We start from the raw sequence: 57,671 nt of genomic DNA on the forward strand, positions 1-57,671 counted from the left end.
ACGGCGCGGCGACCGTGGCCGCGGTCGAGGACGGGATCCGCACGTTCCTGGGGGCGGCCGGACCTGGTGACACGGCGTTGTTCTGGTTCTCCGGGCACGGCTCACAGTCGGCCGCCTCGGGCCCGGACCTGCTGATCGAGGCCACCGGGTGGAACCAGGCACTGGTGTGCGCGGACGGGCCGCTGCCGGACAAGCGGCTGGGCGCGCTGCTCGACGCGGTCGCGGCTCGGGGGGCCCATGTGGTGGCGGTGCTCGACTGCTGCTACTCCGGGGGCGCCACCCGGGAGAACATCTCCGAAGGGCTGACCGTGCGGTTCGCACCGCCGCTGCCCGGCTGGCGGCAGGTGGCCGGGCGGGATCTCGCGCTGCCCGAAGCGCCGCCGCGGCATCTGCTGCTGGCGGCCAGTCGGCTCGACGAGTTGTCGTACGAGGAGGATTTCGGGGGGCGGCGGCACGGCGCGTTCACGTACGCGCTGCTGGGCGCGGTGCGGGCGGCCGGCCCGGACGACACCTACCGGCAGTTGCTGTCCGCGGCCGGTGCGCGGGTGCAGCGCTCCGGCGGCCGGCAGCGGCCGGTGCTGTTTCCCGAGGCACCGGGCGGCCCCGCGGATCTGCCGTTCCTCGGGGGCGCGGTCGCGGGAGTCACCGGTGAGCATCTGCTGCGGTTCGCGGCGGACGGCTGGGAGGTGGACTGCGGCACCGCCCATGGGCTGCGCGGCGGGGACGGCGCCGAGGGCACGGAGTTCGGTGTGGTCGGGCCCCGGGGTGCGGCTCCGGGCGCCGTCGTGCGGGCGCGTGCGGTGCGGACCGACCGGACACTGGTGGACCCGGTCGGCTGGGCTCCCGACGGCGAGCGGGTCTACCCGGTGAGTCTGACCGCGCTGGCCACCCCGCCCGCGACGGTGGGTGTGGACGACACCGGCCGGCCCGGGGCGGCGGCCCGGCTGCGGGCAGCGGTGGCGTCGTACGGTCCCGGGGGCGGGCCCGCGCCGCTGGTACGGCTCGTGACGGCGCCCGAGGAGTACGGGGATCTGCACGTCAGGGTGGTGGTACGGGGCACCACCGCGCGGTTGCTCGGGCGGGACGGCACCGAGTTCGTGAGGCCGCTGCCGTTCGCCACGGACGGCGACGTCGGGCGGGTCGTGGACTGTCTGTCCCATCTGGCCCGCTGGTACCAGCTGCGGGATCTCACCTCGCGGCCCTCGGTGCTGGACAACCTGGTGCAGGTGGAGGTCCTCCCGTGGGACGCGGCCGACGGCCGGGCCCTCCTGCCGGACGGGAGCGGTGACCTCGTCTGCTCGTACGCGCCGGAGGGCGCACGCGGGCCACGGGAGCCGTGGGTCTCCATCCGGCTGCACAACCGCTCGCCGCACCGCTCGCTGTGGTGTGTGCTGCTCGACCTCACCGATCGCTATGCCTCCTCCCCGGTCCTCTTCCCCGGCCACTTCATCGGTCCCGGCAACACCGGCCACGCCCTGGAGGGCGACCCCGTGCGGCTCTCGCTGCCGAGGGACCGGGCGGCCGTACCGGGGGCCGAGTGCCGGGACTGGCTGAAACTCATCGTCGCCGAGAGCGAGTTGAGCATCGCTCCGTTCCGGCTGCGGGCGTGGGACCCCGACGGCGTGGGAAGCCGGAACGCCGGCCGTCCGGCTGCCGCGGGGGTGCTGCGGTTCGACGCCCCGGCGACGCCGTCCGGCCCTCGGGAGGCGGGACCGGTGGCACAGGGCGCGCCCGGACGCTGGGCCACCCGCACCATCGCCGTGCGGACGGTCGTACCGCCGCTGCCGACGGCGGCTACTGGCCGAGGTGGGTGAACCCCGCCCAGGCGCTCAGGTCGTCGGGGTCGATGTGCCGGGCCCGTTCGGCGAGCCGGGCGGGCAGGCCGGGGGGCAGTTCGCGCCCGGGGTCCAGCATCCACAGCTGGGCCCGGCGCAGCGCCTGGCCGGGCGGTTCGTCCTCGGTGCGCAGGAAGTGATGGGTCAGGAACATCAGGACCGAGGTCGCGTCGTCCGGGACCGGCCACAGCGAGCCGACGACCGAACGTGCCCCGGCCACCAGGAAGGCGGTCGCGAGACTGTAGGCCTCGTTGTGCCCGCGCCCCGACACATGGCTGCGGCACGCGGCGAGCAGCACCAGACCGAGTCCGCCCCGCCCGCCGCCGACCGCGTCGGTCAGCTCCTCGGCCGACAGCTCACCTCCGTGCAGGGAGAGATGGGCGGTACGGCCGCCGGTGCGCGCGATGGAAGCGTGGCAGGCGAGATGCAGCACACCGCCGTCCACTCCCTGATCCGGGTCGTCCGGGTCCGCGCCGGTCAGCCAGGAGAGCACCTCCTGCGGGGTACCGGGCCCGTCGGCGGTGCCGTCCTCGCGCCGTCCGAGGAACCGGCCGCGCGGGTAGAAGGCCCGCTGCACGGCATCGGCCTCCGCACCCGCCCAGCCGAGATCTCCGGTGGGGTTGCCCACGACGAGCGCGGCCCCCGAGTGCACGGCCTCGGGCCGGGCGGCCACATCGCACAGCAGGCGCGCGGAGGCGGCGTACGAGATCTCCGCCTCCTGCAGCGCGTAGCGGCGCCGTCCGTCGGGCCCCGGCTCCCAGGCCGCGTGCCAGGGCACCAGGCCCAGCGTCCCCATCGGCACGAACACCAGCCGGGGCGCCCGCCCGGTACGGGTGGCGAAGACATCGAGCAGCGGCCGCACCCCGGCGTACCAGGCCCATCCGCACAGCCGGTCGAGCCGCTGCCGCAGCGACGGGGTGCCCGGCCGGGCGCCGGTCGGGATCCAGCCCGGGACGGGCCCCATGTCGCGCCCGTCCGGCGCGGGCTCCTCGAGCCGGACCGCCTCGGGGGCCGGTGCGCGGACGTACTCACGCAGGGGTGCCGCGTCCTCGGTGAGTGTCGGCAGGGGTACGGAGTGCACGGCACCGGTGGTGGTGACGACCACGGCGGTACCCGGGGTGTCGTCGCCGGCCGGGACCAGGTAGACGAGGGCGTCCTTGCGGAGGTTGCGCAGCGCGGTGGCGATCTCGTCCGGGACCGGCGGTTCAAGGAGGCGGTCCTGCAGCAGGTCACCGCCCGTGAGGGCGGCCAGGACCCGGCGGCGCAGGGCGCTCGGGACGGACAGCGGCGCCTGCACCAGGGCGAGCGGGTCGCCGGGGTCGGCGGCAAGACCCGCGGCACGCCACTCCCCGGCCAGGGCCTCGTGGCCCGCCGCGGCGAGACGTTCGGGCACGGTACGGGACGTGGTCGCCGCGTGCAGGAGCAGGCCCCGGCAGGCGTCGAGGGCCTGGACGGCCTCGTCGAGGGCCTGGTCGCGCAGACACCAGCCGGCGACCTCCAGGGCCGTCGTGGTGGCCTGCTTCACGGCCTGCGCGGCATGCTCGGTGCCGGACTGCGTGAGCGCCGCCCAGGCATGCCCGCGCAGCGCGTGAAGTCCGGTGCGGCGGCCCGCGCCCTTGTCGTCGCGGCGCAGTTCGCCCCGGGTGCGATAGGCGCGGCCGAGGGCGAGTCCGGCGGCCGCGTAGAGCCGGTGTTCGGGGCCGCCGGCGGTCTCGAAGGCGGATTCCAGCAGGGCGATCCCCTGAGCGAGATGGCGGGCGCGGGCCGTGGGGAGGGGGTGCACCTGGGACAGCATGCAGTGGCCCGAGCCGAGGCAGTGGGCGTAGCGCAGCCGGCTGTCGCTGCCCTCGTCGACCAGGTCGTACGCCTCCTGGAGCAGCTCCATGGCCTCCGTGAGCGCGGCCGCGTCCCGGGCTCGCCGGAACCGGGTGATGCCGTTGTCGCCGAGCACCCAGGCCCGGTGGTCGCGCGGCAGTTCGCGGGCCATGCGACGCAGTTGGGCCACCGAGGGGCGGCCGGCCAGGGGTGGTGCGGGTGGCGCGCCCAGTTCGTCGGCGAGGTGGTCGCGGGCCGAGCGGGCGTTCTCCAGCAGCGTCCACAGCTCGATGCGTGCCGAGTCGTCGGGGTCCAGGTCCGCGTGCACGGCGAGCATCCGCGCGATGTGGTCGTCGGCTGCCGCGAGGTCGCCGCGCTGGACGGCGGCCTGGGCGTCGAATCCGTCCTGCTGGGCGGATATGACCCGCCGGTGGTACGGGCTCAGCCGGGGGTCGTCGCGAAGTTCGCGCCACAGTGCGCCGGCCGTCTCCATGTCGTCGGCGGCGCCGGCGGTCTGCCCGCGGTGGGTGGTGGCGGCGAACCGGAGCAGGCCCGTACTGTGCCCGAAGCCGTCGTCCGCACCCCCTGCCGCGCCGGCCGCGTCGGACTGCGTGAGGTGGTCGAGGACCGCGTCCATGCCGAGGCCCGAGCCGGCGAGCTCCTCGCGCAGCCGGAACTGGGCGACGACGGCGTGTGCCTTGCGCTGCCACGCGTGATCGTCCTGTCCGTGGGCGAGGACGGTGTCGACCAGCTCCCTCTTCCGCGCCTCGGTGATGTGGACGCCGTGCGGGTCGAGGATCAGACTCTGGGCCAGGAGGTTGAGGGCGAGGAGCGCGCGCTCGGCGCCCGGCTCCAGGGAGGCAAAGTTCTCGTACATCCGGTCGAAGGTCGCCGCCGCCCAGTCCCCGGTGGCGCCCACGCTCCTGAAGATGCCGGGGAAGTCGTCGTCGGTGTCGGCGAAGCTCAGGAAGCCGCGCCCCTCACGGACGTCGTCGAGCAGACTGAGGGTGGCGCGCGGGGCGTTCTCGAGGCGCATCGCCTCCGGGATGCCGTCCGGGGAGCCGGGGGTGATGCCGTGGTCCTGCTCCAGGGTCATCCAGGCCCAGCTTCCCAGCGCCGGGGCGACCTTGCGCAGAGTGGAGTCGAAGTCCTCGTCCTTCAGGACCAGCGCGCAGGCCTCGGCCACGTCGTGGAGCCGCCGCGGGTCGGGGTCGACCCGGTAGCGGCCCTGCTGGAACGCGGCCAGGAAGAACGCGGTCAGGGTGACCACGCCGTCGCGTTCCGGCACCCAGGAGTCCACCGCCCGCCGGATCAGCCCGATCGCCCGGTCCTGGCCGGCACCGTCGCCCCGCGCGCTCGCCCGCTCGTACAGCAGCCGCCCGAAGCTGTCGAGGAACACCGGGGTGAGCCGTTCGACGTCGGCCGGGTCGGCCAGCAGCCCGGTCAGCTCCGCCTCGGCAGCGGCGGCGTGGGCGTGATCCTTCCAGTGGGCCCAGATGAGAAAGCGGATGAGGGCGCTGCGGATCCCGGCGTCCCAGGCCCATGGCGGCTGCCGCCCGGTCGCCTGCCGCGCCTCGAGCAGGGCGGTACCGAACTCCTCGCGGGCCTGCTCCAGTTCGTCCCGGTCGGTGCGTGCCCGGCCGTGCACCATGAGGGCGAGCCCCAGGCTGTAGCGGACGAGGGGCAGATCGCTGGTGGGCAGCCCGGCGTCGAGCACGGCCCGGTAGTGGACGGCCGCCGCCTCGGCGTCCGCCGGGTCGCGCAGCAACTCGCCGCGTTCCATGTGGAGGTACCCCAGCGACTCCGTCAGGGCGACCGCCTCCTCGCTGCCGGGCTCCAGCACGTCGGCCGCCGCCTCGTGCCGGCGCAGGGCCTCGTCGAGCAGCCCGACGCGCTGGGGGACGGGCCCGTCGCAGTCCAGGTAGCGCTGTTTGGCACAGAGCGCCAGCAGGTGCCGCCCCACTTCCCTTGCTGCGTCGTGGTCGGGGTCGTCCGCGGGCAGCGCCTCCATACCGTCGGTCAGCAGCTCCCAGGCCGCTTCGAGGAGTTCCGCGTCGGGTTCGCTGTCGTACTGGAAGGCCCGGACGTGTCCGAACATGATCCGCCAGGCCGCCCACTCCGCGTCGTCACCTGGTGTCTTGAAGGCGAGTTCGAACGCCTGGGCCGCCAGCCGGAGATCGTCCGGCCCGTCCGCCGTCAGCAGGTGCAGCCGGTAGCCGAGTTCCCCTGCGAGCGCGCACAGGGCGGGCGCCTCCGCGTCGTCCGCGGCCATGGTGGAAAGGGCGTCGAGGATCTCCTCGCGCCGGGTACGGAGTTCGGCGACCAGGGCGTCGTCCGGGTGCGGGGCTTCAGCGGTCACGGGTCGAGCTTTCCAGGATGGTCGTGAACGCACGCCCTCAGGGCGCGAGTTGGACGTAATAGGGCAGCAGCGCCGAGTTGAGCCAGTCCCGTCCCTCGGCCGTGTCGAAATCCACGACGCCCTCCTCCTCGGGCCGCAGCGCCCCGGCCTGGCAGCGGTCGCCGAACAGCACCACCGTCCGGTCCGCCGGTTCCCGCTTGGACGACCACACCAGCCCTTGCGCCCATGGCTCGGTGTGGCGGCGGATCCAGTGCGCCCAGTCACGGGTGTACGGGTACTCCTGGGCCTCCGTGTGCACGAGCCAGGTGTCCTGGTGCACGGCGGCGAGGTCCCGCGCGCTCATCAGGGGCAGCACGCACACGTCGGCGGTGAGCCGCAGCGTGCTCAGGCGGCGCCCCTCGACGGCGGTGCGCTGCAGCAGCCGGGGTCCTCCGAGGGGGTCGAAGGGCAGCGAACGCAGCAGCGTCTCGCACACGGCGGCGGCCGCACTCAGCCCGGTGTACAGATAGCCGTAGGGCTCGTGGGCGGTGGCGTCGAAGCGGCCGCCGCCGTACAGGCAGTGCGCGGGCTTCGGGTTGAAGTCGGCGGCGCCGCGGTGGGAGCCGTGGACGCGGTACAGCAGGGTGCCGCGGGCCAGCGTGACCTTGCCGGGGGTGCCGGTGAGCTTCTCGGGCGGCCGGTAGTTGGGCACGGCTACTCACTCTCCACTGAGCACGCCATGTCTAGTAGTCGCCTTCCATCAGGAACCGCGCGGTCTCGACGAGTTGGCGGTCCCGCCCGGTACCGAGCAGCCGGGCGGGGCTGGTGCCGAGCCAGGCGTTGGCGGACAGCCACCAGTCGGCGGCGCCCCAGGGGTCGTGCTCGGCGTCCAGCAGCGCGTTGACCTCCAGGACGGTCAGCCAGGGCAGGGCGTCCTCGGAGAACTGGAAGCTCGGCAACCGGAGCCGGCCGCCGGGGCCGCGCAGCCGGATCAAGCCGGGCGAGCGGGGAGAACCGCCCAGCCGCTCGACCGTGTCCGGGTCCAGCGCGGGCTCCGCGAGGAGCCGTTGGCGCACGGGGCCGAGGACCGGCCCGACCATGCGGTGTCCGTCGATCAGCAGCACGGCCAGATCCTCGGTGGCGAACCCCTGCACGGTCGGCGGGCCGCCCGTGGCCTCGTGGACGGCGACGAGCCGGGCCTGCGCGTCTTCCCCGAACTCGTCGGGCAGCCGCTCCCGCAGCAGCCGGGCGGCCCGGGCCGCGGCACGGCGGGCCGGTTCGTCCTGCTCCGGGGCGCGTGCCACGGCGAGCAGCTCGGCCAGCCGGGCGCGGTCCTGCGGCCCGAGCCGCCCGGAGAGACGGTCCCAGCCTGCCGCGGCGGCGGCCAGGGTGACGTGCGGATCCAACGGACCCTCCCGGCGCATCGGCGGCGGCCCCATGTCACTCCTCCCCTGCGGTGGTCAGCAGCCGTTCCAGCAGATCGGCGCGGGCATGGCGGCGTACGACGAAGTGGACGTCCCAGTCGGCGCCGCGGGCGAGTTCGGCCTCGACGGCGGCCCACAGGGCGGCGAAGCTCTCCAGCGGGGTCAGGCCGCCTCGTCCGGCACCGAGCAGCGGCAGACAGACCGATCGCAGCGGCGGATCGTACCGGCGGGACTCCTCGGCCATCAGGGCGAAGACCCGGGACACCCCCCGGGTGATGTCGGGGGGCTGCACTTCGTAGTCGTTCGTCTCGGGGCGGGGCACGGCCACGGCCACGTGGTAGATGCGCCGGACGCTCTGTGCGGCCAGGGCGCCCGCGGAGGTCACGGCGACCGTTCCCGGCGAGGCCGCCCGGCCCGAGGTTCCGTGCCGGGCGGCCCACTCCCCCAACTCGTCGTGGATCAGGTCCTCGACGAGTCCCCCGGTGGGGTCGCGGCGCGCCCCCGCACGGCGCAAGGTCGCGGAGACCGACGACTTGTACGGCGCGGGCAGCGCGAAGTAGGTGTTCGACGGCGAGACGACGACGTCGATGTCACGCAGCAGGTCCACGGAGTGGACGTGGAGGGTGACGGGCACGGTACGGCGGTGCAGGCGGACGTTCAGGGGCCGGTGGACGGCGGGGAGTCCGGCACGCGGCACCGGCCGTTCCGCCACCCGGACGTGCTCGTGGCCGACGCGCTGCTCGGCGACCTGCACGATGTGTTCCGCGACCTGGCCGAGGACCATGAACTCGTGGTGCTTGCGGAAGCGTTCGACGCTCACTCCGTACACCTGGGCGGCCCGCCGGCGCCGGTCGGCGGACGGCCAGTCCCGGGTGCCCTGGGCAAGGCCCAGGCTGTACTCCGCGGCGGTCTGCAGAGTGCCGCCCCCCATCCGGGAGACGGCGAGCCGTAACACCCTCTCCACCGGCCCCCCGGGCAGCTCGCCGTCTCCCCTCGGAAGTTCACGGGCGACCTCGGCGAGCACCGGCACGGCGAGTTCACGCAGCCTGACGACTCCGGCTCGTCGCACCTTGCGCACCTCCGCGAGGACCGTTCCGTGATCGAGCGGGTACGGCTGCGGCGACGGCATGACGATCAGCATCGCACCGGCGCCACAGGCCCCACAAGCCCGTTCCGTCCTTCCATTGCAGCGCAGGGGCCGGTCGCGAACGGGTCGGGTTCAGGGCGCGTCCGGGGCGAGGTGCGCCCCGGACGCGTGAACCGTCGTGCGGCTAGACGAACAGGCTCAACCCCGCCGCCGCCACGAACCCGGCCACGGACAGCACGCTCTCCAGCACCGTCCAGGTCTTGAGCGTGTCCCGCTCGCTGATGCCGAAGTACTTGGCGACCATCCAGAACCCGCCGTCGTTGACGTGCGAGGCGAAGATCGAGCCCGCCGAGATGGCCATGATGACCAGCGCCACGAACGCCTGGGAGTGGTCGCCCTCGGCCAGCAGCGGAGCCACGATGCCCGCCGTCGTCACGATCGCGACCGTCGCCGAGCCCTGCGCGACCCGCAGCACCACGGAGATCAGATAGGAGAGGACGATCACCGGGAGGCCGACGTCGTTGAAGGTGTCGGACAGCGCCTGGGCGACCCCGCTGGCCTTGAGGACCGCGCCGAAGACACCGCCCGCGCCGACCACCAGCAGGATGTTGCCGACCGGCTTCAGCGAGGACGTGGAGACGGTCTCGAGGGACTTGCGGGACCATCCGCGCCGGATGCCCAGCAGGTAGTACGCGAGGAACAGGGCGAGGGTGAGCGCCACGAACGGGTGGCCGAAGAACTCGATCACCGAGCGGAGCGTGGACTCGTCCAGCGCGATCGAGGAGAAGGTCGCCGCGAGGATGAGGATCAGCGGCGTACCGATGATGCCGAGGACCGTGCCGAGCGGCACCGGCGCCTCCCGGGGCTCGACGCCGGAGGCGCGCTGCTCGGCGGCGACGGCGTCCTTGGCCTCCTGCGCGGCCTCGACCATGTCCTGCGGTACGGCGACGAAGATGCGCTTGCCGATCCAGGCGGAGTAGACCCAGGCGGCGGCGACGGCCGGCAGACCGCAGACGACGCCCATGAGGATGACCCAGCCGAGGTCGACGTGGAGCAGTCCGGCGGCCGCCACCGGGCCCGGGTGCGGGGGCAGGAAGGCGTGGGTGACGGAGAGGCCGGCGAGCAGCGGGAGACAGTAGAGCAGGATCGACTTGCCGGAGCGCTTGGCCGCGGCGTACACGATCGGCGCGAGGACGAAGATGCCGACGTCGAAGAAGACCGGGATGCCGAAGATCAGACCGGTGAGGCCCATCGCGAGCGGGGCGCGCTTCTCGCCGAACATGCCGAGCAGCCGGCCCGCCAGCACCTCGGCGCCGCCGCTGACTTCGAGGATCGCCCCGAGCATGGTGCCCAGGCCGATGATGATCGCGACATGCCCGAGGATGCCGCCCATGCCGGACTCGATGGTGGACACCGCGTCCGAGCGCTGGACGGTGCCGAAGAGTTCGGTGACCGACAGCCCCGCCATCAGACCGACGGCTATGGAGACGCCGAGCAGGGCGACGAACGGCTGGAGCCGGACCTTGATGATCAGGAAGAGGAGGAGGGCGATACCGATGGCGGCGACGGTCAGCAGGCCCGCGGTGCCGTCGACGAGGAGGAGCAGTCCTCCGGTGTGCGGTGGTGTCTCCGCCGGCGCGGAGGCGGCGAGCGGAAGGCGCGGATGGGACATGCGGGGGTCCTCTGGGTAAGGGCATGGGGCTTTCGGGCAGGGGGGATCGCGGCACGGCGTCCCAGGGGGTGCGGGACACCGTGCCGTGACGACTACGGCGTGCGGGCGTGGGGGGTCTCGGCGCGGGTCAGCCGAGGACGGCGAGCGCGTCGATCTCGATGAGGAGGCCGGCGGGGAGACCGACGTAGACGGTCGTGCGGGCGGCGGGCGGCTGGGTGAGGCCCTGCTCCTCGAAGTAGGTGTTGTAGATCTCGTTCATCTCCGCGAAGTGGTCCACGTCGGTGAGGTAGACGCGGATCATCATCACGTCGTCCCAGCCCCCGCCGCCCTCCTCGAGGATGGCCTTGACGTTGGCAAGGGTCTGGAGGGTCTGCTCGCGCAGGGTCGGACCGGCGGGCGTGGGCGGCTTGCCCTCCTCGGCGGGCAGGAACCCGACCTGGCCGGCGACCTGGAGGATGTTGCCCTTACGGACGCCGTGGGAGAACTTCGCGGGCGGGGTGGTGTGGGTCTTGGGGGTCAGCGCGACTTTCTCGGTCATGCGGGGTGTTTCCTTCACTGGAGTTCTGCCGGGGTCCTGCCGGAGTACTCGCCGCTGATCGCGTCCGCCGTACGGCGCACCAGCGGGAGCAGGGTGAGGAGTTCGTCGGCGGTGACGACGACGTTCGGCGCGGAGACCGACATCGCCGCGACCACCCGGCCGTCGGCGCCGCGGATCGGCGCGGCGACGCAGTTGATGGACTCCTCGTGGCCGCCGAGGTCGGTGGCCCAGCCCTGTTCGCGCACCTTGGCCAGTTCCTGGAGGAACGCGGTGGCGTGGGGTGTCGAACGGGACGTGTACATGGGGTAGTCGAGCTTCTCCGCGAGGGCACGGCGCTCGTGTTCGGGCAGGTCGGCGAGGAGGAGCTTGGCCACGGCCGCGACGGTGATGGCGACGGGCTTGCCGATCCGTGAGTACATGCGGACCGGGTAGCGGCTCTCGACCTTGTCGATGTAGAGGACCTCGTTCTCCTCGTACACGGCGAGGTGGACGGTGTGTCCGCACTTCTCGTTGAGGCGTACGAGGTGGGTGTGGGCGATCTCGCGGATGTCGAGGTTCTCCATCGCCTCCTGGGCGAGGGCGAAGAGGCGGGCGCCGAGGCGGTAGCGCTGGTCGGACTGGCGGTAGACCATGCCGTGCTCGTGGAGGGTGCGCAGCAGGCGGAGGGCCGTGGACTTGTGCACGCCGAGGCGGTCGGCGACCTGGCCGAGGTCGGCGGGGCCTTCCGCGAGCAGCGGGAGGATGCTCAGGGCGCGGTCAACGGTCTGGCTCATGGTGTGCGTGCCTCCTCTTCGTCCCGGCTCATGGTGTCGGTCCAGCCGGGGCCGAGTCGCAGTCTCCCCCACGCGGTGTCGTCGAGGGCCACGAGGCGGTCGGCGAGGGCGCGGGAGGGGGGCGGGGCGAGGTCTCCGGGGGCGGTGAGGGTGGCCGCGGCGGTGAGGTGGCCGTGGCGCAGGCGGTCGCGGAGGGGGAGGCCGCGGAGGGTGCCCGAGAGGAAGCCTGCGGCGAAGGCGTCGCCGGCGCCGGTGGTTGCCACTACGTCGACTTCGAGGGCGGGGGCCGTTGTGGCCGGGCGGGGGGTGGTTGCGCGGCCCGGCGCCTGCGGGGTGCCGTCGCGCCCACCCTCCCCCACTCTCAACTTCGCTCGAGCGGGGGGACCCCCATCGCCCGTGGGGGTACCTCCCAGGCCCTTCAGGCTCTGGGGGAGGCACGACTGCCCGCGGTCGGTCGGGAGGGCCACGGCTCCCCGTGCGCCCCGCTTCACCACCACGAGCTCCGGCTCCGGGAGTGCTTCGCGGATGTGGTCGCCGGTGAGGCCCCAGGCCTCCTCCGCCTCGTCCTCGCCCACGAAGACGAGGTCCGCTTTGCGTGCCAGGTCCAGCAGGATCTCCGGGCCCTGACCGTCGCGCCACAGGCCCGGGCGGTGGTTGACGTCGAAGGAGATCAGGGGGCGGTCGGGGCGGGGTGCGGTGAGCGCTCGCATCAGGGCCAGGCAGTCGGCCGAGAGCGCCGGTGTGATGCCGGAGAGGTGGAGGATGCGCGCCGCGCCCACCGCGTCCGGGTCGAAGTCGGCGAGCGACATGGCGGAGGCCGCCGAGCCCGACCGGTAGTAGGCGACCTCGTGGGCGTCCGTGGCGCGGTCGCCTGCCGTGCGGAAGTAGATGCCGGTGGGGCGGACCGGGTCGCGGCGGACGTGGGACACGTCGACGCCGTAGCCGCCGACCGTCTCGAGAAGGTGGTCGCCGAAACCGTCGGCGCCGACCCTGCTGAGCCACCGGGTCGTGTGCCCCGCCGCCGCCAGTACGCAGGCCACGTTGGACTCCGCTCCGCCGATGCCGCGGTCGAAGGAGGGGACGTCGGCGAGGCGGCCCGGCCGGGAGGGCAGGAACGTCACCATGGACTCGCCGAGCGCGACGACGTCCACGACGTCGGGGGCGTTGCCGGTTCCGGTGACGGTCACGATGGCGGGGCTCCTCGTCCGGTGCGGGTGCAGCGGTGTCCGTTGACCCCGCGTGGCCGAGATGTTAGACAGCGGTAAGCGATATACGCAATGAGTGTTGCAGTGAATGCAACACGCCTGATCAGGGAGGTTCCCCGATGGTCTCCGGCACCGACGCTCTCGCCCGCCTCGCCGAGGAACGTGTCGACCACCGCTTCAAGGGCCTCCCGCCGGACGCCGAGGGACTGACCGTCGGCGAGCTGGCCGCCCAGCGGCGCAATCTCTTCACCGACGGGTTCACCACCCCGGTGCTCGCGCTCTCCGCCGAGCGCCTGGAACACAACCTGGAGCTGATGGAGACGTACGCCGCCCGGCACGGCCTCGCCTTCGCGCCGCACGGCAAGACCTCCATGGCGCCGCAGCTCTTCCGTCGGCAGATCGAGCGCGGCGCGTGGGGCATCACACTGGCCGTTCCGCACCAGGTGCGGGTCGCGCGGGCGTACGGGATCGAGCGGGTCTTCCTCGCCAACGAGCTGGTGGACGCGGCGGCCCTGCGGTGGATCACGGCCGAGCTGGACGCCGACCCCGGGTTCCGGTTCGTCTGCTACGTCGACTCCGTACGCGGCGTCGAGCTGATGGACGCGGCCCTTTCCGGTGCTTCCCGTCCCGTGGACGTGGTCGTCGAGCTCGCCGCCGGTGAGGGGGCGCGCACCGGTGTGCGGACGGAGGCGGAGTGTGCCGCTGTCGCCGACGCCGTGGCGGGCGCGCGGTCGCTGCGGCTGGTCGGGGTCGCCGGGTACGAGGGCGAGGTGCCGCAGGCGGATCCGGAGCGGGTGCATGCCTGGCTGCGGCGGCTGGTGGCCCTCGCCGCGGACTTCGACAAGGCGGGCCGGTTCGAGGGCCTCGACGAGATCGTGGTGAGCGCGGGCGGCAGCGCCTGGTTCGACGCGGTGGCGGACGTCTTCGCCGAGATCCCGGAGCTGTCCGCGCCCGTGCTGAAGCTGCTGCGCTCGGGCGCGTACGTCTCGCACGACGACGGCCACTACCGCAAGCTGACCCCCTTCAACCGGGTCCCGGAGGAGGGCGCCCTGGAACCGGCGTTCCGGCTGTGGACGCAGGTGGTGTCCCGGCCGTCCGACGGGCAGGCGTTCACCAACGCGGGCAAGCGGGACGCGGCCTACGACCTCGACCTGCCGTTCGCCCAGGTGGTCCGCCGGGACGGCAGCGAGCGCCCGGCCGCCGGGATCGAGGTGACCGGCCTCTCCGACCAGCACGCGTGGCTGCGCACCACCGGGGAGGCCGATCTGGAGGTGGGAGACTGGGTGGGGCTCGGACTGTCGCACCCGTGCACGTCGTTCGACAAGTGGGTGCTCATTCCCGTCGCGGAGGCCGACGGCACGGTGACCGACTACGTCCGTACGTTCTTCTAGGAGGCCGGCAATGGAAGAGCTCGTCATCCGGGACGCGGACGTCGTGGACGGCTCCGGCGACCATGCGTACCGCGCGGACGTCGTCGTGGACGGCGGCCGCATCGTCTCCATCGTGAAGGAGGCGGCGGACGCGGGCTGTCAGCGCCCGAAGGCCCGCCGTGAACTGGACGCCGAAGGGCTGGTCCTGGCCCCCGGCTTCATCGACATGCACGCCCACAGCGATCTGGCGCTGCTGCGCGACCCCGACCACAGCGCCAAGGCGGCACAGGGCGTCACCCTCGAAGTGCTCGGCCAGGACGGGCTGTCGTACGCGCCGGTCGACGACCGCACGCTCGGCGAGGTGCGCCGGGCGATCGCCGGGTGGAACGGCCCGGGCGACGACATCGACTTCGACTGGCGGTCGGTGGGCGAGTACCTGGACCGGCTCGACAGGGGCATCGCGGTCAACGCCGCATATCTGATCCCGCAGGGCACGGTCCGCGCGCTCGCCGTCGGCTGGGAGGACCGCGAGGCCACGCCCGACGAGCTGGAGCGGATGCGGCAACTGGTCGCAGAGGGCATGGAGCAGGGCGCGGTCGGGATGTCGTCCGGGCTGACGTACACGCCCGGCATGTACGCCAAGGACGCCGAACTGACCGAGCTGTGCCGGGTGGTGGCGTCGTACGGCGGCTACTACTGCCCGCACCACCGCTCCTACGGCGCCGGCGCGCTGCAGGCGTACGAGGAGATGGTGGCGCTGACCCGGGAGGCGGGCTGCCCGCTGCATCTCGCGCACGCCACGATGAACTTCGGCGTGAACAAGGGCCGGGCGCCCGAGCTGCTGGCCCTGCTGGACGAGGCGCTGGACGCCGGGGCCGACATCACGCTCGACACCTACCCCTACACCCCGGGCTGCACCACCCTCGTGGCGCTGCTGCCGAGCTGGGCGAGCGAGGGCGGCCCGGAGGAGATACTCAGGCGGCTGGCGGACGAGGGGACGGCCGAGCGGATCCGGCACCATCTGGAGGTCACCGGTTCGGACGGCTGCCACGGCGTGCCCGTGGAGTGGGAGACCATCGAGATCTCCGGCGTCGGCGATCCGGCGCTGGGCGAGTACGTGGGCCGTACGGTCCTCGAATCCGCGCGCGAGCGCGGCGAGTCGCCCTGGGCCGTCGCGCGGGAGCTGCTGCTGAAGGACAAGCTCGCCCCGACCATCCTCCAGCACGTGGGCCACGAGGAGAACGTCCAGGCGATCATGCGGCACCGGGTGCACACCGGCGGTTCCGACGGCATCCTGCAGGGCGCGAAGCCGCACCCGCGCGCGTACGGGACCTTCCCCCACTATCTCGGGCACTACGTGCGGGAGTTGGGGGTGCTGTCACTGGAGGAGTGTGTCGCGCATCTGACCGCGCGGCCGGCCGCGCGGCTGGGGCTGCCGGACCGGGGGCTGGTCCGCGAGCGCTACCGGGCGGACCTGGTGCTCTTCGACCCGCGGACGGTGGCCGCGGGGTCGAGCTTCGCGGAGCCCCGGACGCTGCCCACGGGCATCCCGTATGTGATGGTCGACGGGCGGTTCGTCATCGAGGACGGGCGGCGCACGGACGTCCTGGCGGGACGGGCGGTCCGCAGGACTCCCCGCTGACCGCCCGCCCTCCCGCCGGTTACGGCTTGTTGCGGTGTGTCATGGCTTGGGCAGCGAGCAGCCGCTCGCGCTCAGGTCGAGCCGGTTGTCCGCACCGAAGCAGGCGGGGAACGCGTGGGTCTGCTGGGCGTAGTTGATGCCCCGGCGGACCGTGACCTGTCCGTTCTCGTCGATCTCGCACGGGTTGTTGACCGTGCAGCGCTCGCCGTCCTCGTTGCCGGTGTTGTTGACGGCGACCACCTGCCCGGTGGCGTCGTCGACGACCGGCGAGCCGGACGTGCCGCCGATGGTGTTGCAGGCGGAGGTGTAACGGACCGAGTCCTTCCAGGTCCAGTCGCCCTCCTTCATGCGGTACGCGAACCCGTCGACGGAGCAGGTGTAGATCCGCTTCCAGTAGCCGGAGACCACGCTGATGGCCGTGCCGGCCGCCGGGCGGGTGTCGCCCAGGGTCAGCGGGTCGATGCCGTACGCGCTCTTGATCTGCGCGTACGTCGTGCCGAGCCGGTAGATCGCGGCGTCCGTGTCGGTCATGGTCGCGTACACGAGCCGGTCGGCGCGCAGGGTGGCGACCTTGGAACCGGAAGAGTTCAGCAGGCCGAAGCTGCGGCTGGACGCGCGGTCGACGAGGACCTGTCCGGGCGCGGGGAATCCGCTCTCCAGGCAGTGGCCGTTGGTGAGCACGAGGGCCGGGTCGTCGGCCGCCGAGTCGGGCATGCGGACGACGGAGCCGGAGCAGTTGCTGAGCGAGACGGTGCCCGCGAAGTTCACCGCGCCGGTCTTCGGCGCGGTGAGTCCGGACAGGGTGTCCGCCGCGGTCCCGACCGTGTCGTTGAGGAGATCCGTCAACGTGGTCGGGACCGCGTCCGTGGTCGTGTCCGCGCCCGTGGGGGTTGGCGCGGCGGCGACCGCGGGGGTCGCGCCCGCCCCGGCGAAGGCCAGGGCGCACAGCGCGACGACGAGAGGTTTTCTCATGGGGGTCCCCTCTTGCGGCGTCGGGCGGCCGGAGGGCATCCTCCGGCCGCCCACAAAGTTGTCATGTGCATTGTCAGCATGCGCAAGCCGGCGGGGCAAGGCCTTGTTTCCAGCCGGTAACTTCACCGCGGGACGGACCCCTCACGGGGCCGGACATGCGTGACCGACAGCCGGTCCGACGACCCCGGACCCCGGTCCTGGCACCCGTCGCTAGCCGGGCCGCTTCGGGCCCTGCCCCCGGCCCGGCCGGTCGCCGGAGTTGCCCGGACCAGGGTCGCCCGGGCCGGTGGAGGCGGTGGGGGGCGCCGTGGGGAGGGTCGGTGTGGAGGTGATGGAGGCAGGTGCGGACGCCGACTCGTCGCCCTCCCCGGTGCCGTCCTTCCGGTCGCCGCCGGAGCCGCTCGCGCCCGGGGAGGCGGAGCCGGCCGACGGGCCGCCGGTAGCCTCCGGGTCCCCGGCCGGCGGGGATGTGTCCGCCGCCGCGGACGGATCCTCGGACCGCCCGGTGGTCACCCCCTCCCGGTCGGCCTTCTCCTCACCACCGGACGGCGAGCCCGAGAAGGCGAACGCGGCGATCAGGGCGGCCACCGACACGACACCCGCCCCGGCCCCGGCCACCATCGCGCGACGCGTGCGCGCAGGCGCGGCGGCCCTGCGGCGGCCTCGCCGCCCGGACCCGGCACGTGAGTGACCGGCCCCCGGCTCCCGGTTCCGAGCCGCGCCCGCCGCGTCCTCGCCCGGGTGAGCCGAGCCGTCGCCCGCGGAGGCCACCGCGCCACCACCCGCGGCGTCCGGTTCGCCCGCCGCGACGGGCGGCAGCTCGCGCGTCTCGTCGTAGGCGTTCTGCCAGCCGTGGGCGGCCGCCGGGTCGGGGTAGGCGTCGTACGCCGGGGGCGGGGTGCTCTGCGGAAGGTACACGTTCGGGGGAGTCCGGGGATCCGACGCGTCGTTCCCCCCGTCGGCGTACGGGGATGGGCTGGACATGGCGGCGCATTGTAGGGAGGTTGACGCCCTCCAGGACAGCGAGCGGACAAAAGCACCCGAACCGATGCGTCTCACGTGGCGGAAAACACGGCCCGCGGGGCCATACCGGGCCGTAAGCTCCCAGCATGCAGGTGATCCAGTCGACCAAGCTCGCCAACGTCTGTTACGAGATCCGGGGCCCGGTGCTCGAGGAGGCGATGCGGCTGGAAGCTGCCGGTCACCGCATCCTCAAGCTGAACACCGGCAACCCGGCCGCGTTCGGCTTCGAGTGCCCGCCCGAGATCCTGGAGGACATCCTCCGCAACGTGTCGACGGCGCACGGCTACGGCGACGCCAAGGGCCTGCTGGCCGCGCGCCGGGCCGTGGTCATGCACAACCAGACCCTCGGCATCGAGACCGACGTCGAGCACGTCTTCATCGGCAACGGCGTCTCCGAGCTCATCGTGATGGCGATGCAGGGCCTGCTGGACGACGGCGACGAGGTGCTCGTCCCGGCGCCCGACTACCCGCTGTGGACGGCGGCCGTCTCGCTCTCCGGCGGCACGGCGGTGCACTACCGCTGCGACGAGCAGTCGGACTGGATGCCGGACCTCGCCGACGTGGAGCGCAAGGTCACCGACCGCACCAAGGCGATCGTCATCATCAACCCGAACAACCCGACCGGCGCGGTCTACGACGAGGCGGTCATCAAGGGCCTCACCGACATCGCCCGCCGCCACAACCTGCTGGTGTGCTCGGACGAGATCTACGACAAGATCCTCTACGACGACGCCGAGCACATCCCGACCGCCTCGGTCGCCCCGGACCTCCTCACTCTCACCTTCAACGGCATGTCGAAGGCGTACCGGGTGGCCGGCTACCGGGTGGGCTGGATGTCGATCTCGGGTCCGCGCGCCCACGCCGACTCCTACATCGAGGGCCTGACGGTCCTGGCGAACATGCGCCTGTGCGCGAACATGCCGGGCCAGCACGGCGTGGTCGCCGCGCTCAGCGGGCGCCAGACGATCAACGACCTCGTCCTGCCCGGCGGACGGCTGCGCGAGCAGCGGGACGTGGCGTACGAGCTGCTGACCCAGATCCCGGGTGTGAGCTGCGTCAAACCCAAGGGCGCGCTGTATCTCTTCCCTCGCCTCGACCCCGATGTCTTCAAGATCAAGGACGACCGGCGGATGGTCCTGGACCTGCTGCGCCGCGAGAAGATCATGGTCGTCCAGGGCACCGGCTTCAACTGGCCGGAGCAGGACCACTTCCGGGTCGTCACCCTGCCGTCGGTCACCGACCTGCGGGACGCGATGGGCCGGATCGGCCGCTTCCTGGACGGTTACGGCCAGCCCTGACAACCGATGACAACCGTCCGATCTTGTGGACGACTCAACTTTAGACGAAATCTAAGCTAGGATGGCTTCCTGCCAGCACCCAGGAGGCCATCCATGTACGAGCCGATACGCGCCAAGTCGGTCCACAGCACGATGGCCGGCACCCCCCACGACTTCCCCCACCGTTCCCGCGAGGAAGAGCTGGACATCCAGCTCGCGGGCCATCTCGCCGCGCTGCTCGCCGTCACCGACGAACTGCGCGCCACGGCACCCTCGGCCGCACTGGACACCGCGGCCGAACGGCTCACCGAGCAGGTCGCCCGCCTGCGGGGAGGACGTACGCCGACCCGCGCACCGGCGGCCACGACGGGCCGCGAGTCGAACGCGGCTGCCCTGCACCGGCGCGCCCACGCCCTCGCGGGCCGCGCCCTGGTCGTCGCCGCATCGCGCGCCGACACGGCGGCGGCGATCCTCGCCGCCGAACAGATGGACGCCCACGCCTCGGCCCTGGAGCCGCGCGCCCTCGCGTCTCACTGAGCCCTTCCGGGCTCCCCCCGACGGCCCCGGTCCGCGCGCACCCGCAGCGACGCGCGGACCGGGCGCCATGTCACCCCCTGATCAGCCCGCGTACGCCGATTCGCCCGCCGTACGGCGGATCTCCGGGAGCGCGGAGTAGAGCGCGGCGCCCGGGCACAGCGTGGCGTAGCCGTCGCGGTGGCCGGAGACGGTGTTCAGCGTGGCCTGCTCGCCGGTGTCGTAGACCCCGGTGTCGCCGGCGGCGGTCAGCGTCACCTTCGCCTCCGGGTCGACGTCGTGCAGGCCGAGTTTCCAGGCCGAGAGGTCGGCGATGGCCCGCTTGGCCGCGGCGGTCGGCGTGCCGCCGTTCTCGTAGTCGCCGAGGAGCGAGACACCGGCCGAGTAGCCGTTGAAGCCGTAGGTGTGGGCACCGCGGACCGGCTTGTCGGCGCCGCCCGCCCGGCCCTCGAAGACCGTGCCGCACTTGTCGACGAAGAAGTTGTAGCCGATGTCGTTCCAGCCGTTGGTCTCCACGTGGTACGTGAGGATGCCCCGGATGATGGCCGGCGAGTCGGCGCAGTCGTAGGCGTTGGTGCCCGCCGTGTGGTGCACGAAGACCGCGTCGACCTTGTCCAGGTAGGAGGGCGGGTCGGCGACGAGCGACTCGTCCGCGCCCCAGTCCGCGCGGCTGACGATCGCCGGGGCGGCGGGGGCGGCCGGTGACGTGGACGATGGGGACCCGCTCGGCTCCGGCTGGGCGCTCGACTCCGTCGTGGGCTCGGTGGTCGGGGCCGGAGTGGGGTCCATGGTCGGCTCCTCGCTCGGCGCCGGGGTGGCGGGGTCCTCCGTCGGCTCCTGCGTCGGTTCGGCCGAGGGCGCGGGGGCCGTGGGTTCCTCGCTCGGGCCGCTCGGCTCGGCGGTCGGCTCCTCGCTCGGTGCGGGCGCACTGGGTTCGGCCGTCGGCTCCTCGGAAGGGGCCGGTGCCTCCTCGGAGGGGGTCGGCTGCTCGGTGGCCGGGGCGTCCGTGGGTTCCCGGGTCGGCTCGGCCGGCTCCTCGGCCCCTGTGGTCGGCTCGGCGTCCTCGCCGGAGGGCGTGGCACTGACGGTGGCGGTGGCGCTCTCGCCGGTGCCGGGCTCGGCGGAGGGCTTGTCCTGGCCGTTTCCCTTGCCGTTGCCGCCCTTGCCCTGCCCCTTGCCGCCCTTGTCACCCGGGTCGATCATGTCGAGCCGCAGCGCGTCCGGCACGGCGGTCTCCTTGCCGCCGGCCACCACCCGGGCCTCGACCGCGTCCGACGGCCCCACCCACAGCGGCTCGGACGCACCCCGGACCCGTGAGGCGTCCCCTTCCTCCGTCTCCGGCGCCCGGATGCCGAAGTCGAGGTCGCGCCAGTCCGTCCAGGTGCCGCTCTCCGCGCTGCGGGTGCGGATCTGCGCGGTGCCCTCGAAGTCGTCGGCGCTGTCCTCCCAGGAGACGCCGACGAGGGAGAACAACTGCGTGTCCGTGCGCGGCAGTTCGCGCTTCTTCGGGTCCTTGCCGTCCAGCGCCAGCGTGTGCGCCTGCGCGGGACGGGACGTGTCGTCGCCGCCGCTCCCCCCGGAGCCGCCGGTCACCGACACCGCCGTCACCCCGGTACCTGCCAGGACGACGACCCCGGCCGCCAGCCAGATCGTGCGCTTCGACGCCTTCGAACGCCGTGCGCGGATTCCCCTCGGGCTCATGCCCACCCCTCGTGAAGTGTGTACGTCGTGATCAGTTGCCGTCGGCGGGCAGCTCGCCCGCGCAGGTGGCACGCCCGAACTCGCCCATGGCGGTGGCCCGCTGGACGTGCTTGCCGCGGATCGCGAGCGTGCAGCCCGCCTGTCCGCCCTTCTCACCGAGCACGACGGTCACGGTCGGCGCCTCACCGAGCGGCACCCGGACGGTGCGCTTCCAGGGCAGTTCGGCGTCCCGGACGACGGTGGCCTCACCGTTCTCGTCCCGGCCCAGGTAGGAGATCTCGACCGGGCCGTCCCCGGTGACCTCGTAGGTCACGGCGGCGGTCGGCGTGGTGGACGGCTTCGGCTCGTCCTCGCTGTCGAGCAGTCCGTAGCCGACGAGTCCGGCGCAGGCGAGCAGCAGGACGGCGGCGATCACCACACCGGCCCGGCCGCCGCTGCTCGCGTCCGCACCTTCGCCGTTCCCGGCATCGCTTTGTGCGCCGTTCTCTGTGCCGTTCTCTTTGTTTTCCGCGAGTTCATTGGCTGACATGAACGGGGCTCAGCTTTCCTGGTCCGGATCAATGCGGCATGCAACTGAAGTTGAACCGGGCGGTTATACACCACGCGGAGTGCGCCACGCGAGCGAGCGGACATAAAGGGTCGAATCAGCAGCGCTTGCGCCCATCAAATGCCCCGATTGTCCCATCACTTGACTTGTCGTCAGCGAGTTGGTCAATAATCCCGCCGCCGCGCCCCGCGACCGGTGTTTCACCTGCTCGCGTGGTGCTGCACAGCCATGCACCAAGCCGTGCGGAACTCTCCGCGACGGCTCGTTCGGCGCGCCCGTTTCGCGTTCGGCGGGAGGGGACGCCGATATCGAAAGGTAGACGCGTGAAGGTGCCGTACAGGAGATATCTCTCCTGTCTGGTGGTCGCGGCGACAGCGGGCGCGCTATTGCCGCAGGTCGCTTATGCGGCCCCGCCATCGGAGCCCGAAAAGGGCGATGACAAGGGGTTTTTCGATACTGTCTCCGGCTGGTTCGGGGACGACGAGAACGAAAAGCCCGAGCCGCCGTCGTACGGTGATCGGGGAGTGGCCGACCGGCAGAAACTGGCCAAGGGGACGAACGCTCCGAAGGCGAAGCGGGTCAAGGAACTGACCTCGCGCCGGACGCCGTCGGCCCGCTTCTGGCAGCTGTCCGACGGCCGGGTCGAGGCGGAGCTGACGGCCACCCCGACCTCGTACGAGGATCCGAAGGCCAAGTCCTGGAAGACGATCGACACCCGGGTGGCGGGGACGAAGGAAAAGGGCTTCGACTTCGCCAACACGACCAACACCGGCCGCAGCTGGTTCGGGTCCGACCCGGACCGGCTGTTGCGCTTCGAGGCCGGTGACGGGGGCCGGTCGGTCACCCTCGGCCTCGAGGGGGCGCGCGGCTCGCTGAAGCCGGCGGCCGAGGGCTCCACGGTCACCTACAAGGACGCGGTCGGCGGCGCCGATCTGTCCTACGTGGTCGGTCCGGGCCGGGTGAAGGAGAACATCACCCTGGCCGAGCGGCCGGACGGTCCGGTGTCCTACACCTTCACGCTGGCCACGGAGGGCCTGACGCCGAAGGCGCGCAAGGACGGCTCCATCGCGTTCTTCGGCGAACTGCCGAACACGCCGGTGCTGGTGATACCGGCCCCGTACATGACGGACGCGAGGAAGTCGGCGTCGTCGCCGTACGGGTACGACTACAGCGCCGCCGTCACGCAGAAGCTCCGGCGTGCGGATGACGGCTGGAAGCTGACCGTCACGCCGGACACGAAGTGGCTGGCTGCGAAGGAGCGGCAGTACCCGGTCGTCATCGACCCGACGATCACCATCGCGCCGTCGCCGTCCGGTTCGCAGGACACCATGGTCCTGTCCGACCAGCCGGGCGTGAACTTCAACTCCTCGTGGAAGCTGTCGGTGGGCAAGACGTCCTCGACGGCCAACTCCCGTTCGCTGCTGAAGTTCCCGCTGGACGAGATCCCGGACGGGGTGAAGGTCGACGGCGCCCGGCTGGGCGTCTACTTCGACCAGTCGCACACCACGAACGGCAACGACGTCACCATCGAGGCGCACCGGGCGACCGGCGCGTGGGACGAGTCGACGGCCACCTGGTCCACCACGTCCGGCCTGGTCGGCGAGCTGTCCGGCACCAGCGTCCAGGTGGACGACGGCGACGCGGGCACCACGGCCGCGACGGGCTCCTGGCCGGCATCCGGCTCCACGCTGACGCAGTACGCGATCGGCGAGGACTACCACTACAACAAGGACGCGGTCGCCGGGGACAAGTACACCTGGCAGCCCAGGATCACCGACACCGCCACCTACCGCGTCGACGTGCACTACGTCGCGGCCACCGACCGGGCGACGAACGCCCCGTACACGGTGACCCACCGGGACGGCACCGAGACCTTCACCGTCGACCAGTCGGCCGGCACCAACGGCGTCTGGAAGTCGCTGAACGGCGGCGGGCAGCTGCCGTTCGCCAAGGGCACGACCGGCAAGATCGTCCTCGGTGACGGACCGGCGTCGACGTCGACCGCGGTGCTCGCGGACGCCGTGCGTCTGGTGAACCCGGCCCAGATCGTGAAGAACAAGGGCGAGTACAACCAGTGGCACGAGTTCCCGGTCGCCGACACGGTGCAGAAGTGGGTGAGCGGCACCGCCGCCAACCACGGCTTCGTGCTGACGGCGAAGGACGAGTCCTCCACGGGCCCGCTGGGCGGCCCCCGCTACGAGGCCGGTGACGGCGACTACGGCGGCGAGACCTCGAGCATCCCCCGGCTGACGGTGACCTACGGCAAGGTGGGCACGTCGCTGAACTCGCCGACCGTGGTGCACTCCACGGGCCCGGAGCTGTCGTGGAAGGCGTACTCCAACACCAGTGGTGACGCCGGTCTCGACATCGTGGAGTACCAGCTGCACCGCTCGACGCAGCAGGCGTTCACGCCGTCGGCGGCCACGCTGATCGCGCCGATCGATGCGTCGGCCACGGCGTACACGGACACCACCGCGGTGCCGACCCCCGACTCGGCCGCCAACGAGATCGGCAAGTCGTACTACTACCAGATCGCGGTCAGGACCAAGAGCGGGGAACTGCTCGGGTCCCCGACCCGCGTCGTCGGCATCCCCAAGGCCGGCCGGACGATGAAGATCATCCAGGGCAGCCAGGGCGGCGTCACCGACACCACCCTGTCCTCCGCGCAGCCGTCCACCAACCAGGACACCATCCGGTCCTGGGACGTCGACCAGAAGTGGCTGAGCGTCGGCAACAACTCCGGCACCTACGGCAAGACCCGCACGGTGCTGAAGTTCCCCACCGACGACATCCCCTCCACCGCCACGGTGATCAACAACCGGATGTACATGTGGGGTGCGGAGACCACCACCGACACCGACGGGGCCATCTACGAGCTCCACGCCCTGACCCGGGACTTCTCCGAGACCCAGGCCACGTGGAACAACGCCACGTCCACCACCGCGTGGACCAGCGCGGGCGGTGACATGTCCGCCGCCGTGTCCGACACCGTGGCGAACATGTCGGAGGTCGGCCGGCACTGGTGGGACGCCACGAGCCTGATGCAGGGCTGGATCGACAACCCGTCCGGCAACAAGGGCGTCGCGGTCAAGCTGAAGGACGAGTCCGCCACCGGCCCGCAGGAGCGCACCCTGTTCCTGTCCGCCGAGGCCGCCGACCCCCAGCTGCGCCCGTACATGCAGGTCATCTACGTCGACTCCACCACGGAGGACACGTACTACGCCCCGCAGACACCGTCCCGGATGACCCCGAACACGACGTACACGGTGGACTTCACGGTCACCAACACCACCTCGTCGCAGTGGGCGGCCGGCGAGCGGGAGCTGTCGTACACCTGGAAGCTCCCCGACGGCACGGACGTCACCAACGGCGGCAACCAGCTCGCCACCCCGATCCCGGCGCTGCTGCCGGGCAAGTCGGCCACCATCCAGGCGAAGGTCTCCACCCCGGTCAACTCCGACTCGGGCAACAAGCGCGGCGAGTACGTGCTCGGCTGGGACGTCCGCACGATCGCCGACGGCAGCTGGCTGTCCTCCGGCACCAACGGCATCCCGTCGCTGAAGCAGAGCGTGGCGGTCGAGGACCCCACGTCCAACCAGCTCGGTCTGGAGAAGTTCTACTCCTACACCGGCAAGAACACCGGCGCCGGCTCCACGGTGATGAACAACCTGGCCTCCGGCAACAGCGTCTGGTCGTACAACGCGTTCACCAACCCCGGACGCGGCCTGACCACGTTCGCGCGCTTCTCCTACAACTCGCTCGACACGAGTGACACGGTCTCGGGCGCGGGCTGGTCGGCGCAGCTGGCGGGCCCCATCCGCCTGGGCGCGCCGCTGGACTTCCACCCCAACCCGAACCCGACCGAGGTCCGCCTCCCGGACGGTGACGGCACCACGCACGTCTTCCGCAAGGAGGCCGACGGCAGCTGGAAGGCCCCGGCGGGCGTCCACTACCGGCTGTCGATGAAGCCGGACCTGGACTGCAAGCCCACCAAGGACCCGGTCCCGGACGCCTGGACCCTGCTGCGCCCGGACGGCACGCGCTTCCTCTTCGGCTGCGACGGCTATCTGACGTCGACGGTCGACAAGAACGGCAACACGCAGACGTACACGTACGAGGAACGCAAGTCCAACAACAAGCCGACCAAGTTCCTCCGGTACATCACCGACCCGGCCGGCCGGAAGTCGCTGACCGTCGACTACTTCGACAAGGCCGACGCGCCCTTCCCGAAGGTCGTGGACCACGTCCGGTCGATGACCGACATCTCGGGCCGCAAGCTGACCTTCGAGTACTCGGACAAGGCGCTGCTGACGAAGCTGACCGACGGCGCGGGTTCGGCCCAGCCGAAGGTGTTCGCCTTCACCTACGACGCCACCCAGGGCAACAAGAACGTCAAGCTGGTCACCGTCACCGACCCGCGCGGCCACGGCACCGGCATGGCGTACCACGCCCCGCAGAGCGGTGACGACCCGAAGTACCACTGGTGGACCAAGACCCTCACCGACCGCCTCGGCGGCACCACGGGATACACGTACGCGGCGGACACCGCGAACCCCAAGTTCACCGACACCACCGTGACGGACGCCGAGTCCCACGCGACGAAGTACGTCACCGACGACTACGGCCGCCCCGTCCAGACCACCAACGCCAAGTCCCGGACCGTGAAGATGGCGTGGGACGCGGACAACAACGTCACCTACATCGAGGAGCCCAACGGCGCCAAGGCCGCGTACTGCTACGACCAGAAGACCGGCTACCCGCTCTGGTCGCGGGACGCGGAGAACAACAAGACGGGCGTGCCCGACCAGGAGACCGCCTGTGTGACGGACAGCTCCAAGTGGCCGGCCTCCGCGGCGACGTACGAGTACCAGACCCGCGCCGACGGCTACGCCGCCGACCTGTGGCGCAAGACCTCGCCCGAGGGCCGCGCCTGGCAGTTCGGCTACGACACGTTCGGCAACCTGACGAAGGTCACCGACCCCAAGGGCGTGGCGACGGCGACGGCCGACGACTACACCACGACGTACGAGTACAACTCCCACGGGCAGCTGACCAGGGCGACCGACGCCAACGGGAACCCGACGGTCAACAGCGATTTCGGGCCCACGGGGTACCCGGGGAAGATCACGGACGCGTTGGGTGAGCCGACGGCCTTCGTCTACGACGAACGCGGTCAGGTCACCGAGGTCACCGACGCACTGGGCAAGAGGACCACGCAGACGTACGACACGTTCGGCCGCCCGCTGGTCAGGACCGTGCCGAAGGACCAGGCAGGGGGCGAGCTCATCACGACGCCCGCGCCGACGTACGACGCCAACGACAACGTGACCGAGAAGACGGCTCCCAACGGGGCGGTCTCCACGGCGGTGTACGACGACGCGGACCAGCTGACCTCGGCGACCGCGCCCAAGGACACCACCTCGTCCGACGAGCGACGGAGCACCTACACCTACGACAAGGTCGGCAACCTCAGGACGACGACCGAGCCCAAGGGCACGCTGACCACGTCGGACACCGCCGACTACGTCACGACGAACCACTACGACGAGATCTACCAGCTCACCTCCGTGGTCAACGCGGACGGCGACAGGGTCAGCTACGAGTACGACAACGTCGGCAACGCCACCAAGGTCATCGACCCCAAGAAGAACGCGACGGCAGACACGTCCGACTTCACCTCCAAGAGCGTCTACGACCTGAACCACCGGGTCACCGCAGTAACGGACGCGGCGGGCAACACCACCAGCCGGACCTACGACAAGGACTCGCTGGTCACGTCGACCACGGACGCGGAGAACAACACCACGCTCATCGACTACGACGAGCGCGGCAAGACCACCGAGGTCAAGGTCCCGCACAGCGGTACCACGACGATCACCTACCGCACGACCCGGTACGAGTACGACGAGGTCGGCAACACCACCAAGGTGATCACCCCGCGGGCCGTCGAGGCCGGCACGACCACGGCGTTCACCGCCCGCACCGAGTACGACGCGCTCAACCGGCCCGTCAAGCAGTACCAGCCCTATGACCCGGCGGACACCCGCCACAACGACCCGAACGTCTACACCGAGACCGTGTACGACGAGGTCGGCCGGGTGGCGAAGACCTCGCTGCCGCCCTCCGAGGGCCAAACGGTCCGCAACTCCACGGCCTACGACTACTTCGACAACGGCTGGGTGAAGTCGTCCACGGACCCGTGGGACATCGCCACCACCTACGCATACAACGACCTGGGCCAGCAGACGGCCCGGACGTTGACGTCGGCAGGCGGTTCCTCCAACCGCACGATGACGTGGTCGTACTACCCCGATGGCAAGCTCAAGTCCCGTTCCGACGACGGTGTCCCGGTGGGCAGGTCGGTGGTCCTGGTGGACAACTCCGACACCCAGCACACCGCCGCCACCGGCACCTGGACGAAGGGAGACATCACCGGCCAGCAGGGCTACGACCACCGCGCCCACGCCGCCGGAACGGGCACGGACGCCTTCACGTGGACGCTGAACATCCCGGAGGACGGCACGTACACCGCGTACGTGAAGTACCCGGAGGTGACCGGCGCCGCGACCGCCGCGAAGTACACGCTCACCCACGGCACGACCACCGAACCGGCGGTCACCAAGGACCAGACGGCCGCTCCCGGCACCTGGGTCGGCCTCGGCGACTACACCCTCGAGCAGGGCGAGGACACCGAGCTGAAGCTGGAGCAGAGCGGCACCGGCATCGTGGTGGCCGACGCGGTCAAGCTGGTCCGTGACAACTCCGCCGACACCGACGACGAGAAGAAGACCTTCGCCTACGCCTACGACGTCAACGGCAATCTGACGTCGATCGACGACACGTCGTCCGGGGCACGGGTCGACGCGTACACCGTCGCCTACACGGGCCTCAACCAGGTCCGGAAGGTCACGGAGTCGCTCTCCGGCACGGAGAAGAAGGCGACGTCGTACACGTACGACGCCAACGGGCAACCGGAGACGGTCACCCACCCGAGCCAGTACTCCGCGTACACCTACGACCTGCGTGAGCTGGTCAAAACGGTGTCGGTCGGCAAGTCCGCCACGGACACCGACCCCAAGGTCACGTCGTACACGTACACCGTCCGCGGCCAGAAGCTCAAGGAGACCAAGGCCAACGACAACACCGTCGACAACACCTACTACCTCGACGGTTCCCTGAAGTCGACGGTCGAGAAGAAGGCGGACGGCACCACGCTGGTCGCCTCCCACACCTACGCCTACGACCCCAACGGCAACAAGGCGCAGGACGTCGCGAAGAAGATGAACGCCGACAACCACACGGCGCACCTCGACTCCACGACCGACTACTCCTACGACCCGGCCAACCGGCTCACCAAGTCGGTCAAGACGGGCAACGGCGCCGGCACGGAAACCTACATCCACGACGACAACGCCAACGTCATCAGCCAGACGGTCAAGGGCACGAGCACCACGTACCACTACGACCGCAACCGTCTCCTGAGCGCGACGACATCAGGAATCACCGCCGGCTACAACTACGATCCGTTCGGCCGCCAGCAGTCGGTGACGGCGCAGGACGAGGTCATCTCCCGCAGCGTGTACGACGGCTTCGACCACGTCGTGGAGTCCCAGAACATGGACGACACCGGCGCGATGAAGTCGACGACGTACACCTTCGACCCGCTGGACCGCACCGCGTCGAGGACTGCGGACGGCAAGACCACCGACTTCGAGTACCTCGGCATTTCCGGCGAGGTACTGAACGAGGAGGTCGCCGGCGAGCTGACGAAGTCGTACCAGTACAGCCCCTGGGGCGAGCGCCTGTCGCAGATCAAGCACAACACCGACGGCACGACGGAGGACGGCTACTACGGCTACAACAGCCACACCGACGTCGACACCCTGACGGACGACAACGGCAACACCAAGGCCACCTACGGCTACACCGCGTACGGATCCAACGACGTGTCCGAGTTCACCGGCATCGACAAGCCCGACGCGACCAGCCCCACCAAGGAGGACTACAACCCCTACCGTTACAACGCCAAGCGCTGGGACGCCCAGGCCGGCACCTACGACATGGGCTTCCGCGACTACGACCCGGGCCTGAACCGCTTCACCACCCGGGACATGTACAACGGTGCCCTCGCCGACATGGGGCTCGGTGTCGATCCTTTCACCGGTAACCGGTACGCGTTCGCCGGTGGCAACCCCTCGACGTTCATCGAAATCGACGGGCATTTTTCGTGGGATGACGTCTTCAGCACGGCCAGGGAAATCCTGAAGGGCGGCACTCGGGTTGCCGCCAAGCGGAATCCCGTCGGGAGCGCCATCGAAATCGGAAGCTGGATCTTCGGCTACGAGAATCCGATCGACAAGGGGCTCGACCATCTGCTCGGCACGGAAGTGGAAGGGCATTGGAACGCCCCGGAAAGCTTCGCCAACAAGGTGCGCTGCGAGCAGGATCCGAAAGAAGCAAGATTCCAGTACATGCCGTTGGACGGTGAAGGGCGTGCACAGGGGGCGACCGCGCTGATCTGCCCGACCGACCTCAAACCCCCGCTCGCCGACCGGGACACGGGTTCCGTGGACGTGTACGGGTTCCCGGACCCTGAGCAGAACACCCCCAGGTCGGGTAAGGGAAATATCTTCGACCGCGTACACATCGTGGGCGATAAGATGAGCGGCGACTGGATCAATGAGAACCTGTTCACCGGCTTCAAGCGCATGAACAGGAGCGGTATGCGGCGTTGCGAGATCAAGATGGAGAAGCAGCTCGCCGCCCAGAAATGGGTCATGTACACCGGGAAGGTAAACTACAGCCACACTACGGGAATAGCCGACAGCATCACCATGTCGGCATATACCGCTGACGGACCACTGTTCGAGAACGTTGTGGTCAAGAACATCACGGATTGGCAGACGACATGCTGAGGATCGAAGAGCTGGAGGCCGCGCTGCCGTCGATGACGCGATGGCGTGTTCACGGGGGGCGCGGCGTGAACTGGGCTGCCCTTGAGACGGAGCTCGGGTCGGCACTGCCCTCGGACTTCCGCTCGCTGGCGGAGGCGTATCCGGTCCTGGTCATCGGCGGGTTCCTGACTGTCTCCATTCCCCGGCCCGGCGCTGAGGCCTCCTGGGCGTCCGAGTCCAGGGAGGACGAGATCCTTCACGACCTGTACGAGATGGGCGACACCCAGGGCTACGTCCCCTTCCCACAACCGGGAGGCCTGCTCTCCTGGGCGGAATCGAACTCAGGGGACTCCTTCTACTGGAGGACAAGTCCCGAGGACCCGGACGCATGGCCCGTGGTCGTGCGCGGAGACAACGGAGACTGGTCGGAGTTCCCCGTCGGCGCTGTCGAATTTCTGACCGGCGTGTACCGGCGAACCCTCCACGTGCCCGGCATGCCCGGGGACTTTCCGGGTGACTCCCCAGAGGTGCTGAGCCTGAGCGACCTCATCGACTGATCTCAGCGGTGAGGTCCGGAGCCCAGGGGGTTGCGATGCGTTCGCAGCCCTCTGGGCACACCCGTTCACCCCAGTTACAGATTCATCCACCCGGTGTGCCGGCCCGCGCTGGAAGAATGGGCGGAGGAGACCATCGTTCGCTCAGCCCGTGCGACAGCGGAACTCCTGGGATCAGGACGCCCTCAGGTCGTCGAACTCGTCAGCATTCGCATCACGGATCTCCTGCTGAGATTCAGCGGACACGCGGTATCCCATGGAGAAAAGACAGAGAGGGAGGGGCGTTCGTGCAGTCGCGACGCGCAGGGCGCGGGCTGAGAGTGGCCGCCTGGGTGCTGGTTCCGCTGGGGCTGGTGCTGTTGCTGGGGGCCGCCGCCGGGATCGTGCGCACCGGTGTGCTGGACCGGGAGCGGATCACCGTCGCGGGTGATGCGATGCGACCCACGTACCCGCCGGGCGAGCAGTTGACCATTGAGCGCGTCGGCGAAGACGAGATACGCCGCGGCGACGTCGTCCTCGTCAGGGTGCCGGGGCGGTACGGGGGCGCACCGGCCTTGCAACGGGTGATCGGCCTGGGCGGAGACCGCGTGGAGTCCCGCGACGGTACGCGCGTCGCGGTGAACGGCAAGGAGATCGACGAACCGTATGTGAAGCGCGACAAGTTCGCCTCGGCAGGGGCTGCGTACGACGTGACCGTCCCGGAGGGGCGGCTGTTCCTCCTCGGGGATCACCGAGCCGTCGCCAATGACTCGCGCTCGTTCCTCAGCGAACAGTCGGGGAGCATCGCGGCCTCCGACGTGCGCGGCCGCGTCCGGACCGAGTCGGCCACGGCACTGTGGCCACTGGCCCTGGGAGCCTTCGGAGCCCTGCTGGCGCTGACCGGGGTCGGACTGGGCATCGGGGGGTGCCTGACCGGGCGGCGCTCCCGGAGCGCGGATGCGGCAGTGCCGCCATGGACTGGCCGCCCATGAGAACCGGAGACCGCGACGATCGGTCCGGCCCGGCACCGGACATCAGCTCTCGCGCCCTGATGTGGGGGCCGGCCAATTTCACCGGGATGCCTCCCGGGCGGCTGCTCCTGGAAGGAGTCCTCCTGGGGGTGGGGCTTTCCGTGCTCATCGTCGCCTGCGCGGTCGCCGGCGCCCTGACCGGCCACCGTCTGCCGGCTCTCGTGGCCGGACTCGTCCTCGCGCTCGGTACCGCCGCGTACCTGTTCCTCACCCATGCCGGCCGCGTCCTGCTGACCGCGGTGGCCCTACTGGGCGCCGTGCTCTCCTGGTGGGTGCCGCGCGTCACCGCCGAAGCCGTCCTGGCCGAACGCGGTGAGACCCGCGGCGTCGTCGTGACCGAGGTGCACGAGCACCGTTACGAGGGCCGGGACTACGTCAAGAACTCATGCACCACCGAGCTGCCGGACGGAACCCCCGTCGAGGCGGAGGCATGGCGAAGCTGCACCCTCTCCACCGAGCCCGGCGACCGCCTCTCGATGGTCTTCGACCCTCAAGGGGTCTTCGAGCCGACGGACCGTGTCCTGCCCGGCTCCGCGGCAGAGGCCGCCTGGCGCCCAGCAGGCATCGCACTGCTGCTGGCCGCCATGTGCTGCGTAGCCGTCGTACGGTCACAGCCCTAGCGAGAACTCGCCGGGGATCACGGGAGACAGACAGGGAGGGGCATGCGTGCAGTCGCGAAGGAGGGGACGCGCGGCCGAGCAGCTGCCGGGATACCGCTCGGCGGCCGCTCTCGGCCTCGTCCTCACCGGAGTGCTGGTCGCCGGATGCGGCACCGATGCCGGTTCGACGCCGGAGGACGGCGTCCGGCGGGACGCGAGGGTCATCCGGCAGTACTTTCCGGAACTGGGCGACTTCGAAGAGGTCGTGTGGACGGGTGAGCTACTGGGTGACGCCAGGTCCTCGGTGCCCGGGCCCTCGGACTTCCGGGTCTCCGGGATGATCCGGCTGGCCTCGTCCGACACCCGGCGGCTGCGGAGCGAGTACACATGGCAGAACGGCCCGGGTCGCCCGGGGGTACTCGCCGGCATCCGCCCGCACCTTCCCGGCCAGGCCGACTGGAGGACCAGTGACGAGTTCACCGCAACAGTCACCGAGGGTCGTTACGCCGGATCCTTCCACGTGGATTTCCAGAAGAACACTCTCGTATTCGATGCGATGAATCCCAGGAAGAAGGCGTGAGTCCCGCCGTGAAGGCAACGCTCGCAGACATACGGGCCTGTTGGGCGAACCCCGCTTCAACTGGTCGGATCCGGCGCCATGGACCGAACTGGAACAGGAACTCGGTACGCACCATCTGGGTGAAGAGATCAGAGGGGATCTCGAACTCTGGCGCGCGTTCCGGACGGGCCCTCGTCGCCCTGGCGTGTGGTGGTCCAGGAGTTCGACAGTCCGGCCTGGACTCTGTACGAGATGACATTCAGCGAGTGGCTGCTGGACTACCTCCGGGGAAGGGACGTCACGTTGTGTTCACGCAACCGGGCGCCCGACGGCCCTTTCTGGGAGTTCCTGGCGTGAGCATCGCCTCGGCGACCTCGTCGACCGCCGTCTCAGGAATCGCGGTGGCGGCCTCCTCGAGGACGAGCAGGCGCGCCCCGGGGATCTCGCGCGCGATCGCCTCCGCGTTGCCCACGGGGAAGAACCGGTCGCGGCGGCCGTGGACGACGAGTGTGGGCACCTTGATCTCGGGCAGGCGCTCGCGCCAGCGGGGTGTGCAGTCGAGCCTGGAGAACACCATGCCCAGCTGGTTGGCCATCTGGACCGCTGGTGCGGTGCTGGGCGTACGGTCCCAGATGCGCGCGGCGACGGCGCGTGCCGCATCCGCGTCGTCGCCGAGGACCTCCGCACCGGCGGCGGCGAAGTCCGCGACAGCCTCGCGGTCGCTCCAATCGGGCATCGCGTGCGCGAACAGACGGCTCATCGTCGCCCGGTCATGGTCGGGGAGGTCGTCGTCGGGCGGGCCGGGGGCGACCGCGCGGGTGCCGACCAGCGTGAGCGCGGAGAAGGCGCCCGGATAATCGAGCGCGGCCACCTGCGCGACCATTCCGCCGACGCCGATCCCCGCGAGGTGAGCGGGCCCGCCTCCGAGCGCGCCAGTGAGGGCCGCCGCGTCGGCGGCGAGGTCGCGCAGGGTGTAGGCGGGCGCCTCCGGATCAGCCGTCGTCGACTCCCCGCTGTCACGCAGGTCGTAGCGCACCGCACGGCGCCCGCCGGCGGCGAGGCGCTCGCAGAGCGCGTCGGGCCAGGAGAGCATCGTCGTCCCGCCGACGAGCAGGACGAGTGGTGCACCCTGGTCACCGAACGACTCGATGCCCAAGGCGATCCCATTGGCGTTGACGGTGGTGGTGATTCGAGTCATGACACGGCAGACTCCCTCCCCCGCCCGAACTCATCGCCCGCGCGCCGGTCGGCGTCAGTGGCCGGCCCTGTGCGCGCTCCTGATCACACCCGGGAGGCATCCAGTTCCATGGAAACCGCCACCAGCCGGTCGCTGAAAGAGCCGCCGGCCGCCGTACCGGCGCGGTATGCGCGGATCGCCGGGTCGGTGAGGGTGAGCGTCAGCACCGGGCAGTCCGCGGCGTCGTTGGTGTGCTCGGGCGAGCAACTGTTGACGTCGAGCAGGCTGCGGCCCGGACACACGGCTCCGGCGGGCAACTCCACCTCCAGGAGCAGCTCCTCGCCCGGCTCGATCCGGAAACGGCCGGACTCCGGGATGTCCACCGGCTTGCCCATGAAACCGCCGTCCACGACGGTCGCGGTGAGACCGCGGGCGGATGCGCGGACGCCCTCACCGTGCGGGCCGTAGAGGTCGAGCGTGACGCTGCCTTCACCCACGGGTGCGTCGAGCACCAGGTGACGGTCGCCCGCCCGGATGGCCGCGTGGACGGTGAAGCGGGGTTCACCCGGCGTCTTCGACCCCGGGTCGTAGTAGCCCAAGCTCCTGAGCACCAGCTGGGGATCCCTGCCCCGCTCGCCTTTCCCCCGTGGTTCAGGGCGCGGCCATTCGTTCACACCGCATTTCGAGAGCTGGGCCGTGCCGCCGGAGGAGAGCGGACGGTCCCGCAACGGCTCGGTGGCGGCCTGCCAGTCCACGGCTGCGCGCGGCTCGGGCGCGGTGGCGGAGTACGTCAGTACCAGCAGACCCACGACGGGAACGGCGAGGATCAGCCAGGAACGCAGGGAAGCGCGGAACACTCAGTCACGCCCTCGCGCTCGGCGGACCGCCCCGGCACCGTCACCGGGCCGTCCGCGGTCGTCGGCCCGGGGAAGCAATTCCATGGCGTTCATGATTCTTTCTGCGCACGCGGCGGCAAGAACGTCACTGGAGGGCGGCTCGCCGGCCACGGTGGCCGTGAACAACTCGGACGGGCAAACGACATGCTGAGGATCGAAGAACTGGAGGCCGCGCTGCCGTCGATGACGCGATGGCGTGTGCGTGGGGGACGCGGGACTCCTTCTACTGGAGGACGAGTTCCGCGGATCCGGACACATGGCCGGCAGTCGTGCGCGGAGACAACGGAGACTGGTCGGAGTTCCCGGTCGGCACCGTCGACCGAAGTGGCCGACCGCGCCGGCCTCACCCAGGCCGAGATCTCCCGGAGAGAAGGTTCCGACACCGTCCCCACGCTGCCGCTGCTCGCCAAGCCGGCAAAGGCCCTCGACGCGACGCTGAACATCGCCTTGGACGACGACGACACCCGCGTGACCTTCACCGCCAACGGAACCGACGCAGCCTGACCGGGGACCGCTCGGCCGCTCGGGGTCAGGGGCGGAGGAACGTGTGGTTCAGGTGGGCCGTGGCCAGGAGGTGGCCGTGGTCGCGGGCGTCAGCCAGGAGGGCGTGGCGGGTGCGGCGGGCCGTGGTCGGGTCGTCCTCCAGGCGGTAGGCGACGTCCGGTGCGGCCAGCTGGACCGCGTGGACCAGGACGTCACCGGTGATCATGATGCTGTGCCGCCCGCCGTCGACGAGAACGGACTGGTGGCCCGGGGTGTGGCCGGGCGTCGGCACGGCGGTCAGCCCCGCGCAGCCCGGGTGGCCCTGCACCTTCACCCGGCCGTCGACCGGGTGCAGCAGTCCGGCCCGGCGCAGGGGCTCGACCACGTACGACAGGGCGCTGTCGCCGGCGTCCAGGGCCGCGATCTCCGTGCGCTGGACCAGGTGGCGGGCGCCCGGGAACATCGGGGTGCCCTCCGGGTCGACCGTCCAGCCGAAGTGGTCCTCGTGGAGGTGGGTCAGGATCACCGTGTCCACGTCGTCGCGCTCGATGCCCGCGTGCCCGAGGACCGACGGGAGGCGGCCCGGCACCGGCGCCCAGTCCGACGCGGGGCTGCCGGCCGGGCCGATGCCGGTGTCGACGAGGGTGATGCGGCCGCCGGGCCTGCGGACGGCGTAGCAGCGGAAGTCGAGTTCCCAGGTGTCGTCCGGGCCGAAGGCCGCCGGGTCGAGCCGCCGCGCGCGTGCCCAGTCCGCGTCGGTCGCGTCGGGGAAGACGCCCTGCTGTGTGCCGGGGAAGGTGCCGTGGGCGTCGAGGAGCGCCATCACCTCGTACGGGCCGGCGTGGCGCGTGATGACGCGTGGGGTGCCGGTGCGGTGGTGGGACGCGGCGGCCGTCTGCGTGCCGCCGGCCCATGCGGCGAGCGTGCCGGCGCCGACGGCCGCGGCGCCGCGCAGGACTCCGCGGCGGGACGGAACGACATGTTGAGACATGGTCTCCCCCTGTGCTGGGTTCGGGTCGCGATGTGTGACCGTCATCGTGCGAGGGGTCGGGCTACCGGCGCTTGTACGTTCGTGTCCGGTTCGCGGCGTCCGAGGCAAGGAGTGCGAGTCCTACGATGCCCGCATGGCCGGGGACCGACGGGTGCACCTGTGCGAGGACGACGTCCTGCTCGCCGACGTGCGCTGCGGCAGCACCGCGCACGACTGGACGCCGCCCCGGCCGGCTCCCGTGTTCGGTCTGGTGCTGCTCAGGGACGGGGTGCTGCGGGCCCGGGTCGACGGGGTGGAACAGGTGCTGGACGCGGGCGCCGTGTACGTCGAACGGCTCGGCGCCGAGCAGCAGTTCGCGCATCCGCTCGGCCCGGACGCGTACACCGAGATCGTCCTCTCCGAGCCCCGGGTCGCCGACTTGCTGGGCGGTGATCCCACGGTCCCGGAAGGGCTCGTGATGGTGACGCCGGAGCTGGCGCTCGCGCACCGTGTGCTGCTGTCCCTCGCCCGCAGGGGCGGTGACTCCTTCGAGCTGGGTGAGCACACGGTACGCCTCGCGGCCGGGGTCTTCGCACGGCTCGCGCCCGCCCGCGTCGCCTCCGGCCGCCCCGCCTCCGCCGCCGCGCGCCGGCGTCTGGCCGACGACGCGCGTGCCGCGCTGGCCGCCGAACCGACGCTGGGACTGGCCGCGTTGGGTCAGGCCGTGGGGGCGTCGCCGCACCATCTGAGCCGGGTCTTCACCGCCGTCACCGGGAGCACGTTGTCCGCACACCGCGAGCGGCTGCGCCTCGCCCGCGTGCTGGACCGCCTCGCCGAGGGCGAGCGGGACCTGGCGGGCCTGGCGACGGAGCTCGGCTACACCGACCAGTCCCACATGACCCGCGCCGTCCGCCGTGCGGCGGGGCTCCCTCCCGGGCGGCTGCGCGCCCTGCTGGCGTAGTTTCGGGGGAAACGGCCGTCACGGCAGGCCCCACGGGGCGCCACAGGCGAGGAGCGGGACATGGACGACGGGCGGGACACGGCCCAGCGGCTGCGGGCGATCTGCGACGAGCTGTCGGAGCGCTTCTACGAGCGGGCGGACGTCGTACGGACGCTGGCGGTGACGCTGCTGGCCGGGCAGCACTCGCTGGTGCTCGGACCGCCCGGGACCGCGAAGTCGGAGCTGGCGCGGGAGCTGACGGGCCGGATCGAGGGGGCCGCGTACTGGGAGATCCTGCTGTCGAAGTTCACCGCGCCGACGCGGATGTTCGGCCCGATCGACGTGGCCGCGCTGGCCCGGGGCGAGTACCGGCAGGTGTACGACGGGCGGGCGACCACCGCGCATGTCGCGTTCATCGACGAGATCTTCAAGTGCTCGACGGCCGCGCTCAACGAGACACTGGGCTACCTCAACGAGCGGATCTACCACCCCGAGAACGGCGGGGCCCCGATCCGCTGCCCGCTGATCGGGGCGATCACCGCGAGCAACGAGCTGCCGGACGGGGAGGATTCGGCCGCGATCTACGACCGGCTGCTGGTCCGGATCGAGGTCGGGTATCTGGAGGACCCCTCGAACTTCGCCGCCCTGGTGCGTTCCGCCGTCGGCCGCCCCGCGGCACTGCAGCCCCCGACCACCGTGGAACTGGCCGCGCTGCGGCACGCGGTGACCGAGGGTGTCCCGGCCGTGGACGTGCCCGACATGATCGTGGACGCGGTGGTGACGCTGCGGGCCGCGCTGCGCCGCAAGGAGCTCGTCGCCTCCGACCGCCGGTGGCGGCAGGCGGTGGGCCTGCTCCAGGCATCCGCCTACCTCGACGGGCGTACCGCGGTGGCGGAGACCGATCTGTCGGTGCTGACGCATGTGCTGTGGGACTCCCCAACCCAACGCCCGCTCGTCGAGCGGGAGGTATTGCACCTGGTCAACCCGGACGCCAAGGAGGCGCTCGATCTGGCGGACACCATCGAGGAGCTGGAGGCGCAGCTCGACGCCATGGCCGGGCAGTCCCGGGAGGCGCTCAGCGAGTGGGTCATCAAGAACGCCCACGGCAAGCTCGCCATGGCGGGGAAACGGCTGGAGCGGATGCGCGAGGAGGCGGCGAGCGCCGGACGTTCCACCGCCGCCATCGACCGGGTCACCGGCCGTCAGCGCGCCGTCCGCGCCCGCGTCCTCACCGAGGCGCTCGGTATGGACGCGAGCATGGTGCAGGCCGAGCTCTGAGGCGGCGCGGTGAGTGAGAGGTACAGCAGCGGTCTGGGCGAGCTGGCGGGCCGCTCCGGGACGTGGCTGGCGCTGTCCGCCGCCGCTGCCTCGCGGCACACGGCGGCCGTGGTCGCGGGCCCGTTCGACCGGGTCGCGTGGCGGGATGTGTACGAGCGGTCGGCGGGGCTGCGGGAGCTGGCGACGGAGCTGGACCCGCGCCACGCCCACACCACCGACCTCCTGACGGACGTGTTCCTGGCCGCGTACCAGGCAATCCCCCGATTGCGCGACCGTGCGGAGATGGCCCCCTCCCACCTGGTCAACCACCAGGTCGTCGCCGCACTGCTGCAGTCACCGGAGTTCGCCGCACTGCACCGGGAGACGGCCGGCGACTCCTACGCGGCCGCCATGGCCGTACTCGCCCAGGCCTCCGTACTGCGCGGGCTCCTGGAACGCTCCCGGGACGCCCGAGAGCGGGCAGGGCAGGCCGACCGGGCCCAGCAGGAGGCCGTGACCACCGCGACCGCCGTGAGCGAGGCGCTCCGGCAGGCCGCCGAGGAGGCCGGCCCGGACGGCACCGTTCCCGACCCAGCCGCCGACGCCGTACGCCGGGCGATCGAGACGGCGGAAGCCGCCGAAGCCGCCGCCCGGCAGGAGGCCCGGGCCGCCGCGCAGGCCCTCGCGGCGGCCCTCCCCGGCATCCGTGCCGCCGCCCGGAACGCGACGGCGACGGCGGCCGAGGCCGTCCGGCAGGAGGCGGAGCTGATGCGCGCGTGGGGCGTCGGTGCCGGTGAACTGGAACGGATGCCGTTCGACGAGCGTGCCCGGCTGGCCGAGCGGCTGCGCGCCGGTCGGCTGGCCCGGTGGGCCGAACTGATCGGCCGTTTCCGGCAGATGGCCGACGGTGAGCGGGCCCGTAAGGTGGAGAACGCCACGGGGGAACTGGTCGGCGTCACCCTCGGCGACGATCTGTCCCGGGTCATCCCTTCCGAACTGGCGGTTCTCGGGGTGCCGGAACTGCGTGCGGTGTTCGCCGCGCGGTACGCGGCCGGGGAGCTGATGCTCTATGACACCCGGGGCGAGCAGAGCACCGGTCGCGGTGCCGTCATCGCGTGCGTGGACACCTCGCACTCCATGTACGCGGAGGGGCCGGGTGGTATCACCCGGGAGGCCTGGTCCAAGGCGTGCGCGCTGGCGCTGCTCGACCAGGCCCGCCACGCCGGCCGGGACTTCGTCGGCATCCTCTTCTCCGCCGCCGACAAGATCCAGGTGTTCCGCTTCCCGGGCGACCGGCCCGCCGACATCACGCATGTCCTCGACTTCGCGGAGACCTTCCTCGGCGGCGGCACCGACTTCCAGCGTCCGCTGGGCACGGCCGCCGGGCTGCTGGAGGATGAGTTCGACGACACGGCCCGCGGGCGCGGGGACATCGTTCTGATCACCGACGACGCGTGCGAGGTCTCGGAGAAGTGGACGCGCGCCTGGAACGACGCCAAGCACCGCCTGGGCTTCCGCCTCTTCGGTGTGGCCGTCGCCACCCCGGACACCGCGACCGCGTCCGGCTCGGTCCTGGAGTCCCTGTGCGACAACCTCCGCACCATCGACGACCTGACGGACGTCCACACCACGGCCGACCTGTTCCGCGTGATCTGACCCGACTCGTCTCCCAGTGGGTTCAGCAACCGTGGTAAAGCCGCCGCAGGTCGACGAGGACCACCTCGCCGCGGGCCTCGGCCGCACGCAGTTCCGGGTCGAAGCCGGCGCCGCTGTAGCAGGCGGGCCTGGCACGGCTGGTGTCCACGCCCCGGGCGGCGAGCAACTCCAGGATGCGACGCAGACGTTGGAGATGTCCCATGGTCATCTCCTTGTGCCACTTCGCCTCCCCGACGGACAGCAGGATGCCCTGGTCCTGGCCGATCGCTCCATGCACCACGACGTCCGCCTCGAGTGACGTCCGGCTCACCGGGTCGGCGACGGTCCCGGAGGCCACCTGGATCGGCATGCCCCCGAACGTGGCGGGGTCCGCGTGCCACTCGACCCATTCACGGCACAGTCGTTCGAAGTGCGGACCGACTACCTTGCTGAGGAAGGTGGGACGGCTGTGTTCCCACATCCGAGCCGCTCCTCGACGACGGCTGAGCAGAGCCGTCTCGGGGCGTACGACGGCATGGTGGAAGGTGATCAGCGGCTCGGCGACGTGGTAGGTGGTGCGGTTGGCGCGGAAGGCGTCCGGCTCCGCGGTCAGCAGGCCGCAGTTCCTCAGGACGGTCAGCGGGAGTGAGATGTCCGTGGCCTTGCGGCCGACCGCGCTCGCGATGCCGCCGCTGGTGCGGTTGCCGCCGGCCACCGCGGCCAGCACCGAGTGGTACAGCGAGCGATTGCGCAGGTCCGGCTCGGCGGCCAAGAGGTAGGGCGCCTCGCCGTGGAGGGGGCGTGCCGGGTTCAGTACGGTCCGGCAGACCCAGGGGTCGAAGTCGTCGGGACCGTCGGGTACGTCGTCGTCGACGAACTCCCGCCGGTACGCGGGGGTCCCGCCGACGATCGCGTGGACCAGCACGGCCAGCCGCGGGTCCCGGATGCCCCAGAACTCGGCGGCCTCGCGGAAGCCGAGCGAGTGGACCACGAGGTCGAGGCCTGCCCGGCCGTACAGCGGGGAGGCGCCGGCGAGCAGTCCGCCCATGAAGGACATCGCGCTGCCGCACAGCAGAATCCGGGGACGTTCGGTGCGGTGGCGCTCGGAGCGCACCCCGATGGCGGCCTGCAACTGGGACGGCAGGGCAGGGGCGTTCCGCACCAGGTAGGGGAACTCGTCGATCACCACGGGCAGCGGGCGGTCCTTCGCGAGCGCGAAAAGCAGTTCCAGCGCCTGGTCCCAGTTCGCCGGCCTGGGCGGGACGGTGGCGCCGGTGAAGCGCGCGACCGCCTCGCCCAGCAGTGCGAGCGACTCGGCGGCCGACGCCTCGACCGCCGCGTAGTAGAAGCCCCCTGTGGCGTCCGCCAGCGCCTGGAGCAGGAAGCTCTTGCCCTGCCGACGACGCCCCGACACCACGCCGAGCCGGGGTCCCGCGCCTTCGTTGACCGCGAAGGCGGTCAGCTCGCTCCACTCCCACTGCCGGTCGAACATGTCCGGCGGTCTGGGCAGACTGCGCGCTGCGGGCCGGGCCATGGTGCCTCCCTCGCTCTTAGGAGCGTACCTCTTAGAAGTACACCTCTAAGAACGAGGAAGCCTCCCGTCCGTCACGCCCGCACGAGCACCCGGATGCCGGGTTTGTCCGTCGGCGTGATCACGGGCTCCGCGTTGTTGTACAGTCCGCGCCCCGTCGTGACGTAAGGAAAAGCCCATGCGAACTGGCCCTCTGCGCGCCGCCGTGCTCGTCCTCCCGCTCGTTCTCGCGTCGGCCGCGTGCGGCACGGAGGCGGAGGAGCCCGGCGGGGCGGGGGACTCCCAGAAGGCGGCGCCGCCGCAGCCGTCCCAGGAGGCACCGCGTCCCGAGTCCGCCGAGGACTTCCTCGATCTCGCGGCGAAGGCCATGGGCGCCGAGTCCGCCTGGAGCTTCTCCGTGGAGGGCGAGGAGGGGCTGACGCTTCAGGGGCGGAAGAGCGCCGCGAGCTACGAGGGCACCCTCCGGCGCGCGGGCGAGGGGCCCGCGCTGCACTCGCGGGGCGTCAGCACCAGCAGCGAGGGCACGGAGAGGACCGAGGAGCTGTACGTCGTCGAGGACACGGGATACGTGAAGGAGGACGGAGCGGCCGGCTGGAAGGCCTTCTCCCCCACCGACCCCGAGATGCTGAACAAGATCGAGGATCCGGTGGCGGTCCTCGAGGAGTTCCGGAGCCTCGCGCGGGCCGCGGCCGGTGACGTGGAGGTGGCCAGGAAGGACGACGACGGCGGTGGCACGGTGGAGCTCCGTGTGCGCAGCGGCGAGCGGACGTTCGGCGCTGTGCGGGACAAGGCGTGGGCGGCGAAGGCCAAGCGGGAGTTCGAACCGACCGGCGAGCAGCTCCGGAAGGCCGGAGTGCCGGTGGCCGACGATCAGTTGACGCTCTCGGGGCTGGAGGAGGTGCTGGTCCTCGACGCCGGGACGTACCGCGTCGAGAGCCATCGTCTCGAGTTCGGCTTCCTGATTCCGTACAACGGACAGGACATCGTCTTCGAACAGCGGGTCTCCGAGGAGAACCAGGGGCCGTACAAGGGGACGATCGAGCTGCCGGCCGACGTGCGCTGACGCGTGCGCGCGGCGTCGTGCTCAGGTGTCGGCGTGGGGCGAGGGCTTCGAGAAGGGCCCGGGTGCGATGGGGTGGGTCCAGAAGGCGCTCGACGTCCTCATCGTGGCCGCGTCCTGCACGGCCGTCTCCGGCCCCGGCGTCCTGCTGTCGGCGGCCGGTGCCGTCGTCGTCAATCTCGTCGTGGCCTTCGATCACCGGCCGGACCAGGACGTGGGCGGTGCCCGGGACGCCGATCTTCAGCAGTTCGTCCCCCTCCGGGGTGGTCTCTCCGAGCGTCTCCTGCTCCGGAACTGCGTGCGGTGTTCGCCGCGCGGTACACGGCCGGGGAAGTGAACGGCCGAGCGCTCCGGGCGACGGTGGGTGTCGGCCGGAGCGCTCGGTCATGCATCGGCACGTTCGTGAGCCCTCTGGGTGGGCCGTGCCGCGGTGGGCGGGGGTGGGCCGGTCGCCGCCGGGTTCCGTCGGGGCGGACGGAGGGGGCGGTGACGGGCCCGTACCCCGCACGCCGTTGTGCGGGGCCCCGCCGGTGTGTTCCGCGGCCGGTCGTGGCGTGACGATCGCTGGTCAGGGCATCCTCATACCGAGAACCGACCGGCCGCGGGGTCTGTGCGGGCGTCAGCCCAGGCGTTCCACCAGCGCGCGGTACTGGTCCCACAGCTCCTTGGGCGTGTGCTCGCCGAAGGTGTTGAGGTGCTCGGGGACCAGGGCGGCCTCCTCGCGCCACACGTCCTTGTCGACGGTGAGCAGGAAGTCCAGGTCGGCGTCGGAGAGTTCCAGGCCGTCGGTGTCCAGGGCGGACTTGGCCGGGAGCACGCCGATCGGGGTCTCGACGCCCTCCGCCTTGCCGTCCAGGCGCTCCACGATCCACTTCAGGACACGGGAGTTCTCGCCGAAGCCGGGCCAGACGAACTTGCCCTCGTCGTTCTTGCGGAACCAGTTGACGTAGTAGATCTTCGGCAGCTTGGACTGGTCCTTGTCCTTGGCCACGTCGATCCAGTGGGCCATGTAGTCGCCCATGTTGTAGCCGCAGAACGGCAGCATGGCGAACGGGTCGCGGCGCAGCTCGCCGACCTTGCCCTCGGCGGCGGCGGTCTTCTCACTGGCCACGTTGGCGCCGAGGAAGACGCCGTGGTTCCAGTCGAAGGACTCCGTCACCAGCGGTACGGCACTGGCGCGGCGGCCACCGAAGAGGATCGCCGAGATCGGCACGCCCTTGGGGTCCTCCCACTCCGGGGCGATGATCGGGCACTGCGCGGCGGGCGTGGTGAAGCGGGCGTTGGGGTGCGCGGCGGGCGTGCCGGACTCGGGGGTCCAGTCGTTGCCCTTCCAGTCGGTGAGGTGGGCCGGGGTCTCCTCGGTCATGCCCTCCCACCACACGTCGCCGTCGTCGGTGAGGGCGACGTTGGTGAAGACCGAGTTGCCCCAGAGGGTCTTCATGGCGTTGGCGTTGGTGTGCTCGCCGGTGCCGGGGGCGACGCCGAAGAAGCCGGCCTCGGGGTTGATGGCGTACAGGCGGCCGTCCTCGCCGAAGCGCATCCAGGCGATGTCGTCGCCGATCGTCTCGACCGTCCAGCCGGAGATGGTGGGCTCCAGCATGGCGAGGTTGGTCTTGCCGCAGGCGGACGGGAAGGCGGCGGCGACGTACTTCGACTCACCGGTGGGCGGGGTGAGCTTCAGGATGAGCATGTGCTCGGCCAGCCAGCCCTCGTCGCGGGCCATGACGGAGGCGATGCGCAGGGCGTAGCACTTCTTGCCGAGCAGGGCGTTGCCGCCGTAGCCGGAGCCGTAGGACCAGATCTCGCGGTCCTCGGGGAAGTGGGAGATGTACTTGGTCTGGTTGCAGGGCCAGGCGACGTCCTCCTGGCCGGGCTCCAGCGGGGCGCCGACCGAGTGCACGGCCTTGACGAAGAAGCCGTCGGAGCCGAGCTCGTCCAGGACCGGGCGGCCCATCCGGGTCATGGTGCGCATGGACACGGCGACGTACGCGGAGTCGGTGATCTCGACGCCGACGGCGGACAGCGGCGAGCCGAGGGGGCCCATGCAGAAGGGCACGACGTACATGGTCCGGCCGCGCATGGAGCCGCGGAAGACGCCCTTCTCGCCCTGGAAGATGTCCCGCATCTCGGCGGGGGCCTTCCAGTGGTTGGTGGGGCCGGCGTCCTCCTCCTTCTCGGAGCAGATGAAGGTCCGGTCCTCGACGCGGGCGACGTCGGTGGGGTCGGAGGCCGCGTAGTAGGAGTTGGGGCGCTTGATCGGGTCGAGTTTCCGGAAGGTGCCCTTGGCCACGAGCTCCTCGCACAGGCGCTCGTACTCGGCCTCCGAGCCGTCGCACCAGACCACGTTGTCCGGCTGGGTCAGCTCTGCGATCTCGTTGACCCAGGAAATCAGTCCCTGGTGGGTGGTGGGGACGCCGGGTTCCGCGATGTCGCGCGCCACGTTTGCTCCTAGATGAGGGGTTTTGGGTTGGGAGGCCCCGTGGGGGCTGCGACCCGGATGCTGCACGGTGGTGCGCTGCGCGCTCATCCGGTGTCGACCGCACTCATTTGATCATCCGACGAGAGTGCCCATCTGTCCAGAGGGCCGCACAGGTGAGCAAAGTGACGCTGACCACGGTTTTCCGTGGGGCTTTACGTGCACGTTGGGTAGACGTGACGATTTCTTTGCGTGACATTCCCGCGGGTCGACATGAGAGGATGGCCACTCCGGTGGCTCAATTCGTCCCGCCGAGGCGTAACTTACGGTTCCGTAGGTACGATGCGGACATGACTGCGTTCGCCCCCGACGCCCCCGTGGACCCGCCGGCCGACGGCCCCGGCCCGGTGGCGACATCCCTGCCGCATCCCGTCAAGCCCAAGCTCCGCGGCTGGCTGCATCTCGGCATGTTCCCCGCCGCCCTGGTCGCCGGACTGGCGCTCACCGCCTCCGCCGACTCGGCCCGCGGCCGCCTCGCCTGCGGGGTCTACGCGCTCACGGCCTGCCTGCTGTTCGGCGTGAGCGCCCTGTACCACCGGGGCAACTGGAGCCCCCGCATGGACGGGGTGCTGCGCCGCCTCGACCACGCCAACATCTTCCTGATCATCGCGGGCACCTACACCCCGCTGACCATCCTGCTACTGCCGCACTCCAAGGGGCGGTGGCTGCTGTGGGGCATCTGGGCGGCCGCGGCCGCCGGGATCGTCTTCCGCGTCTTCTGGGTGGGTGCGCCCCGCTGGCTCTACACGCCCTGCTACATCGCGATGGGCTGGGCGGCCGTCTTCTTCCTCCCGGACTTCATGCGCACCGGCGGGATCGCCGTACTCGTCCTGGTGATCACGGGCGGCCTGCTCTACAGCGTGGGCGGGGTCATCTACGGCATCAAGAAGCCCAACCCCTCACCCCGCTGGTTCGGCTTCCACGAGGTGTTCCACTCCTTCACCCTGGCCGCCTTCATCGCCCACTACGTGGGGATCTCCCTGGTGGCGTACCAGCACGCATAGGGCACACCGCCCGCACGATCCCCCGCCTCCACAAGGCCGCGGCACCGACGCCGCGGCCTTTTTTCGCGCGCCCGCACGCCCCGCCATATTGACAGTAACTACTTTTTGAAAGCTACTCTCATTTCATGGCCACTGTCACAACGCGGGACCCCGCACACCCCGACCCCCGCCGCTGGTGGGCCCTGGGCGCCCTGGTGGCGAGCATGCTCACCCTCGGGTTCGACCTGACGATCCTCAACGTGGCACTGCCGACCATGGCCGCGCAGCTGGAGGCCGGCACGGGGCAACTGCAGTGGATCGTGGACTCCTACATCGTGGTGTTCGCGGCGCTGATGCTGCCCGCCGGCCTGCTCGGCGACCGGTTCGGGCGGCGCCGCATGCTGGTCGCGGGGCTCTGCGTGTTCCTCGCCGGGTCCCTGGCCGGCGCCCTGACCCACACACCGGAACTCGTGATCGCGGCCCGCTCGGCGATGGGCCTCGGAGCCGCACTGGTCATCCCGCTGGGACTGTCCGTACTGCCGTCGATGTTCGGCGAGGAGGAGCGCGGCAAGGCGGTCGCCGCCGTCACCGCCTCCATGGCGGCCGGGATGCCGCTCGGCCCACTCGTCGGCGGACTGCTGCTCGACCACTACTGGTGGGGCTCGATCTTCCTGATCAACCTCCCCATGGCCGCCCTCGGCATCGCCGCCTGTCTGTTCCTGCTGCCCGAATCGCGCGACCCCTCCTCCCCCAGGGTCGACGCGCTGTCCACGGCGCTCAGCGCGACCGGGCTCGGCGCACTGGTCTTCGGCATCATCGAAGGGCCCGTGCGCGGCTGGACCAGCGGCTGGGTGCTCGGCTCGTTCGCCCTGTCCGTCCTGCTCCTGGCCGGGCTCGTGGTGCGCGAGCGGCGGGCGGCACGGCCCATGCTCGACCTCGCCCTGCTCGGGCGGCGCGTCTTCCTGTTCAACGTCCTGTCCGCCACCCTCGGCACGTTCGTCTTCGCCGGACTGCTGTTCCTGCTGCCGACGTTTCTGCAGGAGATCGGCGGCAGTGACGCCTTCGGCACCGGTCTGCGGCTGCTGCCGATGATGGCCGGCCTGATGGTCTCCGCACGGGCGAGCACGGCGCTGGTGCGGCGGTTCGGGCCGCGTCCGGTGGTCTCCGTGGGACTGGTGGTGCTGTGCTTCGCCGCGCTGCTCGGCTCCCGGACCGAACCCGGCAGCGGCTACGGATTCACCGCCACCTGGCTGACGATCGCGGGCCTGGGCTTCGGCCTGGCAATGGTGCCCGCCATGGATGCCGCGCTCGGCGGCATCCCGGCCGAGGCGGCCGGCAGCGGCTCCGCCCTGCTGATGACGCTGCGTCAGGTGGGCGGCGCGGTCGGCGTCGCCCTGCTCGGCAGCCTCGTCGCCGACGTCTATTCCGGCCGGCTCGACACCGCCGGGCTGCCCGCCCCCGCCGCCGAGGCCGCCCGGGAATCGCTGAGCGGGGCCCACGCCGTCGCCGACCGGCTCGGCCTGCCCGCCCTGGCCCGCTCCGCCGACGCGGCGTACGTGGACGGGATGTCGCTGGTCCTGGTGATCTGCGGGATCGCGGCACTGGCGACCGCCGCTCTGACCGCGCTGTTCCTGCCCAACCCGCGCCCCGCCGCCCGGGACCGGCCCGCGTCGGAAGCGGGCTCCTCCCCGGTCATGGCCCGCCGCGAGCCGGATGACGGACAATGACCGCATGACCACGGCACGAACCCCTGTTCCCGAGGCGGCCCGCCACCTGGGGCTTCGCGAACGGAAGAAGCTCAAGACCCGCATGGCGATCAGGGACGCCACCTACTCCCTGATCAGGGAGCAGGGGTACGACGCCACCACCGTCGAGCAGATCGCCGACCGCGCCGAGGTCTCGCAGAGCACCGTCTTCCGCTACTTCCCCGCCAAGGAGGACATCGTCCTGACGGACGAGTACGACGCCCTCCTGGAGGGCCTGCTGAGGGAACGCCCGGCCGGCGAACCCGTCCGGGAGTCGCTGCGCTGGGCCATCCGCAAGGCGATGACGACGGCGCTCACCGACAGCCCGGACCACGGGCAGGAGGAGATGCTCCTGCGGGCCCGGCTGATGGTCGAGGTCCCCCAGGTGCGCTCGCGGCTGATGGAGAGCATGTCCGTCACCGGCCGCCTGCTGTGCCGGGCCCTCGCCGAACGCACCGGACGCGACGAGAACGACCTCGAGGTGCGCGTCTACGCCATGGGGCTGATGGGCGCCCTGCTGGAGACGATGATCTACTGGGTCGAGGGCGACTACCGGGAGGACGTCCTGGAGCTGATCGACCGCACCCTGGCCGTCTGCGCGGACCTCCCCCGCCGTTGAGTCGCGGCCCCGCGCCGCAGCCGGAAAGCACGGGCCGGACCGGCGGCCCCCGTGACATCCTTGGCCGGGTGAACGGTCCAGAGATCCACGTCGAGTTCGCTCCCGAACTGCTGCTCTTCGTCCCCCAGGCGCGGCCCGCGGGCACCATGAAGGCCGCCACCGACGGCGTCTCCAGCCTCGGCCACGTCATCGAATCCCTCGGGGTCCCGCTGACCGAGGTCGGCACGCTGCTCGTGGACGGACGCGAGGTGCCCGTGTCGCACGTCCCGGCCGCGGGCGAATCGGTGACGGTGCGGACCGTCGCGCATCCCCAGCGGGTGCCGGGAGCACCCCTGAAGTTCCTGCTCGACGTGCACCTGGGCACCCTCGCCCGCCGGCTGCGGCTGCTGGGCGTGGACACCGCGTACGAGTCGACGGACATCGGCGACCCCGCGCTCGCCGCCCGGTCCGCGGCGGAGCGGCGGGTGATGCTCAGCCGGGACCGAGGGCTGCTGCGGCGGCGGGAGCTGTGGGCGGGCGCATTCGTGTACAGCACCCGGCCGGAGGAACAACTCCCCTACGTGCTGGACCGGTTCGATCCCGAACTGCGCCCGTGGACGCGGTGCACCGCGTGCAACGGGCTGCTGCGCGAGGCCACCAAGGAGGATGTCGCCGACCAGTTGCAGGGCGGTACGCACCGTACGTACGACGTGTTCGCGCAGTGTGCGGAGTGCGGGCGGGCGTACTGGAAGGGGGCGCATCATGCGCAACTGGTTGACATCGTGGAGCGGGCGGTTGCTTCGCGCTCCGAGCGGAGAGGCTCCGCCGAGTAGCGCCGTTCGGGGACGCGCCGCGGGGAACTGCGGACCGTTCGTGGCTGGTCGCGCAGTTCCCCGCGCCCCTGACGGGGCGTTTCAGCGTCCCCTGGTGTCCCCCTTGCCGCAGGCTGTTCCGTCCCTGTTGCGGTCCAGCCTCAGCGGGTCGTCCTTGCCGTTGACCTTCAGCGGGCCGTAGTCGTGGTCCTTCAGCCACGTGCAGCGGGCCGCCGTCGTCGGCTCGACCTCGTCCGGGAACGTGGTCGGGACGCAGACGTTGGCGGAGCCGTAGTGGCGGTCGCAGCCGGAGACCGTGGGGGCGACCGGCTGTGAGGCGCGCTTCCTGCCGGGCTTGGTCACCTTGCCCGCCGGGGCCTCCGCGAACTCGTGGACGTGGGCGGAGGCGTCCTTGGCGGCGAGGGCCTGCGGGCCCTGGAGGTGCACCCACTTCGCCACCGACGGCACGCCGTTGGCATCCACCGCGAAGAGCATGTACCAGCCGGGCGGGGCCAGGTTGGGGTTGCTCGTCACGTTCAGGTCGACGTTGTTGCCGTCGACGGAGAGCGGCAGGTCCACGAACCGCTGGTTGGGGTCGGAGGAGTGGGTGACGGCGGCCGGGCGGATCAGCTCGGCCTTGGCGACGGGGCGGTCGACGGTGATCCGCTGGGTGTCGCCGTAGTTCCACTCCGTGTCGATCACCGAGGTGATCACCGGCCGCTCGCCCTTGAAGAGATAGGGCGGGCTGTAGACCGACACGTTGTGGTTCCAGGAGCCGTTGCCCGGGTTGTCGCCGGTGGTCATCACCCGGCCGTCGGGCAGCAGGAACGCCGAGGAGTGGTAGCCGCGTGCCTCGGGGTCGACGGCCACCGGGTCGAACGTCTCCGTCGCCGGGTCGAAGACCGACGTCTCGAACACCGGGTTGGCGCGGTTGTGCAGCGCGCCGCCGGTCTCCAGCACCTTGCCGTCGGGCAGCAGCACGGCGGAGACGTACATCTTCCCCTGGTCGCCGGTCTGCGGCACGGGCCCGTTGCCGTAGTCGACGGTGCCCTGCGGGAGGGGCGGGCCCGCGACGTAGGACGGGTTCGGCTGCTTGAGGTCGATGATGTCGGTGAGCCGGTTGGCGTCCGGGTTGGAGTCGATGTTGCCGCCGCCGAGGGTGAGGACCTTCTGGTCCTGCGCCGGGGGCAGCAGCACGCTCGCCGACTGGTCCCGCTCGTCCTTGTTCTGCAGTCCGGGGACCTGGGTGATGGTGTTGGCGTCGTAGTCGTAGATCGCGGAGCCGGTGCCGGGGATGTTGTTGCCGAAGACATGGCTGCCGGAGTAGAAGAGGCGGCCGTCCTGCATGAGGATCATCGACGGGTACAGGCCCCAGTACGACCAGGTCTGGTTGACCTTCCAGGTCGGCAGCCACTGCTGTTCGGCGTCCGACCACCGCTCGGCGGTGACCGAGCCGGTGGAGTCCTCGCGCAGACCGCCGAAGCTGAGCACGTCACCGTTGCCGAGGAGGGTCGCCGACGGGTACCAGTGGCCGTCGTTCATGTCGTTGGTCCTGCTGTACGACTCGGTCTCCGGGTCGAAGATGTAGGAGTCCTTGTAGCCCTGGTAGCCGATGGTGCCGTCGGCGGACGGGTATCCCTTGTTGCCGCTCATCACCAGCACCCGGCCGTCCTTGAGCTGGACGTGCCCGGCGCAGAACATGTCGTCCGGGGTCGGGATGACCTTGTAGCTGCCGTTCGAAGGGTCGTAGACGGCGCTGGTGAAGGTGCCCGCCTCGAACATCTCCGGGTCGTTGCCGGAGCCGGCGATCAGCAGCACCTTGCCGTTGTGCAGGACGACCGAGTGCATGGAGCGGACGGGGTTCTGCGCGGGCAGCACCTCCCAGCTGCCGTCGGCGCACTCCTCGGCGGTGCCCGTGCAGCCGGGTTCCGGGACCGGCTCGGCGACCTGCTCCATCGTGTAGTCGTCGGTGGTGGCGGAACCGGTGCCGTAGACGGAGACGCCCCAGGAGATGCGGTCGGTGCCGGCCGGGACCTCGGGGGTGCGGACGGTCGCCTCGGTCCAGGCGGCCCGCATGTCCAGCGTCTTGAGGTCGGTCCAGTACTGCCAGCCGGCCGTGGTGTCGTGCCGGAACAGGGTGATGGCCGCGTCCGGGGTGGTCGTTTTGTACCAGAGGCCCAGGTCGTACTGCTCGCCCGGCGTCACCACGGGCGCACAGTCGGCGGACTCGGTGATCAGGGCCTTGCGGTCGCCGTCGACGCGACGGGTCAGCTCCACCTTCATGGCCTTGTCGCCGGTGTGCGCGTCGGCGGTGGTGGTGAAGGTGAAGTCGTTGTCGCCCCAGCCGGACTTCTCCCAGCAGTACGGCATGTCGCCGGTGCCGGCGGTCTCGAAGCCGGGGTTCTTGATGAGGTTGGCGGCGGAGGCGGGTTGCGGGGCGGTCAGGAGAAGGCCGGTGGTGAGCGCGCCCACGGCCAGCAGGGCCGTGGTGCGTCTGGACGTCAGCGGATTTCCGGGTGTTCTCATGCGGTGCTCCTTGCCTTGCGGGCTCGGCTCGGGAGGTACACCAGCGCTTCGGTCCCCACGAAGCGCAGGACGAAGGTGATCACGAGCGCCAGCGCGGTGGCCGGCAGTGCCGTCATGCCGAACTGGCCGACCAGCAGCGCGATCAGCGGCAGCCGCAGCACCAGGTCGGCATTGGCGAGCAGCGCGAACCGCGCGGTGCGGTCGGCCCAGTGGCGGTGCCGCCGCCGCTCGCGGAACAGCAGTGTCTCGATCAGCAGGAAGTTCCAGGCCACGCCGAACTGGTTGGCGACGATCTCGGCGGGCAGATAGTGCAGCCCGGCCTCGGTCAGCGCCCACAGCGCGGCCAGATTGGGCACGAAGCCGGTCAGTCCGATCAGCCCGAAGACGACCATGCGGGCGAGAGAGGCCTCCATGCGCAGCCCGGCGAGGTGCCGCAGGAACCGCATCCCCTCCTTCGCGGTCGACTTGGACTCCCCGGCGTACCGGTCCTGGAAGACGAACGGCACCTCGGTGACCGTGCGGGGGCGGCTGCGGACGGCGAGTTCGAGGAGGATCTTGTAGCCGAGGGGCTTGAGGACGTCTGCGGTGACGACGCCGCGGCGGATGGCGAAGAAGCCGCTCATCGGGTCGCTGATGCCGTGCAGCCGGCGCGGGAAGAGGGCCTTGGTCAGCCAGGTCGCCCCGCGCGAGACGGCCACCCGGTAGCTGCCCGCGAGGCCGGCCCGGCTGCCGCCCTTGATGTACCGGGAGGCGACGACCAGCCCGGCGTTCGCCCGCTCACCGGTCGCCACCAGCTCCGGCACCAGGGACGGCGGATGCTGGCAGTCGCCGTCCATCACGACGACCCAGTCCGACGAGGCGGCCTTGATGCCCTCGACGACGGCGCCGCCGAGCCCGCCGACCGCCTCCTCCCGGTGCAGGACGGTGACCGGGAAGGGGCAGTCCTGGGCCGCCTCCCGGATGACGTCGGGGGTGTCGTCGGTGGAGTCGTCCACGAAGACGACCTCGCAGGGCAGCCGGGCGGGCACCGATTCGGTGATCTGGTGCAGCAACTGCCGTACGTTGGCGGACTCGTTGAAGGTGGGCACGACGATGGTCACGGCACCGGGCTCCGGCACCTCCACCGGGTCGAGCGCCGGGTCGCCGAGCTCGCCGGGGGACAGGGACTCCTGGCTCATCGGGTGCCTCCGGCGGTCTCGACCTGACGGATCTCGATACGGTCCTCACCGGTGCCGAACACGGCGACCGGCTCCGAGTGCTCGATGGCCTGTCTGACGTTGGGCAGGTCCTTCGCGTCGCGCCGTACCGTCGGGGAGGCGACCACGTAGTCGATGTCCCGCCAGCCGTTCGGCATCGTCTTCGTCACCGCGGGGTCGAGGTCGGCCTTGTAGAACCAGATGACGCCGAGCCCGGGCCGGTACCCGGCGTGCACCAGGTCCAGCCACATCGCGTCGTCGACCAGGACCCGGGTGTCCGCCGGGTCCGCCACCTCGGTGGCCATCCAGTCCGAGGCGGCCTCGTACGGGGCGTTGGCCTCGGTGGTCACGGCGATGCGGGCGCCGTCGTACCAGCGCGGTACGACGTAGAGGCAGGCGGCGAGGGCGAGGACGCCGGCGAGGGCGTACCGGGCGCGGGTCAGCGTGCGCGGCTCGGCCGCCGCGCGGCGTCGGCGCAGCACGGCGTGGGCGACGCTCGCGGTGCCCCCGGCGAGGACGAGGGCGAGGAAGGGCAGCGCCTGGATGATGTACATGGCGGGCAGGTAGCCGTCCGGGCGCAGGGCCAGCGCGGCGAGGATGGCGACCGTGAGGGCCGGCCCGGCCAGCGCGCGGGCGGTGACCGACCAGCGCCAGGTGGCGAGCAGCAGCAGCGCGCCCGCGAGCCCGCCGAGCGGCAGGATCCGGTCGTAGTACAGCCAGGACTGGAGCACGCCCCAGGAGCCGGAGCCCTCGTCGAGGATGAAGCCGGAACCCGGCCGGGTCATCTGGTAGGCGACGCCGTCCCACAGCGAGACGTGTCCGCTGCCGGGGAACAGCTCGCCCTTGAGCAGGGCGAACAGCGGGTAGGAGAACCCGATCAGCGCGCAGGCCGTGACGGCGCCGGTCAGCGCGAACTTGCGGGTGTCCTTGTGGCTGTGCCGCCAGGCGGTGATGAACAGGGCGGGCAGGACGACGAGCATCGTCTCCTTGGTGAGCACCGCGGTGGCGGCGGCCATGCCCGCTCCGAAGTGGTGCCAGAGGTGGCGGCTCGGTGAGGCGGCGAGGGTGAAGGCCAGCAGCGTCCACATCACCGCGAGGTTGTCGAGGAAGATCTCGCGCTGGAGGACCACGGACAGCGGGGAGAGCCCGAAGATCGCCATGCCGAGCCCGGCGGCCCAGCGGGGCAGGGCGAGGCGGCGCCCGAGGATGTAGACGAGGACCGCGCTGATGGCGCTGATCAGCAGCATCACGGCGCGCATGGTGCCGACGGTCATCGACTCGGGGCTGAGCATCGCCGGTATCCAGGTCAGGACGGCGAGCTGGATCCAGCCGAGCGGCGGATGGTCGTACCAGTAGGTGTAGTGGGCGAGGCCCTTGCCCTCCTGGACGGCCCAGGCCTGGGCGAGGTAGGTGCCCTCGTCGTCGCTGAGGGTCGGGTAGTCGGCGATGTTCCAGCCCTGGACGAGCAGGATCACCACCAGGAGGACTCCGCACAGGAGCAGGTCCGAGCGGGAGGAGCGGAGCCGGCTCGGCGGCTGTGTCCGACCGGTCGGACCGGTGGTGGGCACGGGTCGGCGTGTCGCGGTGACCTCGGGGCCGGTCACCGCGGGAAGGGTGGAGGTCACGCGGGAACGTCCTCTCGGGTCATGTCGGAGGCGTCACGGGTCGCGGCGGCGGAGGTGGCCCGTGCCGCCGCGTCGGTGGCGTCGAGGTGCGCGCCGACATGCGTGGTCAGCTCCCAGTCGTTGCGCCCGCGCTGCTCGCGCCACACGGCACGGACGGCGGCGCCGGCGAGGAGCACCTGGTAGAAGGGGCCGCCCACGACGAGCTTGAGATAGTGGACGAACCGGACGCGCAGCCCGTACTGCTTGCCGAAGTCGTGCAGTCCGACCACCTCGAAGACGAAGGTGACCAGCGCGGTGACGGCCGGCAGGAAGGTGACGAAGGCGACGGAGACGGGCACGTCGAGGAAGATCGCGATCGCCACGTTCAGCGGGATGACCAGGCCGGTGAACGCCTGCAGGAAGGGCGTCATCAGGGTGTAGCGGGCCAGCATCCGCTGCCCGAACGTGGGCAGTTGCTTCCAGTCCTTCTTCCGGTACACCTGAAGGAAGCCCTGGTTCCAGCGGGTGCGCTGCTTGAGCAGCGACATCAGCGAGCCGGGGGTCTCCTCGCGGGTCACCATGTCGGAGTCGTAGGCGACGACGACCCGCTTGCCGACGCTGGAGAGCCGGACGCCCAGGTCGCAGTCCTCGGCGAGGCAGTCGGGGTCCCAGCCGTTCGCCTCGCGCAGCACGTCGGTGCGGACGAAGACCGTGTTGCCGCCGAGCGGGATGAATCCCTTCTGGGCGTGCAGGTGGAGCCGGGAGCGGAACCAGAAGAAGTACTCCAGGCAGTTGCGCAGGCTGTACCAGCTGGAGTGGAAGTTGATCAGCTGCACCCCGCCCTGGACCACGTCGGCGCCGGTGGAGCGGAAGGCGTGGTCGACATGGGCGAGGAGTTCCGGGTGGACCTGGTCCTCGGCGTCGAAGACCCCGACGACGTCGCCGCGGCAGTGCGGCAGCGCCGTGTTCATGGCCTTCGGCTTGTTCTTCTTCTCATGGGTGTCGACGACCACCCGGACCCGTGGGTCCCGGCGGGCCGCCGCCTCGGCGACCGCGGTGGTCTCGGGATCGTCGTGGCCGACGATCACGATGATCTCGAAGTCGGTGTGGCTGGACTCCAGCAGCCGCTGGATGGTGTGGTCCAGCACCGCCTGTTCATGGCGGGCCGGCAGCAGCAGCGAGAACGACAGATGCTCGCCGCCGTCCGGGCTGCTGAACCTCGTCGAGGCCAGCACCTCCGGCGTACGCCAGGCGTGCATCTGCCACCACAGAGTGAACGCGGCCATCCAGAACAGGGCAAGCGAAACGACAGCAATGAAGACAGACGTGAGCAAACAGATCCCCCCAGATCCAAAAACCCCCACAACGTGACGGTGCGTCACTCACCTGACGCCCCATCCGTCACGCCGCTGTGTAGAGGTTAGGGGGGAATCGTGAAGCGCGGGGGCGCTTCCGATAAAGAACTTGTTGCGGAACAGTGCGACTATGGACGGAAGTTGACCGGATTCAGGTCATCATTCGACCGAAATGGATGCAACCGAGCACGTCAACTCCCCTGGTGCGTCTATGTGTTCAGCCGCCCAGTGTCGTACGCAACCGGTCGGGATCGGTCGTCGGCGCGTCGCATGTGAAATTACGGCAGACATAGGCGGCCGGTTCACCGCCGACGAGGGGACGGTCGGCGAGCAACGGGAACTCGTCACTCTCCGCAGTCCCCACGGCGACCACCGCGCCGGGCGCCACGCCCAGAAGTGCCGTACGGTGCAGTTCCGTTGTCGCCGGGTCGTCGAGCGCCGGGCCGACCACCGCGATCTCCCGCGGGCCGTCCAGCACGGCCTCGGCGACCGCCAGACCCCACCCGATGAACCGCGGCACCCGCGGCCCGAGCGCCTTCACCACGCCCAGCGCCCGCTCGGCCGCGGTGCGATGCGGCTCCGAACCGGTGTGCGCGGCATAGCCCAGCAGCGCGCCCGCGGCGGCCGTCCAGCCGGAGGGGGCCGCGTTGTCGGTCGGGTCCTGCGGACGCCGGATCAGCCGCTCCGCGTCCGACGCCGTGTCGTACAGCGCACCCGACGCCTCGTCGGTGAAACGGACCAGGATGTGGTCGACCAGCAGCCCGGCGAACTCCAGCCACACCCCCTCCCCCGTCACCGACGCCAGCGCCAGGAAGCCTTCGGCGACGTCCGCGTAGTCCTCCAGCACCCCCGCGTTGGCGCCGGCATGCCCGTCCTTGCTGGTGCGGGCGATACGGGCCTGCTCGTCGAGGTGCAGCCGGACCAGCAGGTCCCCGGCGGCGACGGCCGCCTCCGTCAGATCCGGCCGGCCGAAGTACGCCCCGGTCTCGGCGAGCGCGGCGATCGCCAGCCCGTTCCAGGCGGCCACCACCTTGTCGTCCCGGCCGGGAGCGGGCCGG

General features: G+C 71.2%; 42 protein-coding genes (2 of these 42 running past the window's edge). 20 read left to right on the forward strand and 22 right to left on the reverse strand.

Going from position 1 to position 57,671, the window contains the following annotated elements:
- On the forward strand, positions 1–1,814 hold the 3' portion of the coding sequence (locus ACZ44S_RS30525) for a caspase family protein (protein WP_466934534.1). Its footprint begins 151 nt before the window's first position; 1,814 of the gene's 1,965 nt are visible here — the last part of the coding sequence; its start codon lies off the left edge, out of view; its stop codon occupies positions 1,812–1,814.
- On the opposite strand, the gene ACZ44S_RS30530 is transcribed toward ACZ44S_RS30525, so the two are convergent.
- The 8 genes from ACZ44S_RS30530 to ACZ44S_RS30565 form a co-directional block, all read right to left on the reverse strand.
- Positions 1,795–6,009, reverse strand: a complete 4,215-nt coding sequence (locus ACZ44S_RS30530) for a CHAT domain-containing protein (protein WP_466934536.1) — start codon at positions 6,007–6,009, stop codon at positions 1,795–1,797. The genes ACZ44S_RS30525 and ACZ44S_RS30530 overlap by 20 nt on opposite strands.
- A gap of 37 nt (positions 6,010–6,046) precedes the next feature.
- Complete coding sequence (locus ACZ44S_RS30535) at positions 6,047–6,700, reverse strand: RES family NAD+ phosphorylase (RefSeq protein WP_466934538.1); 654 nt, start codon at positions 6,698–6,700, stop codon at positions 6,047–6,049.
- A 31-nt stretch (positions 6,701–6,731) separates the two neighbouring features.
- Entirely contained in the window at positions 6,732–7,427 is a 696-nt protein-coding gene (locus ACZ44S_RS30540) for a hypothetical protein (protein WP_466934540.1), read from the reverse strand.
- Between the two features lies 1 nt (position 7,428).
- Positions 7,429–8,541, reverse strand: a complete 1,113-nt coding sequence (locus ACZ44S_RS30545; protein WP_466934541.1) for a macro domain-containing protein — start codon at positions 8,539–8,541, stop codon at positions 7,429–7,431.
- Positions 8,542–8,683: 142 nt separating this feature from the next.
- A complete protein-coding gene (locus ACZ44S_RS30550) occupies positions 8,684–10,171 on the reverse strand; it encodes a GntP family permease (protein WP_466934544.1) in 1,488 nt (495 codons plus the stop codon).
- Positions 10,172–10,298: 127 nt separating this feature from the next.
- Complete coding sequence (locus ACZ44S_RS30555) at positions 10,299–10,709, reverse strand: RidA family protein (RefSeq protein WP_466934548.1); 411 nt, start codon at positions 10,707–10,709, stop codon at positions 10,299–10,301.
- A 14-nt stretch (positions 10,710–10,723) separates the two neighbouring features.
- Entirely contained in the window at positions 10,724–11,482 is a 759-nt protein-coding gene (locus tag ACZ44S_RS30560; protein WP_190161352.1) for an IclR family transcriptional regulator, read from the reverse strand.
- A complete protein-coding gene (locus tag ACZ44S_RS30565) occupies positions 11,479–12,606 on the reverse strand; it encodes a sugar kinase (RefSeq protein WP_466934711.1) in 1,128 nt (375 codons plus the stop codon). Before ACZ44S_RS30565 ends, ACZ44S_RS30560 begins: the two co-directional genes overlap by 4 nt.
- A 200-nt stretch (positions 12,607–12,806) precedes the next feature.
- On the opposite strand from ACZ44S_RS30565, the gene ACZ44S_RS30570 reads away from it, so the two are divergent.
- Together ACZ44S_RS30570 and ACZ44S_RS30575 are read left to right on the forward strand one after the other, a co-directional pair.
- Positions 12,807–14,078 (forward strand): amino acid deaminase, encoded by a 1,272-nt coding sequence (locus ACZ44S_RS30570; protein ID WP_466934551.1) that lies wholly within the window; start codon positions 12,807–12,809, stop codon positions 14,076–14,078.
- Positions 14,079–14,088: 10 nt separating this feature from the next.
- Positions 14,089–15,699, forward strand: a complete 1,611-nt coding sequence (locus ACZ44S_RS30575; protein ID WP_466934553.1) for an N-acyl-D-amino-acid deacylase family protein — start codon at positions 14,089–14,091, stop codon at positions 15,697–15,699.
- A gap of 39 nt (positions 15,700–15,738) precedes the next feature.
- Here ACZ44S_RS30575 and ACZ44S_RS30580 read toward each other — a convergent pair whose 3' ends face one another.
- On the reverse strand, positions 15,739–16,671 hold the full coding sequence (locus tag ACZ44S_RS30580) for a S1 family peptidase (protein WP_466934556.1): 933 nt from the start codon (positions 16,669–16,671) through the stop codon (positions 15,739–15,741).
- 210 nt (positions 16,672–16,881) lie between these two features.
- Positions 16,882–17,655 (reverse strand): hypothetical protein, encoded by a 774-nt coding sequence (locus ACZ44S_RS30585; protein ID WP_466934559.1) that lies wholly within the window; start codon positions 17,653–17,655, stop codon positions 16,882–16,884.
- Between the two features lie 125 nt (positions 17,656–17,780).
- Between ACZ44S_RS30585 and ACZ44S_RS30590 the strand changes: the two genes are divergently transcribed.
- Entirely contained in the window at positions 17,781–18,992 is a 1,212-nt protein-coding gene (locus tag ACZ44S_RS30590; protein WP_466934562.1) for a pyridoxal phosphate-dependent aminotransferase, read from the forward strand.
- A 93-nt stretch (positions 18,993–19,085) separates the two neighbouring features.
- Positions 19,086–19,508 (forward strand): SCO4983 family protein, encoded by a 423-nt coding sequence (locus ACZ44S_RS30595; protein ID WP_466934565.1) that lies wholly within the window; start codon positions 19,086–19,088, stop codon positions 19,506–19,508.
- Positions 19,509–19,589: 81 nt separating this feature from the next.
- On the opposite strand, the gene ACZ44S_RS30600 is transcribed toward ACZ44S_RS30595, so the two are convergent.
- On the reverse strand, positions 19,590–21,206 hold the full coding sequence (locus ACZ44S_RS30600; protein ID WP_466934567.1) for an N-acetylmuramoyl-L-alanine amidase: 1,617 nt from the start codon (positions 21,204–21,206) through the stop codon (positions 19,590–19,592).
- 31 nt (positions 21,207–21,237) lie between these two features.
- A complete protein-coding gene (locus tag ACZ44S_RS30605) occupies positions 21,238–21,735 on the reverse strand; it encodes an MmpS family transport accessory protein (RefSeq protein WP_466934569.1) in 498 nt (165 codons plus the stop codon).
- Positions 21,736–23,081: 1,346 nt separating this feature from the next.
- Here ACZ44S_RS30605 and ACZ44S_RS30610 point away from each other — a divergent pair.
- The 5 genes from ACZ44S_RS30610 to ACZ44S_RS30630 all read left to right on the forward strand — a co-directional run bounded on the left by ACZ44S_RS30610 (position 23,082) and on the right by ACZ44S_RS30630 (position 33,390).
- Positions 23,082–30,668: a golvesin C-terminal-like domain-containing protein gene (locus tag ACZ44S_RS30610; RefSeq protein ID WP_466934714.1), complete on the forward strand. Its 7,587-nt coding sequence runs from the start codon at positions 23,082–23,084 to the stop codon at positions 30,666–30,668.
- Positions 30,662–31,204, forward strand: a complete 543-nt coding sequence (locus ACZ44S_RS30615; RefSeq protein WP_466934571.1) for an SMI1/KNR4 family protein — start codon at positions 30,662–30,664, stop codon at positions 31,202–31,204. The genes ACZ44S_RS30610 and ACZ44S_RS30615 overlap by 7 nt, the downstream gene beginning before the upstream one ends.
- A 284-nt stretch (positions 31,205–31,488) precedes the next feature.
- Positions 31,489–32,172: a signal peptidase I gene (gene lepB, locus ACZ44S_RS30620; protein WP_466934574.1), complete on the forward strand. Its 684-nt coding sequence runs from the start codon at positions 31,489–31,491 to the stop codon at positions 32,170–32,172.
- 128 nt (positions 32,173–32,300) lie between these two features.
- On the forward strand, positions 32,301–32,831 hold the full coding sequence (locus ACZ44S_RS30625; RefSeq protein WP_466934576.1) for a hypothetical protein: 531 nt from the start codon (positions 32,301–32,303) through the stop codon (positions 32,829–32,831).
- A 46-nt stretch (positions 32,832–32,877) separates the two neighbouring features.
- A complete protein-coding gene (locus ACZ44S_RS30630) occupies positions 32,878–33,390 on the forward strand; it encodes a hypothetical protein (protein WP_466934579.1) in 513 nt (170 codons plus the stop codon).
- Positions 33,391–33,667: 277 nt separating this feature from the next.
- On the opposite strand, the gene ACZ44S_RS30635 is transcribed toward ACZ44S_RS30630, so the two are convergent.
- Both ACZ44S_RS30635 and ACZ44S_RS30640 read right to left on the reverse strand, forming a co-directional pair.
- Positions 33,668–34,567 (reverse strand): alpha/beta fold hydrolase, encoded by a 900-nt coding sequence (locus tag ACZ44S_RS30635; protein ID WP_466934582.1) that lies wholly within the window; start codon positions 34,565–34,567, stop codon positions 33,668–33,670.
- 83 nt (positions 34,568–34,650) lie between these two features.
- Positions 34,651–35,403: a hypothetical protein gene (locus tag ACZ44S_RS30640; RefSeq protein ID WP_466934585.1), complete on the reverse strand. Its 753-nt coding sequence runs from the start codon at positions 35,401–35,403 to the stop codon at positions 34,651–34,653.
- A gap of 363 nt (positions 35,404–35,766) precedes the next feature.
- On the opposite strand from ACZ44S_RS30640, the gene ACZ44S_RS30645 reads away from it, so the two are divergent.
- On the forward strand, positions 35,767–35,946 hold the full coding sequence (locus ACZ44S_RS30645; RefSeq protein ID WP_466934587.1) for a hypothetical protein: 180 nt from the start codon (positions 35,767–35,769) through the stop codon (positions 35,944–35,946).
- Positions 35,947–35,971: 25 nt separating this feature from the next.
- Here ACZ44S_RS30645 and ACZ44S_RS30650 read toward each other — a convergent pair whose 3' ends face one another.
- Positions 35,972–36,916, reverse strand: a complete 945-nt coding sequence (locus ACZ44S_RS30650; protein ID WP_466934590.1) for an MBL fold metallo-hydrolase — start codon at positions 36,914–36,916, stop codon at positions 35,972–35,974.
- Between the two features lie 133 nt (positions 36,917–37,049).
- Between ACZ44S_RS30650 and ACZ44S_RS30655 the strand changes: the two genes are divergently transcribed.
- The 3 genes from ACZ44S_RS30655 to ACZ44S_RS30665 are packed head-to-tail and all read left to right on the forward strand — an operon-like array spanning position 37,050 to position 40,748.
- Entirely contained in the window at positions 37,050–37,856 is an 807-nt protein-coding gene (locus tag ACZ44S_RS30655) for a helix-turn-helix domain-containing protein (RefSeq protein WP_466934591.1), read from the forward strand.
- A gap of 60 nt (positions 37,857–37,916) precedes the next feature.
- Complete coding sequence (locus tag ACZ44S_RS30660) at positions 37,917–39,113, forward strand: AAA family ATPase (protein ID WP_466934593.1); 1,197 nt, start codon at positions 37,917–37,919, stop codon at positions 39,111–39,113.
- A gap of 9 nt (positions 39,114–39,122) precedes the next feature.
- Entirely contained in the window at positions 39,123–40,748 is a 1,626-nt protein-coding gene (locus tag ACZ44S_RS30665; RefSeq protein ID WP_466934595.1) for a VWA domain-containing protein, read from the forward strand.
- Between the two features lie 22 nt (positions 40,749–40,770).
- Here ACZ44S_RS30665 and ACZ44S_RS30670 read toward each other — a convergent pair whose 3' ends face one another.
- Positions 40,771–42,261, reverse strand: coding sequence for an AAA family ATPase (locus ACZ44S_RS30670; RefSeq protein ID WP_466934598.1), 1,491 nt, complete (start codon positions 42,259–42,261; stop codon positions 40,771–40,773).
- A 175-nt stretch (positions 42,262–42,436) separates the two neighbouring features.
- Between ACZ44S_RS30670 and ACZ44S_RS30675 the strand changes: the two genes are divergently transcribed.
- Together ACZ44S_RS30675 and ACZ44S_RS30680 are read left to right on the forward strand one after the other, a co-directional pair.
- The gene (locus tag ACZ44S_RS30675; RefSeq protein ID WP_466934601.1) at positions 42,437–43,321 is read left to right on the forward strand and encodes a hypothetical protein; all 885 of its coding nucleotides are present in this window, start codon (positions 42,437–42,439) and stop codon (positions 43,319–43,321) included.
- Positions 43,322–43,388: 67 nt separating this feature from the next.
- On the forward strand, positions 43,389–43,655 hold the full coding sequence (locus ACZ44S_RS30680; protein WP_466934604.1) for a hypothetical protein: 267 nt from the start codon (positions 43,389–43,391) through the stop codon (positions 43,653–43,655).
- 282 nt (positions 43,656–43,937) lie between these two features.
- Here the strand turns inward: ACZ44S_RS30680 and ACZ44S_RS30685 are convergent, their stop codons facing one another.
- Entirely contained in the window at positions 43,938–45,758 is a 1,821-nt protein-coding gene (locus tag ACZ44S_RS30685) for a phosphoenolpyruvate carboxykinase (GTP) (protein ID WP_466934607.1), read from the reverse strand.
- A 326-nt stretch (positions 45,759–46,084) separates the two neighbouring features.
- Here ACZ44S_RS30685 and trhA point away from each other — a divergent pair, with 326 nt between their 5' ends.
- The 4 genes from trhA (at position 46,085) to ACZ44S_RS30705 (ending at position 49,953) form a co-directional block, all read left to right on the forward strand.
- The gene (gene trhA, locus ACZ44S_RS30690) at positions 46,085–46,798 is read left to right on the forward strand and encodes a PAQR family membrane homeostasis protein TrhA (RefSeq protein ID WP_466934609.1); all 714 of its coding nucleotides are present in this window, start codon (positions 46,085–46,087) and stop codon (positions 46,796–46,798) included.
- A 125-nt stretch (positions 46,799–46,923) separates the two neighbouring features.
- The gene (locus ACZ44S_RS30695) at positions 46,924–48,504 is read left to right on the forward strand and encodes a DHA2 family efflux MFS transporter permease subunit (protein ID WP_466934612.1); all 1,581 of its coding nucleotides are present in this window, start codon (positions 46,924–46,926) and stop codon (positions 48,502–48,504) included.
- Between the two features lie 4 nt (positions 48,505–48,508).
- Positions 48,509–49,141 carry a TetR/AcrR family transcriptional regulator gene (locus tag ACZ44S_RS30700; RefSeq protein ID WP_466934614.1) on the forward strand — a complete coding sequence of 211 codons (633 nt, stop codon included), beginning with the start codon at positions 48,509–48,511 and terminating at the stop codon, positions 49,139–49,141.
- 68 nt (positions 49,142–49,209) lie between these two features.
- The gene (locus ACZ44S_RS30705; RefSeq protein WP_466934617.1) at positions 49,210–49,953 is read left to right on the forward strand and encodes a Mut7-C RNAse domain-containing protein; all 744 of its coding nucleotides are present in this window, start codon (positions 49,210–49,212) and stop codon (positions 49,951–49,953) included.
- 81 nt (positions 49,954–50,034) lie between these two features.
- On the opposite strand, the gene ACZ44S_RS30710 is transcribed toward ACZ44S_RS30705, so the two are convergent.
- From ACZ44S_RS30710 to ACZ44S_RS30730, 5 genes are all read right to left on the reverse strand, one after another.
- Positions 50,035–52,458, reverse strand: coding sequence for a galactose oxidase-like domain-containing protein (locus tag ACZ44S_RS30710; protein WP_466934619.1), 2,424 nt, complete (start codon positions 52,456–52,458; stop codon positions 50,035–50,037).
- Complete coding sequence (locus ACZ44S_RS30715; RefSeq protein WP_466934622.1) at positions 52,455–53,636, reverse strand: glycosyltransferase; 1,182 nt, start codon at positions 53,634–53,636, stop codon at positions 52,455–52,457. The genes ACZ44S_RS30710 and ACZ44S_RS30715 overlap by 4 nt, the downstream gene beginning before the upstream one ends.
- Positions 53,633–55,279: an ArnT family glycosyltransferase gene (locus ACZ44S_RS30720; protein ID WP_466934624.1), complete on the reverse strand. Its 1,647-nt coding sequence runs from the start codon at positions 55,277–55,279 to the stop codon at positions 53,633–53,635. Before ACZ44S_RS30720 ends, ACZ44S_RS30715 begins: the two co-directional genes overlap by 4 nt.
- Positions 55,276–56,592: a glycosyltransferase gene (locus tag ACZ44S_RS30725; RefSeq protein WP_466934627.1), complete on the reverse strand. Its 1,317-nt coding sequence runs from the start codon at positions 56,590–56,592 to the stop codon at positions 55,276–55,278. The genes ACZ44S_RS30720 and ACZ44S_RS30725 overlap by 4 nt, the downstream gene beginning before the upstream one ends.
- A 238-nt stretch (positions 56,593–56,830) precedes the next feature.
- On the reverse strand, positions 56,831–57,671 hold the 3' portion of the coding sequence (locus tag ACZ44S_RS30730; protein ID WP_466934629.1) for a thioredoxin domain-containing protein. Its footprint extends 1,193 nt past the window's final position; the window shows 841 of its 2,034 coding nt (coding positions 1,194–2,034); its start codon lies off the right edge, out of view; it ends in the stop codon at positions 56,831–56,833.

Source organism: Streptomyces malachitofuscus, from assembly GCF_055571035.1.

Coding starts and splice junctions, on each gene's coding strand:
- ACZ44S_RS30635 (WP_466934582.1), bottom strand. CDS start 34,567: ATGACTCGAATCACCACCACCGTCAACGCCAATGGGATCGCCTTGGGC.
- ACZ44S_RS30710 (WP_466934619.1), bottom strand. CDS start 52,458: ATGAGAACACCCGGAAATCCGCTGACGTCCAGACGCACCACGGCCCTG.
- ACZ44S_RS30545 (WP_466934541.1), bottom strand. CDS start 8,541: ATGCCGTCGCCGCAGCCGTACCCGCTCGATCACGGAACGGTCCTCGCG.
- ACZ44S_RS30555 (WP_466934548.1), bottom strand. CDS start 10,709: ATGACCGAGAAAGTCGCGCTGACCCCCAAGACCCACACCACCCCGCCC.
- ACZ44S_RS30595 (WP_466934565.1), top strand. CDS start 19,086: ATGTACGAGCCGATACGCGCCAAGTCGGTCCACAGCACGATGGCCGGC.
- ACZ44S_RS30615 (WP_466934571.1), top strand. CDS start 30,662: ATGCTGAGGATCGAAGAGCTGGAGGCCGCGCTGCCGTCGATGACGCGA.
- ACZ44S_RS30605 (WP_466934569.1), bottom strand. CDS start 21,735: ATGTCAGCCAATGAACTCGCGGAAAACAAAGAGAACGGCACAGAGAAC.
- ACZ44S_RS30550 (WP_466934544.1), bottom strand. CDS start 10,171: ATGTCCCATCCGCGCCTTCCGCTCGCCGCCTCCGCGCCGGCGGAGACA.
- ACZ44S_RS30680 (WP_466934604.1), top strand. CDS start 43,389: ATGGGGTGGGTCCAGAAGGCGCTCGACGTCCTCATCGTGGCCGCGTCC.
- ACZ44S_RS30570 (WP_466934551.1), top strand. CDS start 12,807: ATGGTCTCCGGCACCGACGCTCTCGCCCGCCTCGCCGAGGAACGTGTC.
- ACZ44S_RS30670 (WP_466934598.1), bottom strand. CDS start 42,261: ATGGCCCGGCCCGCAGCGCGCAGTCTGCCCAGACCGCCGGACATGTTC.
- ACZ44S_RS30660 (WP_466934593.1), top strand. CDS start 37,917: ATGGACGACGGGCGGGACACGGCCCAGCGGCTGCGGGCGATCTGCGAC.
- ACZ44S_RS30695 (WP_466934612.1), top strand. CDS start 46,924: ATGGCCACTGTCACAACGCGGGACCCCGCACACCCCGACCCCCGCCGC.
- ACZ44S_RS30610 (WP_466934714.1), top strand. CDS start 23,082: ATGGTCCTGTCCGACCAGCCGGGCGTGAACTTCAACTCCTCGTGGAAG.
- ACZ44S_RS30655 (WP_466934591.1), top strand. CDS start 37,050: ATGGCCGGGGACCGACGGGTGCACCTGTGCGAGGACGACGTCCTGCTC.
- ACZ44S_RS30580 (WP_466934556.1), bottom strand. CDS start 16,671: ATGAGAAAACCTCTCGTCGTCGCGCTGTGCGCCCTGGCCTTCGCCGGG.
- ACZ44S_RS30715 (WP_466934622.1), bottom strand. CDS start 53,636: ATGAGCCAGGAGTCCCTGTCCCCCGGCGAGCTCGGCGACCCGGCGCTC.
- trhA (WP_466934609.1), top strand. CDS start 46,085: ATGACTGCGTTCGCCCCCGACGCCCCCGTGGACCCGCCGGCCGACGGC.
- ACZ44S_RS30700 (WP_466934614.1), top strand. CDS start 48,509: ATGACCACGGCACGAACCCCTGTTCCCGAGGCGGCCCGCCACCTGGGG.
- ACZ44S_RS30585 (WP_466934559.1), bottom strand. CDS start 17,655: ATGTCCAGCCCATCCCCGTACGCCGACGGGGGGAACGACGCGTCGGAT.
- ACZ44S_RS30540 (WP_466934540.1), bottom strand. CDS start 7,427: ATGGGGCCGCCGCCGATGCGCCGGGAGGGTCCGTTGGATCCGCACGTC.
- ACZ44S_RS30575 (WP_466934553.1), top strand. CDS start 14,089: ATGGAAGAGCTCGTCATCCGGGACGCGGACGTCGTGGACGGCTCCGGC.
- ACZ44S_RS30600 (WP_466934567.1), bottom strand. CDS start 21,206: ATGAGCCCGAGGGGAATCCGCGCACGGCGTTCGAAGGCGTCGAAGCGC.
- ACZ44S_RS30590 (WP_466934562.1), top strand. CDS start 17,781: ATGCAGGTGATCCAGTCGACCAAGCTCGCCAACGTCTGTTACGAGATC.
- ACZ44S_RS30650 (WP_466934590.1), bottom strand. CDS start 36,916: ATGTCTCAACATGTCGTTCCGTCCCGCCGCGGAGTCCTGCGCGGCGCC.
- ACZ44S_RS30675 (WP_466934601.1), top strand. CDS start 42,437: ATGCGAACTGGCCCTCTGCGCGCCGCCGTGCTCGTCCTCCCGCTCGTT.
- ACZ44S_RS30565 (WP_466934711.1), bottom strand. CDS start 12,606: ATGGTGACGTTCCTGCCCTCCCGGCCGGGCCGCCTCGCCGACGTCCCC.
- ACZ44S_RS30560 (WP_190161352.1), bottom strand. CDS start 11,482: ATGAGCCAGACCGTTGACCGCGCCCTGAGCATCCTCCCGCTGCTCGCG.